Raw genomic sequence first — 57124 nt, 5'->3', positions numbered from 1 at the left:
CGCGGCGCCGGTCGAGGCCGTCGTCTACCATCACGCGAGCGCTCCTGCGGACGATCTCGCCCATGCCGTACGCGCCGCGCGCGCCACCCGCGGCATCGTGCTCAGGCGGGTGGTCGGCGACCAGCACACCCTGCCCTACCAGGGGCTGCACCGGCTGGAACCGGCGGAGGAACCGGTGACGGGCCTGCTGGCCGTCCGGCGGGCGGCGTTGCGGCTGGACTGGGCGGCGGCCCGCGGCTCCGGCGCGCACCTCACCGGGGAGGGCGGCGACGCGCTGCTGTGGAGCGGGCCCGCCTACCTGGCCGACCTGCTGGCTCCCGGCTCGCTCGCCCGGCTGTGGCGCGACGGTCACGCGCTGGCGCGCATGCGGGGCCTGTCGCCCGCGCTGCTGGTCACCCGGGCAGCACGACTGGCCGGGACGCCGGCCCGGCGTGCGCTCGGCCGCCTCGCCGCCGACCTGCGCCGGCCTCCCTCCCGCGACGCGACCGCCTACGACGCGCTCACCTGGTGGAGCCCGCCGGGCGAGGTGCTGGGCTGGCTGTCGCGCGAGAGCCGCGAGGGTCTCGCGGAGTCGGCGGGCGACCCGGCGACGGCCGGGCGGGCCGCCGCGCTCGGCCCGCCGTCCGCGCACGCCACCCACCTCGCGCTGCGCGAGGCCGCCGCCGCGCAGCGCTTCCTGCGCGAGCTGGGCGCCCGCCGCGGCCTCGCGGTCCACGCGCCGCTGCTCGACAACGACGTCGTCGAGTCCTGCGTACGCCTGCGGGCCGCCGAACGGGCCGACACCAGGACCTACAAGCCGCTCCTGGTGCGGTCGGTCGCCGGGCTCGTGCCCCGGCAGGTGGTCGAGCGCGCGGGCAAGGGCGACTACCTGGCCGAGGAGTACCAGGGCGCCCGCCGTGCGGGGTCTCGCCTGCACGCGCTGATGGGCAGTAGCCTGCTGGCCGACCTGGGCGTGATCAGGCCGGAGGCGGTACGGCTCAGCCTCACGAAGCTGACCAGCGGCGTGCCCGTCCCGCTGGGCCCGCTGAACCGGCTGCTCGCGCTCGAGCTGTGGCTGCGTGCCCTGGACTCTCAGGAAGGGAGGGGATGACGTGGGCCTCATCGTCGCGCCCCACGTGCGTGTCGAGGCCGGCGTGCTGCTCGACGGCGACACCGGCCTCCTGTACGCGCTCAACGCCACCGGCGCCGGCCTGCTGGCGACGCTCACGACCGGCGGCGGCGTCGACGAGTGCGTGGCGGCGCTGGCCGAACGTTTCCCCGAGGTGCCGCTGAGCCGGTTGTCGGCCGACGTCTCCACGCTGGTCGCCGAGATGGTCGGCGCGGGCCTGCTGCTGGTGGACCGGCCCGCCGCGGCCTCGGTGCCGATGGCCGAGCCCGCCGCCGCGCCGCCCGTCCGGCCGCGCGGGGCCGTGGCCTCGCTGTTCCTGGTGGCCTGCGCGCACCTGCTGCTGCGGATGAGCTTTCCGGCCGTGTGCCGGCTGGTGAGCAGATCACGGCGTACGGCGCCGCCGCCCGCCCTGGTCGCGGCCGAGGAGATGGTCAGGGCGGTGCGCTGGGCGGCCGGCCGCTACCCGGGGCGGACCGCCTGCCTGGAGACCTCGCTGGCCGTGGTGCTGTGGGGGGCGCTGCGCGGACGCCGCGTGGACTGGTGCATCGGCTTCGTCACCGAGCCCTACCGATTCCACGCCTGGGCGGAGGTCGGCGGCGAGCCCGTGCTGGAGCCCGAGGTGGGCGCGGACCACCACCGGCTGGTCGTCCTGTGAGGGGAAAGAGAAGTGTGGCGGTCCCGGAATTGATGGGGCCGGGCCCCGCGAAAATGCGCGGAGAATCCGCCGGAGCTTTTCTCCGCCCGGCCACGGCGAAAGCTGTATCCGAATAATTCTCGCCGCCGTTTCCCGGCGATCACCGGCGGAACCTCTCTAGAGAACCCGCCTAAAATCGGGGTGACGGGAATGGGGCGGTGAGAAATGCTGCGATTGCCGGGCCGGGTGTTCTTCGTGTGCGTGGCGGTGGCCGTGGTCGTGGTGGTGACCGTGATCTGGCCCGCGTGGGCCACGCCTTTGGGCGCCGCCGTGGGAGTGGCGGCGCTGCTCTACCAGATCGCCAGGGACGGGCGTAAGGACCAGGACTAGCCGGTCATTACCATGATGCGGTGGAGAAGCTGGAGGAGCGGGAGTGGCGGCGGCGGGCCGAGGCGCACGAGCGCCGGGTCGACGCCTGGATCGGTCCGCATCTGCGCAGGCGGCAGGCGCGCGAGACGCATCCGGTCGAGGACTTCCTGTTCAGCTACTACAGCTTCCGCCCGGCCAGGCTGCGCCGCTGGCACCCGGGCGCCGGGGTGGTGCTGCTGGGGGCCGAGGGTCTCGGGACCGAGTACGTGGACGTCGAGGGCGGGCAGCGCCTGGACACGACCGGCCTGCTGGACAAGCGGATGGCCATGGTCGAGTGGACGGCGCGGCTGCTCGGGGCGACGGCCGGCCGTACCGGACAGTTCGGGTGTTTCGGGATGCACGAGTGGGCCATGGTCTACCGCACCGACGAGGTGCGGCACGCCAGGCAGCCCCTCAGGATGGCGCCCCAGGAGATCGCGGCGGTGGTGGAGGCGCGCGGGGTGCGCTGCAGCCACTTCGACGCCTTCCGCTTCTTCACCGAGGCGGCCAGGCCGCTCAACGTGCTGGAGCCCACCCGCGAACGCCAGGCCGAGATGGAGCAGCCCGGCTGCCTGCACGCGAACATGGACCTCTACAAGTGGGCCTACAAGCTGTCGCCGCTGGTGCCGAGCGAGCTGATCGCCGACTGTTTCGCGCTGGCGCGGGAGATCCGCGAGGTGGACATGCGCGCCAGCCCGTACGACCTCGGCGGGCTGGGCTACCGGCCGATCCCCGTCGAGACGGCGGCGGGGCGGACCGAGTACGCGGCGCTGCAGCGGGGGTTCGCGCTGCGGGCGGCGCCGCTGCGGGCGCGGCTGCTGGACGTGTGCGAGCGCCTCATCGCGATTGACGCCCGGGTGTGAGGAGAACTACGTTCTGGATACCGGCTGGTCGGTACAGGAGCGTGGTGTATGCACATCAGGGGCAAGGTCGCCGTGGTCACCGGGGCGGCGGGCGGGATCGGGCGGGCGATGGCCATGCGCTTCGCCGCCGAGGGAGCGGCCGGGGTCGTGGTCGCCGACCTGGACGGTGACGGCGCCGCCGCGGTGGCCAAGGAGATCGGCGAGCGGGCGGTGGCCGTGCGGGCGGACGTGTCCGTGGAGAGCGAGGTGGCGGCGCTGGCGAGCACGCCCTTCGGGCCGGTGGACCTCTTCTGCAGCAACGCCGGCGTCATCGCCGGTCACGGGCTGGACGCGGCCGACGCGGAGTGGCAGACCCTGTTCGGGATCAACGTGATGGCCCACGTGTACGCCGCTCGCGCGGTGGTGCCCGGCATGGTCGAGCGGGGCGGCGGCTACCTCGTCAACACCTGCTCGGCGGCCGGGCTGATCAGTTGCCCAGGCGACGCCCCCTACGCGGTCACCAAGGCCGCCGCGATCTCCTTCGCCGAGTGGGTCTCCATCCACTACGCGGGCAAGGGCGTCAAGGTCAGCGTGCTCTGCCCGCAGGGCGTGCGGACCGGGATGCTCAGGCGCGGGGTCGAGGAGGACCACCTCACCGCGCGGGCGGTCGGCGCGTCAGGCCCGATCCTGGAGCCGGAGGAGGTCGCGGCGGCCGTCGTCGCGGGCGTCGAGGCCGAGCGGTTCTTCATCTTCCCGCACCCGGAGGTGCCCGAGTACGTGCGGCGCAAGGCCGACGACCCCGACCGCTGGCTGGCCGGGATGTCGCGGTTCGTGGAGTCGTTGTAACGGTGGAGGACCTGGGCCCTTTGTTCCGCCTGGCCGCCGACCACGGGGCCGGATTCCGCCGTTCCCTGCCCGAGCGGCCGGTCGGCGTGCCGGTCGACCAGGACGCGCTGGTCGAGGCGTTCTCCGGGCCGCTGCCCGCCGCCCCCACACCGCCCACGCAGGTGCTGGCGGAGCTGCTCGCCGCCGCCGAGCCAGGACTGGTCGCCGGTGCGGGGCCGCGTTACTTCGGGTTCGTCGTCGGCGGCGCGCTGCCCGCGGCGAGCGCGGCCGACATCCTCGCGACCGGCTGGGACCAGATGGCCACCAACGTCGTCTCCTCGCCCGCCGCCCTGGCCGCCGAGACCGCGGCCGGGGGCTGGCTGAAGGAGCTGCTGGGGATTCCGGCGTCGGCTTCGGTGGGGTTCGTCACCGGATGCCAGGCGGCCAACACCGCGGGGCTCGCCGCCGCGCGGCACCACGTGCTGGCGGAGGCGGGCTGGGACGTGGAACGCCGCGGGCTGCCCGGCGCGCCGCCGATCCGGGTCGTGGCCGGCGCGGAGCGGCACGGGACGATCGACCGCTCGCTGCGGCTGCTGGGCCTGGGCGGCGACGTGGTCGAGGCGGTGCCCGCCGACGCGAACGGCGCCATCGACCTCGGGGCGCTGCGCGACCGGCTGGCCGGAGCGCCCGCGGGGCCGCTCATCGTCTGTCTCCAGGCGGGCAACGTGAACACCGGCGCCTGCGACCCGCTCAGGCAGGCGTGCGAGCTGGTCCACCGCCACGGCGGGTGGGTGCACGTGGACGGCGCCTTCGGGCTGTGGGCGGCGGCGGCCCCCTCGACCCGGCACCTGGTCGACGGGCTGGACCTGGCCGACTCCTGGGCCTGCGACGGCCACAAGTGGCTGAACCTGCCCTACGACTCGGGGTTCGCGTTCTGCGCCAGGCCGAGGGTCCACGGCACGGCGATGTCGTACGCGGCGGCGTACCTGGTCGGGTCGGGGGGCGTGCCGGAGGGCGCGGACCTCACCGCGGAGTCCTCGCGGCGGGCCCGCGGCTTCGCGGTGTGGGCGGGGCTGCGCGAGCTGGGGCGCGACGGGGTCGCGGCGCTGGTCGAGCGCTGCTGCGCGCTGGCCCGCCGGTTCGCCGAGGGGCTGGCGGCGGCCGGGTTCGAGGTCGCCAACGACGTGGTGCTGAACCAGGTGCTGGTCGGCTTCGGCGACGACGCGCGCACCGGCCGGGTGGTGGCGGACGTCCAGCGGGACGGCACCTGCTGGGTGGGCGGCACGACCTGGCGCGGGCGGCGGCTGATGCGGATTTCGGTGGCCAACGCCACCACGACCGAGGCGGACGTGGACCGCTCGCTGGCCGCGATCGTCCGCCTGGCCGGCTGAGCTCACCGCGTGCGGGTGACCATCTTGTCCCAGGCGCGGTCGGGCAGCAGCCGGTTCATCCGCAGCAGCAGCTTGGCCAGGTAGCCCATGGCGTAGCGGGCCTTCGGCCGGCTCGTCTCGATCGACAGCAGGATCGCCCGCGCCACCACGGCCGGGTCCGACGCCTTGGTCCCGGGACCGAACGCCTCCTCCGCCTTGTCGGCCATCGGCAGCGCGACGTCGGCGTAGGCGCCCTTGCCGGAGATCTCGCGCAGCTCGCGCGGGGTCTCGTCCTCGAACTCCGTCCTGATGATCCCCGGCTGCACGAGCACCACCTCCACCCCGAACCGTCCGACCTCTTGCCGCAGGGTGTCGGAGTAGGCCTCCAGCGCGTGCTTCGAGGCGTAGTACCAGGCTCCGAGGGGCAGCGCGATCTCGCCGCCGATCGAGGAGACGTTGACGATCCGGCCCGACCGGCGCTCACGCATGTACGGCAGGGCGAGCTGCACCAGCCGCGCGGGCCCGAAGAGGTTGACCTCGAACAGCTCGCGGGCCCGGTCGAGCGGGGCCTCCTCGGCCGAGCCGTGCAGCCCGATCCCGGCGTTGTTGACCAGCGCGTCGATGCGGCCGTGGGCGTCGATGACCGTGCTGACGACGCGGGCGAGGTCGGCTTCGCGGGTGATGTCCATGGCCAGCGGGTGCCCGCCGGCCGCGCGCAGCGGCTCCATCCGCTCGACGCGCCTGGCCACGCCGTACACGGTGTGGCCGGCGCGGGCGAGCTCGATCGCGGTGGCCTTGCCGATGCCGGAGGAGGCGCCGGTGACCAGGCAGACTTTAGGCGTTCTCACTGTAGATCCACCTCTCGTAGGGCGGCAGGATCTGATCGATGGTGGTGAGGAGCTCGGCGGCGGCCGTCTCCAGGGCGGGCCGGCCTGGCTCGGCCGGGGGCTCGAAGGCGTGCCGTACCACGAAGGCGAGCGCTTCGGCCCTGTCTTGCACGTCGCGGGCGGCGGTGGGGTCGTAGGCGTCGAGCAGGTAGAACCCGGCGTGGGTGGCGGCCAGCGTGTAGTGCAGGTCGGGGACGTCGTCGCGCATGAGCTTGTGGCGGATGAGCACGTCGTAGAAGTTCGAGGCGGCCATGAGCTCCCTGCCCCTGGCGACGACGTCGGTGAGCCCGCCCCGGGGGAAGCGGGCGTCGCCGGAGAACAGCTCCCGCAGCACGGGGTTGCCCATGACGAGCAGGTAGGACTCGCTCAGCAGCCGGTGCGGCCTGACCACGGCGGGCTCGGCGCGCAGGGCGGCGCGCAGCGCGTCGGTGTAGGCGACCGCCTCGCGCAGGAACACGGCCTCGAAGAGCTGCTGCTTGGTGCTCCAGTGCAGGTAGACGGTGCCCTTGCCGATGCCGGCGCGCTGGGCGATGTCCTCGACCGTCACCTTCTTGTATCCGAGCTGGACGAGCAGCCCGGCGGCGGCGTCGAGGATCCGGTCGGCGCGTTCTCGCACGCGTTCCTCCCTTCTGACTTTGTGACCAGATTTGAAATCCGGTCAATCAGTCATCAGCGTACGCCTGCCGGAACCGCTTGACCACCTTGCAACCGCTTGTAATCATCGGATGTCTGGAGGTGCCATGCGATCTCGCGCGCTCACCGTCATCCTGATCCTGTTATCGAGCCTGCTCTGGGCCCTGCCGGCCGGAGCGGAGGTCGAGCATCCCCGCCAGAAGTGGATGCGCGACTCCACCGCCGGGCTCTTCCTGCACTGGGGCATGTTCACCGCACCCCGCCACCTCGACTGCGCGGCCTGGGAGCGCGACGTCACCGAGGGCGGCTGGAGCGCCGGCTACTGGGTGGACGAGGCGCGCAAGCTCGGCGCCTCGTACATCGTGCTGGCGACCTTCCACAGCCGGCTCGGGTACGCCCGCCCGTGGCCGTCCAAGATCCCCGGAAGCTGCGCCACCGAGCGCGACCTACTCGGCGAGCTGGTGGCGGCCGGCAAGGCCAAGGACGTGCGGATCATCCTCTATATGACCGACGACCCGCAGTGGCACAACGAGCAGGGCGTCTCGACCCTCGACTCGGCCGCCTACTCCGCCTACAAGGGCCGCCAGGTGGACCTGACCACCCGCGACGGCTTCGGCATGTACTCCTACGACCTGTTCTTCGAGGTCATGGAGAACTACGCGGACCTGGCCGGGTTCTGGATCGACAACGACAACGCCTACTGGGAGCAGAACCGGCTCTACGAGCAGATCAGGGAGCGGCGCCCGTCCTGGTTGCTGAGCAACAACAACGAGGACACGCCGATCATGGACACGGTCAGCAACGAGCAGAAGACTGGCATGACCCCGTCCTACGACTACCCGCAGGCCGCCTGGACGCCGATGCCCCGCCTGGTCGAGGCCGACTACAAGCTGCCGACCACCGGCCAGTGGTGGTACGACGGCGGCAACCACCCCGTCGACACCCGGCTCAGCACCGGCCGCTACATCACCAACGCGGGCTCGTCGATGAAGTCGCTCATGGCCGAGACCCCGATGGTCAACGGCAGGTTCCCGCCCCAGCAGGCGGCGTTCAACGACTTCATGGCCGGTTGGGTCCCGCCCATCCGCTCCTCCCTGTACGGCACCGAGGGCGGCGGCTACATGTACGGCGGCATGCAGCCCGGCTTCTGGAACGACGGCGCGCACGGGGTGATCACGGTGGAGCCGGGCGCGCGGACGCAGTACGTCCACGTCGTCACCCGCCCCCGCACCGACCACGTACGGCTGCGCGACAACGGCTACTGGGTCACCCGCGTCAGCGACCTGCGCACCGGCAAGAAGCTGCGCTTCCACCAGTCGGCCGGGCACCTGACGATCCTCGGCATCACCGACTGGGACCCGTACGACACGGTCTTCAAGGTCGAGACCGCCGGCCAGCGCTTCTACCACGACGGCGTCCGCGCCGCCGCCCCCGGACTCGTGGACGGCGACTTCTCGACCTACTGGGACAACAAGGGCCGGCTCCCGATCTCCACCACCCTCGACCTGGGGCAGCGCCGCGTCCTCACCTCGCTCGCCGTCAACCAGCGCGAATGGTCGCCCACCTACGCCCGCGAGAGCTTCGGCCGCCCCGAGGACTCCGCGCGCATCAAGGACTACCGCGTCTACCTGAGCTCCGACGGCAAGGACTGGGGCAAGCCCGTGCGCACCGGCGCCCTGCGCAGCGCGCGCGGCGTGCAGTTCATCGACCTGGGCGAGCAGCGGGCCCGCCACGTCAGGCTGGAGGTGCTCGACACCTGGGGCGGCCCGCAGGCCCCGCGCTACCACCGCCAGGTGCGCATCGACGAGATCAAGGTCGCCTACGCGCACCCGTTCTCCCTCGGTCCGGCCGCGCCCCTTGAGGCCGAGCACGCCGACCGGGCCGGCGGCGCCCGCCCCGACCTGTGCCGCACCTGCTCGGGACACTTCCGGGTCACCGGCCTGCAGCGTGGCACGCTCACCTTCGACGACGTGACCGTGCCCGAGGACGGGACCTATCGGCTGCAGATCGACCACACCTCCGGCACGGACACCTCGGTGAAGGTCGCGGTCAACGGGGCCGCGCCGGTCGAGGTGCCGGTCAAGGCCGATGCCAAGGACGTGCCGGTGGCCACGGCGCTGGCCGTACCGCTGAAGAAGGGCGCGAACACGATCTCGCTGGCGGAGAGCGCGGCCGGGATCGACAGGATCGCGATCGCGCCGCTGCCGCCCGCCGCCCAGGTGCCGACCACGACGCTGACCGTCGAGCCCGGCGGCCTGCAGTGGGTCGGTCCTGGACAGCAGGCGATCAAGGTCTCCGCCACGTTGCGGCTCGACGCCGACGACCAGCTCGACCAGGTCACGCTGGCACCCAAGGCCCCGCAGGGCTGGACGGTGCAGGGTGACCCGGCGACCGCGGTCACCATGCGGCTCGGCCAGACGCTCTCCGCGACCTGGACGCTCACCTCGCCGCCCGGCCAGGACGTCACCGCCGCCGACATCCCGGTCACCGCGGCCTTCCAGGTACTCGGCCGCCCCGCCCAGACCTCCAAGCAGGTCAGGGTACGGCCACGCCCCGCCGACCGGGTCTGGATGCGCGAGGCGGAGGACTCGGCCAACCAGCTCGGCAGCGCCGGCATCACCGGCTGCGGCCCGTGCTCCGGCGGGCAGAAGGTGCGCAACCTGGGCGGCGCGCCCGACGCGTACGTGCTGTTCGAGAACGTGAGCGTGCCGGAGGCCGGGACCTACACGCTGTTCGCCGACTACACGGTCAACGGCCCGCGCTCGTTCTTCGTCACCGTCAACGACGGGACGCCGGTCGAGGTGCGGGTGGACGGCGTCGGCAACAACACCCCCTACACGACCAGGGTCCCGGTGACCCTCGGCGCCGGGCAGAACACCATCAAGATCCACAACGACAACGGTTCCGCGCCCGACCTGGACCGGCTCTCGCTCGGCCGACCCACCCCCTGAGGAGCACCACATGCACGACACCGTCAGCCGCCGCGCCCTGCTGGGCGCGGCGGTGGCCGCCGCGGCGGTCCCCGCGCTCGCCGCCACCCCGGCCTTATCGGAGGGGGAGCGCGCTCCCAAGGACGACTCGTCCGCCCTGCTGGAGCAGTGGGCGTCGGCGCCCGGCGCCCACCCGCTCGTCCCCGACGTCTCCCGCGCCGGCTACCGGCTCGGGTCCAAGCCGCCCAGGCACGGGCGCGTGGTGGCGAAGGTGACCGACCACGGCGCGAAGGCCGACGGCGTCACCGACTGCGCCCCCGCCTTCAACGCCGCGCTGAAGGCGGCGGGGGAGCGCGGCGGCGGCGTCGTGCTGGTGCCGCCGGGCACGTACCTGCTGAACTCCCCGGTCTTCATGCACTGGTCGAACGTGGTCCTGCGCGGCTCCGGGCGGGACCGGACGATCCTGCACTTCGCCAGGAGCCTCGACGACGGCTACCGGCCCGCCCGCCAGTCGAACGGCAACAGCCGCTGGTCGTGGACGGGCGGCCAGGTGTGGTTCATCTCCCCGGAGCGCAGGGCGCTGTCGGAGTCGGAGGACTTCGCCGGCACCGAGAACTGGCTCATGGGCGAGACGCTCGCCGAGGTGTCGGCGGCCACGCGCGGCGCGCGCACGCTCATGGTCTCCGACACCGCCAGGCTCCGCGCGGGCGACATGGTGCTGCTGGAGACCGAGAACCGGCCCGACGCGGGCCTGCTGAAGCACGTGGCGGGCGACATCCCCGGCACCAGGACCTACGACTGGCCGCGCCGCGCCCCGCAACTGGTGACCGGCTCGGGCGGGCAGTACGTGCAGTACTCCTCCTTCCAGTGGCCGGTCAGGGTGGCGGCGGTCCTGGGCCCGCGCCTGGTCAGGCTGGCCGAGCCGATCCGCTACGACCTGCGCCCCGAGTGGCCGGCCAAGCTGCGCGCCCTCGGCCCGACCGTGCACGACAGCGGGGTCGAGCGCCTGACCGTGCGCAACGCGGTCGTCCCGATGACCGCCCACAACAAGCACCCCGGCTCCAACGGCGTCTGCTTCCAGGCGGTGCACGACTGCTGGGCCTACGACGTGCGGGTGGAGAACTGCGACCTCGGCTTCGGCTTCACCACGGCCAAGTCGAACACGCTCAGCCACGTGGCCGTGGGCGGCAGGGCCGCGCACCACAGCTTCGCCTGCCGGATGCAGTCGCACGACAACCTGGTCGAGGACTTCGAGATCGAGGCGTTCACCGTCCCCGTGCCGTCCGGGGCCGTGCACCACGGGCTCAACCTGGAGGGGCTGTCCTCGGGCAACGTCTGGCGGCGCGGCACCATGGCCGAGGGCACCTTCGACACCCATCGCGGCCTGCCGTTCGAGAACGTCAGGACCGACATCACGCTGGTCAACAACGGCAGGGTCGGCGGCTCAGGCGCCTCGGGCCCGCTGTTCGGCGCGCGCATCGCGCACTGGAACGTGCGCATCACCGGCGCCAGCCCGTACGCGCTGACCATCGCCGACGTGGCCCCGCGCAGCGTGTCGATCGGCATCCAGGGGGCGAGCGGCGGCAGCGAGCTCACCCCCGACTTCACCGGCGACCTGGAGAGCTTCCAGGGCGATCACGGCGTACGGCCGCGCGTGCGCGACCTTTACCAGGCCCAGCGGGAGATTATTGACAGGGACTGACAGGAAGAAGAAGCTTTCTTTCGTGACGACAGGTCGTGGTGTCTTAGCCGTCCTTGCCCTCCTCCTCACGTCCCTCCTGAACCCGGTCCTCCTGAACCCGGCGCCGGCCGCCGCCTCGGTGGCCGCGGCCTGCGCCGTGGATCCGGCCACGCCCAAGCGGCAGTTCCGCGCCATGTGGGTGTCCAGCGTGGCCAACATCGACTGGCCCAGCGCCACCGGGCTCAGCGTGGCGGCGCAGCAGGCCGAGTTCCGCTCGTGGCTCGACCTCGCGGTGCAGAAGCGGATGAACGCCGTCGTGGTGCAGGTCCGGCCGACGGCCGACGCGTTCTGGCCCTCGCCGCACGAGCCGTGGTCGAACTGGCTGACCGGGACGCAGGGGGGCAACCCCGGCTACGACCCCATGGCCTTCATGGTCGCCGAGGCGCATGCCAGGAACCTGGAGTTCCACGCCTGGTTCAACCCGTACCGGGTCGCCAACCACGCCGACCCCAACCGGCTCATCTCCAGCCATCCGGCCAGGAGGAACCCCGGCTGGCGCTTCGCGTACGGCGGCAAGCTCTACTACAACCCCGGCATCCCCGCCGTGCGCTCCTTCATCCAGGACGCGATGATGGACGCGGTCACCAGGTACGACGTGGACGGCGTGCACCTCGACGACTACTTCTACCCGTATCCGGTCAGCGGGCAGACGATCCCCGACTCGGGCACGTTCGCGCAGTACCCCAACGGCTTCACCAACATCCACGACTGGCGGCGCGACAACGTCAACCTGCTCATCAAGGAGCTGGGCCGGCGGATCGACGCGACCAAGCCGCACGTGCGGTTCGGGGTGAGCCCGTTCGGCATCTGGCGGAACGCGGGCACGGACCCGCTCGGCTCCAACACCTCCGGCCTGCAGTCCTATGACGCGATATATGCGGACTCGCGGCGGTGGGTGAAGGAAGGCTGGATCGACTACATCACGCCCCAGCTCTACTGGCACATCGGCTACAACGTCGCCGACTACAAGGTGCTGACCGCCTGGTGGGCCGGCGTGGTCAGGGGCACCGCCGTGCAGCTCTACGTGGGCCAGGCCGCCTACCGGGCCGGCGTCGACCCCGCCTGGCAGCGCGCCACCGAGCTGTCCGACCACCTCACCTACAACCGTCAGCACCCCGAGGTACGCGGCGACGTCTTCTTCAGCGCCAAGGACGTCAGGGCCAACCGGATCAACGCCGTCTCCACGATGACCGCCGCCCACTACTCCAAGCCCGCCCTCCTGCCCGAGCACGGTTCCGGGGCGGCGCCCGGCGTGCCGTCGATCACCTCGGCGACCCGCGCCGGCGGCGGCGTGGCACTCGCCTGGCAGGGCGGCGGCACCGCCTACGCCGTCTACCGGGTGAACGGCTCGCCCGCCGCCGACCCGTGCTTCTTCGCCGACGCCCGCAACCTGCTGACCACCACCCGCGCCACCACGTTCACCGACGCCTCCGCCGCCGCGGGCAGCACGTACACCTACTACGTGAGCGCGCTCGGCCGGACCCACCAGGAGAGCGCGCAGAGCGCGGGCCGGGTGGTGACCGGAGGCGACGGCGGCACGTTCAGTGTGATCGTCGACAACGCGGGCGCCGGGTTCACCGCCGGTGCCAACTGGGGCACCTCCGCCTTCTCCGGGCAGCGCCACGGCGCCGACTACCGCTACGCCGCGCCGGTGGCGGCCAGCGACCCGGCGTGGTTCAGCGCGGCCATCCCCGCCGCGGGCAGCTATCGGGTCGAGGTCTGGTATCCGGCCGATCCCGGGTACAACAGCGCGACGCCGTACCTGGTGGCGGGGCAGACCATCAGGGTGGACCAGCGGACGGGCGGCGGGGCGTGGCGCAGCCTCGGGACCTTCACGCTGGCCGCCGGGAGCGCGAACGTCGTCGGCGTCAGCAGGTGGACCTCCACCACCGGCTACGTGATCGCGGACGCGGTGCGGATCACCAGGGTCTGACCCGTCAGCCCCGGACCGCCAGGTCGCGGCGGTCCGGGTCCGGGGGCAGCTCGCCGAGCACCCGGGAAACCGTTTTCCATGCGGCCCATGCAAACACGCGAGCCTTGCCGGACACAGCGCCCCGGCTTTCAATGATCTCCTAGGCTGATCTAGGAGGAGAGCCATGCGTGGCTTACGCGCATCAGCAAGTGTCCTCGCGTTGACCCTTTTAGCCGTCCTGTCCGCGACCCCGGCCGTGCCCGCGGCCGTGACGGCGGCGCCGTCCGCGGACCCGGAACCCGCCTCGCTCATGACCCTCTCGGTCCCCGACCGCGCGACCCTCGAACGCCTGGTCGCCCAGGGCACCGACCTCACCGAGCGGGTACGCCCGCAGCCGGACGGCAGCATCAGGGTCGACGCCGTCCTCACCCCGAGCCAGCTCGCCGCGCTCCAGCCGCTCGGCGTCGCCAAGGCCGATCCCGCCGCCCCCGCGCCCGCCCCGCCCCAGAACAAGGGCGCCGCCGTGGCCGACCAGATCGTCGTCGAGCGCGCCGTCTACTGGAAGACGCGCGACGGCTACTTCCTGTCCGTCGAGGCGACCAGCAGCGCGGGCGGGGCGGCCGTGCTCACCGCCGCCTGGCGCGGCTCGCGGGGCAGCGGCGGCCAGGTGCCGATGGTGGCGTACGTGGACGCGGGCGCCTATCTCGGGCACCAGTTCGCGACGCCGTCGCCGGTCGACGCCCGCCCGCAGTGGGTCACGGTCACCTCGGCCGGCGGCGGCACCGCCCAGGCCAGGGTCAGGGAGTGGCCGGACGGCGAGCGTCCCGACAGGACCGTGCCCGGATACCAGAAGGACTTCGTCAGCCAGTACATGCCGCCCGACCAGCTCAACGAGCGCGTACGGGAGCTGCACCGGCGCTACCCCCACCTGACCGACGTCATCGCCCTGCCCAACAGGACGAACGGCTACCGCCGCCACGCCCAGGCCCAGTTCGGGACCGTGGTCGTCACCTCGCTGGCCTACGGTTCCGAGGGCGGCAACGACCTGGCCGTCGAGCTGGTGGACCCGGGCGCGCCCGACCGGCCGCTGCGGGTGACCGTCAACGGCAAGATCATTTCGGTGAGCCTGGCCACCGGGCCCACCGGGGCACTGGTCAGCACCGCGGCCCAGGTCATCGCCGCGATCAACGCGGGCGCGGGCACGCTGGTGAAGGCGACGCCGTACCGGAACGACCCGGGGACGGGCGTGCTGGCGGCGGCGGCGCTCACCCAGCTCACCGACTTCCTGAAGGCGCCCGCGAGCGTGTCGCGCAAGCCCGCGACGGTGCTCGCGCTGCGCATCGGCGAGCGGCGGGACGGCTCGCGCACCGGCGTGCTCGCCTACGCCCAGGAGCACGCGCGCGAATGGGTGACGCCGCTGGTCACCATCGAGGCGGCCGAGCGGCTGCTGCGCAACTACCGGCGCGACCCCGGCACCCGCAGGCTGCTGAGCCGCACGGACATCTTCATCGTCCCGACCGTCAACCCCGACGGTGCGAACTACAGCTTCTACGACTTCAACATGCAGCGGAAGAACCTGGTCAACCACTGTCCCGCGCAGCAGGCCGACCCGGCGCTGCGCAACACCTGGGGCGTGGACATCAACCGCAACTACGCCAGCGGCTCGCTGTTCGACGGCTACTTCGGCGCCTCGCCGAACTGCCAGAGCGGCAACTACGCGGGCCCGGCCGAGCACTCCGAGGCCGAGAGCCGCAACGTGATCTGGCTGGCCAAGACCTACCGCAACATCAAGTTCGCGCTCAACGTGCACAGCTACGGCGGCTACTTCATGTGGCCGCCCGGCGCCTACAAGCTCGACGGCCGGGTCACGCTGCCCCGGCCGAGCCCCGCCGAGGAGGCGTACTTCCTCAAGTCGGCGCGGACGATCGAGGAGGCCATCGCCTCCTCGCGCGGCACCGTGACCTGGCCGCAGCAGACGGGCCCGGTCACCGACGTGCTGTACTCGGCGGCGGGCAACTCCGCCGACGAACTCTGGTACGACTACGGCATCTACGGCTGGGACTTCGAGGTCGGCAGCGACATCTGGGACCCGGTCACGAAGACCTGGCAGGGAGTCGGCTTCCAGCCGCCCTTCGAGGAGGGGCACCAGGAGGCGCTGGAGTTCGCGACCGGGCTGATCAGCCTGATCGGGGTCGCGGCGGACTACCGGTCCAAGGGTTGAGTCACGGGTGCCCGCTCCGCTGAGGGGCGGGCACCACTCTTGCTCACTTCTGCGCGTGCGTGATACCAATTGCGCAAATAACGGCCTGGGCCGTAAATGCCCCGAGGGAGCGCGACCGTGCTCCCGACAGCGCAGGGAGAGTGTTCCGCATGCCACTCAACGCCTTAGCAGCGGTCGCGCTGGCCGCAGGACTGGTGAGCGCGCCGGCGCCCACCGTGGAGGATCTCGGCCCGGCCTCCTCGGTGACCTCGATCAGCGGCGCCGAGTTCGTCGGCGACAAGCTCTACCTGGGCACCGGAGGCATCAAGCCGACCAGGATCGGCGCCTACGACCCCGCCCAGCGCAAGGTCACCTCGATCACCGACCTGCCCTCCGGCGACGGCACCTGGGCCACCGCAGCCGTCGGCTCCGACCTGTACGTCGGGACGTACTCGCCGGGCGACATCCACAAGGTCGACACCACCACCGGCACCGCCACCAAGGTCGCCGACGTCAAGCCGGACAACTTCATCTGGAGCATGGACGCCGCCGCCGACGGCAAGATCTACGCCGGCACCTACCCCGGCGGCCGGGTCGTCGAGTACGACCCCGCCACCGGCCAAACCCGCGACCTCGGCCAGGCCGCCGCGGGCGAGCAGTACGTGCGCAGCATCGCCGTGGACGACACCACCGTGTACGCCGGAGTCGGCGCCAAGGCGCACCTGGTCGCCATCGACCGGGCCACCGGCGCGAAGAAGGAGATCCTGCCCCCCGAACTGGCCGACCGCACCTTCGTCGGCACGCTCGCCCTGGAGAACGGGCTGCTGGCCGCCGGGCTCTCGGCCACCGGCGACCTCCTGCTGATGGAGACGGCCGACACCTCCAAGCACGTGCTCGTGGACGCCCCGGGCGACTCCTACGTCACCGCCATCGGCATCGACGCCGCCAACAACGACGTCTACTTCGGCACCCGGCCCTCCGGGACCCTCTACCGCTACGACCGCGACAGCGCGAAGCTGGACAAGCTGGCGGTGCCGTACGACGGGGCGGCCTTCAACCGGATCTTCGTGCGCGGCGGGAAGCTCGTCGGCGCCCTCACCAGCTCCGTGGTCGAGTACGACCTGGCCACCGGCGAGCTTACCGGCGTCGACCTGACCCAGGCGGGGATGCCGCCCGCGCCCGAACTGCCCATGGCGATCGCCGTGGCCGGAGACCGGGTCCTGGTCAGCGGCAAGGCCGGGATCCAGGTCCACGACCCCGCCGCCGGGACGAGCACGCGGACGTTCCTGCCTGGCGAGGCCAAGGCGATGACGCCGGTCGGCGACCAGGTGTACCTGTCGGTCTACACGCTGGCGTACCTGTTCAAGATGCGCCACGACGGCACCGGCCTGACCAGGCTGACCCGCGCGGGAGCCGAGCAGAACCGCCCGCTCGACGCCCACTACGACCGCCTCACCCGGCGCCTGCTGATGGGCACCCAGCCCGAGTACGGCCTGCACGGCGGCGCCCTCGCCCTCTACGACCCGCGCCGCAACGCCGTCGAGACCTTCCGCGGCGTCGTCCCCAACCAGTCGGTACGCTCCGTCACCTCCTTCGCCGGCACCGCCTACCTCGGCAGCGAGATCCAGGGCGGCCTCGGCACCACCCCGGTCGAGAAGGAGGCCAGGCTGGCCGCCTTCGACCTGTTCACGAAGAAGACCCGCTGGAGCGTCGTGCCGGTCCCGGGCGCCACCCGCATCTCCGACCTGGTGGTACGGCACGGCAAGCTCTACGGCCTGGCCTCCACCGGCGTGGCCTTCGAGTTCGACCTCCTGCGCCGCAAGGTCACCAGGACCGTGCCGGTGCCGCTGCTCAGCTCGGGCTCCGGCACGCTGATCGAGGCCGGCGGCCGGATCTACGGCAGCGACGGCAAGCGGATCTACCGGCTGGACCCGCGCGCCATGACCGTCACCACCGTCGTGGACGGCCTGGCCGGCCAGGCGTACGGCGACCAGCCGCTGCTGGCCGCCGCCCCCGGCGGCCGGACGCTCTACGCGCTGAAGGCCCGCAACCTGGTCCGGATCAAGCCGGGCTCCTGAGCGAGGCGGCCTCCTGGCCGCGCGCGTACCTCACCGGGCTTTTGGGGGCTGCGCTCGCGGGAGGAGGCGGACCCGCGGCGCTACATCGGCTGATGTAGCGCCGCGGGCGCTTCGCGGCGGACGCGCCGGAGACCGGCCCGAGGGACGGTTGGGTGCGAAACCGATCGCGAAGGAGACCACAGATGATCACGCACGCCGCCCTCGCCGCCGCCACCGCCCTGTCCCTCACCACCGGGCCGGTCGTGGACTGGTTGAAGGAGCACGCCGTCCCGCTGGCCACGATCGACCCGGCCGCGCCGCTCGGCGACCTCGCGCCGCTGGCCAGGATGATTGGGGACGCCAAGATCGTGGGGCTGGGCGAGTCCACGCACGTGGCGCGGGAGGAGGCGCTGCTCAAGCACCGGGTGATGCGGTACCTGGTGGAGGAGCGCGGGTTCCGCACGATCGCGTGGGAGGAGGACTGGACCACCGGGCAGATCGTCGACCGCTACGTCGTCAAGGGCGAGGGCGACCTGGACGCCGTGGTCAAGCAGATGACCACGACGTGGCAGGCCGAGGAGGTCAGGGACGTGCTGCGCTGGCTGCGCGCCTACAACGCCACTCATGCCGACAAGGTGCGCTTCGTCGGGGTCGAGTTCTACGCCACCCGTCCGGCCGCGTACGACGCGGTGATCAACCACGTGGCCAAGGCGGCCCCCGACCAGGTCGACCAGGTCAGGGCGCACCTGGCCGAGATCCGCCCGCCCTCCGACGACGTGGGGAAGTACCTGCGCGAGCTGTTCGAGAGCGGAACGGACATGAAACCGTATATCGCCCACGCGCAGGCTGCTTACGACGTGGTCGAAGGCTTGCCCGCCTCCCGCGCGCAGGCGCTGGCCCTGCACAACGCCCGCCAGATCGTCTCGTTCTTCGAGTACCTGGACCGCAGGGCCGACACCGGCTACCGCGACCAGCAGTCCTCGCGCAACCTGCGGTGGTGGCAGCGGTTCTCCGGTGACAAGGTCGCGTACTGGGCGGCCAGCGCCCACACCGCCAACGCCCCCGACCTGCGCCTGTCCCTGCCGCCCGCCCCCGAGCGCCGCTTCGCCAGCGCGGGCTCCCACCTACGCCGCTGGTACGGCCCGCGGTACCTGTCCATCGGCTTCACCTTCGACCACGGCACCCTGAAGATCGGCGGCCAGCCGGTACGCATCCCCCGCCCACCCCGCACCTGGGCCGATCGGCCCTTCGGCGACGTCCGGATCCCCCAGTACGCCGTGGACCTCCGCGTCAAGACGCCACCCCAGCTCAACCAGCCCACGAAGATGCGCGCCGTCGCCAACTACGACCCGAACCGCCCCTTCGACTACTACATCCACGGCGGCTCCCTGACCCAGTGGTTCGACGTCATCATCCACCGCCAAACCGTCACCCCCCTCCGCCTGCTCCCCTAACCCCACCACCCAGCCCACTCCACCTGGCCCACCCGCTCCGCCCACCCGCTCCGGCCACGCTGCCTCGCCCGTCCCGACTCGCCCGCTCCGGCTCGGCACCTCCGCCCCCGTTGCACGACCCGGCCACACCGCCTCTGGCGTTACGGAGGCGATTGTGGCCTGGGGGCGGTGCGTCTCGCCGTCGCACCGCGCGTATCGGCCGCCGACCGCTCTACCCCGGCCACCCGCTCCGGCCGCGCCCTGCTGCCTCGCCCGTTCCGACTCGCCCGCTTTGGCCCGGCCACGGCGCCTCTGGCCTCACGGAGGTGCCTGTGGCCTGGGGCGGTGCGTTGTCCCGTCGCTCCGCGCGTCTCGGTCTTGGCCACTCGTCCCGGGTGATCTGTCCAGGCCGTTGATCCGGGGGTTAGGGGTGGGTCAGGCCGGTGGTGTAGGCGGTGGTGAAGGCGGTGTCGCCCAGGGCGGCCCTGGCGCGGGTCGTCGCGCGGGCTATGTCGTCGGTCTCGTCGGGGGAGGCCGGGGTGCTGTGGGCGGCGCGGGCGGCGGCGGCCGCGCCCAGGAGACGGGCCGCCTCCTCCGGGTCGGCCACCGTGGCCAGCGCCTCCATGGTGCCTGCGATCGTCCTCGGGTCGCCGATCTTTCTGGAGGCCACCAGCGACTCCTGGAACAGTTCCCTGGCCTCCGGCTCCCTGCCCTGCGCCTGCCGGACGTGTCCGAGTTCGTTCAGGACCGTCGGGATGAACAGCAGCGGGTCCGCGTCCGGCCCGCGCGGCACGCCGTTCAGCAGGATGGCGATGTGCTCCTCGGCCAGCTCCAGCCGTCCCGAACGCCGGGCCGCGATGCACAGGCCCATCCTGGCGAAGATGGTGCCCTCTTTGTAGCCCTGGCCGTCGGCCAGGCGGAGCGCCTCCAGGCAGGTGTCGATGCCGCGGTCGTAGTCACGCAGGTAGGTGGCGATCCAGCCGAGCCACGACAGGCGGCGTACCTTGTCCGGCCACAGGCCCAGCTCCTCGGCCACCCTGGCGTCGTCGGTGAAGATCCGGACGGCCTCGTCGTAGTCGCCGCGGATCTCCTCCAGGCCGCCCAGCCACTCGTTGGCCTGCAGTACGCCCCAGCGGTCACCCAGTTCCGTGAACAGCCGCCTGCTCTCCTTGCCGACCTGGTCTAGTTTGTCCAGTTCGCGCATGGTGAAGGCGTCGCGGGACTGGCGGCTCAGGGCCACCGCGACACCCCACCGGTCGCCCAGTTCGCGGCAGGTGGCCAGCGCCCGGTCCACTACGGCGGTCGCGGTCGGCATGTCGGTCACCCCGTACTGCACGAACAGCTCCGCCCGTGCCCGCGCGGCCGGATCGGCGATCTCCAGCGCCGCCTCCCAGTCCACGTTCTCACCCAGCAACAACGCGAACCCGGCCCGCCAAGCCCGCGCCTTCGCCACCTCCAAGGCAAACCCCTCAACCCCATCAGCCTGGGGAAGGTCAGCCTCGGGTCCGTCAGCTCGGGGGAGGTCAGCCTGGAGTCGGTCAGCCTCAGGTCCGTCAGCCTCGGGTCTGTCAGCCTGGGGGAGGTCGGGGTGGGACAGGGCGGTGTCGAGGGAGCGGAGGGCCTCGTGGAGGCGGCCGCGTAGGTACCAGTGCCAGGCCAGCGCGTTCACCAGCCGCACCGCCGCACGCCCCGGCGCCGCGTCCAGGGCGCCGCGCAGGTTCGCCGCCTCCGCGTCCAGGCGCCGCATCCACCGCACCTGCTCACCCCCACGCAGCCGCCCCTCCGCCCGCTCCGCGAGCGAGGTGTAGTAGGCCACGTACGCCCGCCGTACCGCGTCGGTCTCCCCGGCGTCGTCCAGACGCCGACGGCAGTAGGCCGCGACCGACTCCAGCAGCCGGTACCGCACCCCGGCCGGCCCCTCCACCACGGTCACCAGCGACCGGTCGACCAGCCGCGCGAGCAGCTCCATCACGTCCAGCCCGCCGCCCCCGCACACGACCTCGGCCGCCTCAAGCGTGCACCCGTCGGCATGTACGGCCAGCCGCCGCAACACCACGCGCTCGTCCTCGGTGAGCAGGGTCCAGCTCCAGTCGATCATCCCCATGAGCGTCTGCTGCCGGTCGGAGACCCCGCGCTGCCATCCGGACAGCACCCGGAACCGGTCGTCCAGCCGCGCCACCAGCTCGTGGATGCCGAGCGAGCGCACCCGGGTGGCCGCCAGCTCCAGCGCCAGCGGCAGCCCGTCGAGCCGGCGGCACAGTTGCGCGACCGCCCCGGCCGTGGACTCGTCCAGCACGAACCCGCGCGCCGACGCCGTGGCCCTGGCCATGAACAGGCGTACCGCGTCGGAGCCGGCGACCGCGTCGAGCCCCTCCTCCTCGGGCAGCCCGAGCGGCGGCACGCTCCACAGCGCCTCGCCCGCCACGCTGAGCGGTTCCCGGCTGGTCGCGAGGATCCGCAGCCCGGGAGCGGCCCGCAGCAGCGACTCGGCCAGCTTCGCCGCCTGGTCGATGACGTGTTCGCAGTTGTCGAGCACGAGCAGCATGCGCCGCCCGCGCAACGTGTCGGCCAGCCGGTCGAGCGCGTCGCCGGGGCCCGCGCTGTCGCGGATGTCCAGCGCGGCCAGCACGGCGTCGGCCAGCGAGGCGGTGTCGCGGTCGTAGGCGGCCAGCTCGACCAGCCAGGCGCCGTCGGGGTAGGCGCCGGTCAACACGCTGGCGGTGGCGATGGACAGGCGGGTCTTGCCGACGCCGCCCGACCCGGTGAGCGTCACCAGCCGGCTCGTGTCGAGCAGCGCGCGTACCTCGGCGACGGCCTGGTCGCGGCCGATGAGGTCGTCGACGGTGGCGGGCAGGTTGGTGACCGGGCGCTGGGCGGGGCCGCTGAGGCCGGGGTCCTGGCGCAGGATGCGCGCGTGCAGGTCGGCCAGCTCGGGTGACGGGTCGAGGCCCAGCTCGTCGGCCAGCCGTTCGCGCAGCTCGCCGTAGGTGGCCAGCGCGTCGCTCTGCCGTCCGGACCGGTAGAGGGCGGTCATGTGCACGGCGCGCAGCCGCTCGCGCAGCGGGTGCTCGGCCACGAGGCCGGCCACGTCGACGGGCTCGCCGGCGGCCAGCCGTACCTCGGCGAGCTCTTCGAGGGCGGCCAGCCGGCGCTCCTCCAGCTTCGCGATCGGCGCGCGCGTGAACTCCAGGTCGGAGAAGTCCGCGTACGGCGAGCCGCGCCACAGCTCCAGCGCCTCGGCCAGCCGCCCTTCTCCGGCGAGCCTGGCGAAGCGCAGCGCGTCCACCGCGTCGGGCGAGACCTGCAACTGGTAGCCGGGCGCGCGCGAGACCACCAGGTTCTTGCCGCCCGGTTCGGCGTCTTCAAGCGCCTTGCGCAACTGCGAGACCCGCACCTGCAGCGCCGCCGCCGAGTTGGCCGGCGCGTCGTCGCCCCACAGGTCGTCCACGAGCCGGTCCGTGGAGACCACCCGCCCGTCGTGGGCCAGCAGGTCCGCGAGCAGGGCACGCACCTTCAGCCCGGGAATCGTGACGACCTGTCCGGCGTCCGTCCAGACGGTCAGCGGTCCCAGCACTCCAAAACGCATACGAAGCACCTTAAGGCGCTGGAAAGAAGACCAGAAGCGAGCCCGTCCAAGGTGAAGCCATGAACACGACCTCCACGGCCGGGAAGCGCGACTGGATCGCGCTCGGCGTCCTCAGCTCGATCGCCCTGTTGCTCTCCGTCGACGTCAGCGTCCTCTACCTCGCGCTGCCACACCTCAGCTCCGAGCTGGGCGCCAGCGCCCCGCAGCAGCTCTGGATCATGGACATCTACTCCTTCATGCTCGCCGGCTTCCTGGTGACCATGGGCACGCTCGGCGACCGCATCGGCCGCCGCAGGCTGCTGCTCGCCGGCTCGGCCGCCTTCGGCCTGGTGTCGGTCGCGGCGGCGTTCTCCTCCAGCGCCGAGATGCTGGTCGTGACCAGGGCCCTGCTGGGGATCGCGGGCGCGACGCTGATGCCGTCCTCGATGGCCCTGATCCGCAACATCTTCCGCGACCCCAAGCAGATGGGCGCCGCGATCGGGATCTGGTTCAGCTGCTTCATGGTCGGCATGGCCGCGGGGCCGCTCGTGGGCGGGCTGCTGCTGCAGCACTTCTGGTGGGGCTCGGCGTTCCTGCTGGGCGTGCCGTTCATGGTCGTGGTGCTGGTCGCGGGACCGCTGGTCCTCCCGGAATACCGCGACGGTACGGCCGGCCGCCTCGACCTGGCCAGCGTCGCCCTGTCGCTGGGCGCGATCCTGCCCGCCATCTACGGCCTGAAGGAGATCACCAGGAGCGGCTGGCAGCCCGCGGCCGTCCTGGCCGTCGCCGCCGGCGCGGCCATGGGCGTGCTGTTCGTCCGCCGCCAGCGCCGCCTGGCCGACCCGCTGCTTGACCTGCGCCTGTTCGGCGACCGGGCCTTCGCCGCCTCCCTGACCATCCTCATGCTCGGCGGCGTCGTCATGGCCGGGATCACGCTGACGGTCACGACGTTCCTGCAGTCGGTGGCGGGCCTGTCCCCGCTGGCCGCCGGGCTGTGGATGATCCCGCCGAGCCTGGTCATGATCGTCGCCCTGTCCGCCGGTCCGATGCTGGCCAGGCGGGTCCAGCCCGCGTACGTGATGGCCGGGGGGCTGGCGCTCGGCGCGGCCGGCATGGCGCTGATGACCTTCGCCGACGCGAGCGGCGGCGTCGCGGTGCTGGTGGTCGGGCTGGTGCTGGCCCAGGCGGGGATCGCGCTGCCGATGGGCCTGGGCAACGGCATCATGATGGCCGCCGCCCCGCCGGAGAAGGCCGGCTCGGCCGCCTCGATCTCCGAGACCAGCGGCGAGTTCGGCGTCGCGGTGGGCGTCGCCGCGCTGGGCAGCCTGGCCGCCGCGGTCTTCCGCGCCGGCCTGCCCGCCGGGGTCGACGCGGACACGCTGGCCGGGGCCGTGGCCGAGACGCTGGGCGACCCGGCGCTGCTGGCCGGCGCCCGCGCGGCGTACACCTCGGGGCTGCACGCGGTGGCCGGGGTGGGCGCGGCGGTCTTCCTCGGACTGGCCGTCCTGACGGTGGCGGTCCTGCGCGCCCGCCCCGATCGGCAGGAACGGCAGGCCACCCCCGAACCCGCTCTTACGTGGAGTTAGCAGGCGCTCCACTGGTATGGCCGGACCATCGACCAAGGAGGTCTGCGTTGACCGACGACCCTTCGCGGCGCTCCGTGCTCGGCCTGCTGGGCACGGCGCCGCTGATGGCGAGCACCGGCCGGGATCCGGCCCGTTCTCTGAGGGCCTACGACGACCACCTCCGTGACCTGGCGGAGCAGGACCGGTTCTCCGGAACCGTGCTGGTGGCCCACCGCGGCCGTCCGGTCCTGTCCCGCGCGTACGGCATGGCCGACCAACAACGCGAGATCCCCAACGGCCCCGACACGATCTACGCCCTGGCCTCGGCGTCCAAGCCGTTCACCGGCCTGGCGATCGTCCAGCTCGCCCAGCAGGGCAGGCTGAGGTTCCACGAGAGGCTCAGCGCCTACCTGGACGACTTCCCCGCCGACGTCGGAGCGGTCACCGTGCACCAGATGCTCACGCACACCGGCGGCATGACCGACCCGACCAACAGCGGCGTCGACGAGCGGATCTTCAACAGCGTCGAGGAGGCCGAGGCCGCGGCCCGCCGGCGGGTCAGGGAGCAGAAGCTGCGCTTCGTCCCCGGCACGAAGAAGGAGTACGCCAGCACCGGCTACACCGTCCTCGGCCAGATCGTGGCCGCCGTCTCCGGCATGCCGTTCCACGAGTACGTGCGCGAGCACGTCTTCGAGCCGGCGGGTATGAAGCGCTCGGCGTACTACACCAGGCCGCAGTGGCTTACCGACGAGCGGATCGCGCACCCGTACATGCTGCAGGAGGACGGCTCCCGCATCGACGGCGTGCGCAACCTCGACAAGGGCGGCACCCTCGGCGTGAAGGGCTCCAACGCCGCCCGCGGCTTCATCGGGGGAGGCGGCGGCAACGCCTTCGCCTCCGCGCCCGACCTGCTCCGCTTCGCCTGGGCGCTGAAGAACCACAAGCTGCTCAACCGCGCCTACACCGAGATGTGGCTGAGCCCGAAGATCTCCGGCCCGTCCCTGGGACCGCCCGATCCCCGCCGCGGCGAGAGCTTCCAGGCGTACGGCCCGATCGCCTCGATCTACAACAACCAGCGCGTCATCACCCACGGCGGCGGCATCGCCGGCGGCTCGACGAGCTGGAGCATCTACCTCGACACCGAGTGGACGGCCGTCCTGCTCGCCAACTACGACCTGCCCGACACCCAGAAGATCATCGACAGGGAGCGCGAGGCGATCGCGGGGTGAGCTGAGCCTCAGGGAGGATCCCGCGCCGCCGGCACCGGCACCTGAGGAGGAGGGGCGCGCTGGGTCTCACGGCGGTGGCAGGTTGATCACGGCTGCTTCAGGCTTGCCGTATGTCGTTGATTTCCGTGGTCTTAGCGGCGGCCGTGGGGTTGTCGCCCGCGGTTGCCACGCCGCCGCCGCCTGTCCAGGGCACGCAGCAGAGCCGGCCCTTCCCGCTCTCGCCCGTGCCGTTCCCGCTCCCCTCCGGCCTGGACGCCGCCTCCAGGGCGCCGCACACCCCCGAGCCCGGCGCGCCCGCCTGGTGTCCCGCGGTGCCGGGGCGGCGGGTGCAGTGCGGCACCGAGCCGCGCCCGCTCGTGGCGGGCAAGCCGGAGCTGGGCACCGTCCAGGTCGCCTACGCGCTGGTCCGCCGCGAGAACGAGGCCGCACCCGCGAAGAACACCGTCATGGTCAACCCCGGCGGGCCGGGAGGGGCGCCCGTCGGGCTGGCGGAGTGGTACGCGGCGCTGCTCGGCCCCCTGCGCGCCGACCACGACCTGCTGCTGATCGACCCGCGCGGCACCGGCCAGTCCGGCGCGTTCGTCTGCGGCACCGACGGGTTCCTCTGGGCCGCCCGCGCCGAGCAGCGGCGCATCGTGGACCGGTGCGGCGCCCTCCTCGGCCCGCGTGCCGAGGGATACACCTCCGCGGCCACCGCCGACGACTTCAACGCGGTCCGCCACAGGCTCGGCCTGGGCAAGGTCGTCCTGTACGGCGTCTCCTACGGCACCTACCTGATGCCCATCTACGCCGAACGCCACCCGGGCACCGTGCGCTCCATCGTGCTGTCCGGCGCCTACCCGGTCACCTTCGACCCCTTCGGCGGCCCCAGCGCCAGGGCGGTCCCGCTCAGCCTGCGCCGGATCTGCGCGCGGAGCGGGGCCTGCGACGGCGGCGCGGCCGTACGCGATCTGCGCAAGGTGGCGGCGATGCTGCGGGCCAGGCCGATCGACCTCACGATCACGGCCGGCGGGCGGCCGGTGACGGTCAAGCTGACCGAGAGCGTGCTCGCCCAGGTGCTCACCTTCAACGCCAGCGGCGCGCTGAACCTGCGTCCCGACGAGGTTCCGCTGCTCGGCACGATGCCCGCGCACCTGAGCAAGGCCGCGAGGGGCGAGACCGGCCCGCTCGCCGCCGAGCTGACCTCGGCCTTCCAGGCGGCGGCCGATCTGGGGGTGCCGGACATGGGCCTGACCATGACCGTGGTCTGCAACGACTACACGCGGCCGTGGTCGGTGGACGCGCCGGTGCGGCAGCGGTGGCGGCAGTTCGAGCGGGCGCTCGGGCGGACCGACCCGCACGGCTACGGGCCCTTCAGCCGTGCGGGCTTCGCCTTCAGCATCCCCGACGGGGGCGAGGTGTGCATCGGGTGGCCGAAGGTGGGGACGGCGCGGCCGTACGCGCTGAGCGGCAGGCTGCCCGACGTGCCCACGCTGGTGATCTCCGGCGACCTGGACAGCAACACGTCGGTGGAGAACAGCCGGCTGAGCGCGGCCCAGTTCCCCAGGGCGCGGTTCCTGCCGATCCCGAACACCGGGCACATCCCCGAGATTGACGCCTCGGGATGTGCGGCGGGCCTGGTCAGCGCCTTCATCAGGGACGAGCGGGTCGGCGACACCTCGTGCCTGGCGAAGATCCCGCCCATCAAGGTGAACCGGCCCTGACGGGGGCGCGCCGGGGGCCCGGCCCCCGGCGCCTCAGGCCGTCGCCCGCCGCGGCGCGGCGATCAGCCCGTAGATCACCAGCACGCAGAGCGCGATGCTGATCACCGAGTAGATCGGGTACGCGCTGAGGAAGGCGAACTGGCCGATCATGGCCAGCGCGGCGAAGATCGCGCCGAGCCATCGGGCCCAGATCTTCCCGGCCAGGATGCCGAGCGCCACCGCCACCTGGATCACGCCGATGATCAGCCAGATCCAGCCCCAGGTGGTGTAGTCGAGGACCAGGAGCTGCCCGCCGGAGGTCAGGTAGACGTCCTGGCGGAAGAAGGCGATGACGCCCTGGATCACGTGGAAGAAGCCCAGGATGACGCCCAGCATTCCGGCGAACCCCAGCCATCCGGAGCGGCCGGCGGGCTCGGTGTAGTACGCGTTCATCATCAGGTCGTGCCCCCTGGGGGCGGCTCGGGACAGGGTCTTGCCGAGAATTTGCCCGCCTTTGCCTTCCGAACGGGCATTCCTCTCTGGACGAGGGGGTGGCGATGTCGGAGGAGCCGCTGGGGGACGCGGAGCGGGCGGAGCTGGCGCGGCTGCGGGACGAGGTCGCGGAGCTGCGCAGCCGTACCGGAGGGGGAAGGTGGCGCGCGGTCGCGTCCGCGGTGCTGATCACGCTCGGCTGCGTGCTCGTGCCGCTGGCCGGAGTCGGGTTCTGGGCCGCCAACGAGGTCTCCGACACCGAGCGCTACGTCGAGAACGTGACGCCGCTGGCCGGTGACCCCGCCGTCCAGAACGCCGCCGCCAACCGGGTCACGGCCGCGGTCATGGGGGCGCTCGACGTCAAGGATATCGTGGGCCAGATCGCCGGGAGGCTGCCGCCGCGCGTCGGCGACAAGCTCGAAGGGCTGTCCGGGCCGATGGCCAACGGCGTCCAGGGCTTCGTCCGCGACAAGGTCGGGCAGGTCATCGCGAGCGACACCTTCCAGACGGTGTGGGTGCAGGCCAACAGGGCCGCGCACAAGCAGCTTGTCGCGGTGCTGTCCGGCGAGGGCAGCCAACTGCTCAAGGTGAACGGCGGCGCCGTCAGCCTCGACCTCGGCCCGGTCATCGACCGGGTCAAGCAGAAACTCGTCGCCTCCGGCCTCGGCCTCGCCGCCTCCATCCCCGAACTGCACCCCACGATCGAACTGGTCGACTCGGCCGAGCTGGTCACCTGGCAACGCTGGTACGGCTGGCTGATCACGCTCAGGTGGGCGTTGCCGGTGCTGGCGCTGATCCTGCTCGCGCTCGGGATCTACGTCGCCAGGAGCCGCCGCCGGGCCGTGGCCGGGGTGGGGATCGGGCTGGTGGTGGGCATGCTGGTGCTGGCCGCCGCCCTGGCCTGGGGGCGGGCCGCGTACCTTGGCGCCGTCGCGCGGCACGGGCTGGATCACGCGGCCGCCGCGGAGCTGTTCGACACGCTGGCCCGCTTCCTCAGGGGCGGGCTGCGCACCGTGCTCGTGCTGGGCCTGGTGATCGCCGCCGCGGCGTTCTTCACCGGGCCGTCCGCGACCGCCGTCAGGACGCGGACAGCCCTGAAGCGCGGCATCGGGCTGGCCGGATCCCGGCTGGAGACCGGCCGCTTCGGGGCCTGGCTCGGGCGCAACGCCACCTTGGTCCGCGCCGGGCTGGTGGCGCTGGCCGCCCTGGTCTTCGTCTTCTGGGACCGGCCGACCGGGGCGGTGGTGCTCTGGATCACGGTCGTGACGTTGCTGCTCCTGGGGGTGGTGCAACTGCTGGCCCGGCCCGCCGGCCCAGATGCTCGGTCAGGCGGTCCAGGGACTCCAGCCACGCCGCTCTGACGTGCTCCTGCGTGTCGCCGTCATGCTGGAAGCACAGCGCGGTGCCGTCGCCGGCAGGCGTCAGGGTGACGGTCACGAGGGCGTCGTCCGTGGTGAAGACGAGCCTGGCGGGGGCGCGGGCCTCGTGGTAGACGCCGCCCAGGGTGGCCTCGAAGCCGTGCTCGCCGACCAGCGTGACCTGCCACGCGCCGCCGGGACGCGGGTCGAGCACCACCCGGTCGGGCGGTGCGGTGAAGATCCGGGGACCGAACCAGAGGGCGAAGCACCTGGGGACGGTCCACGCGGCGTACACCTGGGCGGGTGGGGCGGCGAGCGTGCGTTCGACGGAGTAGCGCATGGCCCTCAGCGTGCGCTCAGGCCCTTACGGTCCCCTTCCCGCGGCCTTAAGGGCGCAGAAACCCGGCGATGTCGGCGGCGAACCTCTTGTGCCTGAACGTCCCCAGATGGCTGGCCCCCGGATAGACCACCAGCCTCCCGTACGGCAGGCCGTCCGCCGTGTCCCTGAACAGCTCGGGCGTGTAGGCCAGATCCCGCTCCCCGCCGACGACCAGGGTCGGAACCTCGATCTCCGGCAGCCTTTCCCGCAGGTCGAAGGAGTCCTCGGCCTGGGCGAAGTGCAGCATGTCACACGGGTCCGCGGGCCGCATCGCCGGATCGGCCAGCCACATGAGCGCCGTGAAGAACGCCCGCGTCACCGGATTGCCCCCGGCCAGCGGCGCGAGGTGATGCGCTCCCCGGCGCCCCGCGGCCACGGCCTCGGTATAGCGCCGCTGCGCCAGCCGCGTGCGGTCCGTCAGCGTGTACGCCGCTCCGGCCACGATCATGCGGCGTACCACCTCCGGATGGTCGGCGGCCAGTTGCAGCGCCAGTGAGCCACCCGACGACATGCCCAGCACATCGACCGCCCCGCCGAACCGCTCGTTGATGGCGAGGGCGTGCTGCTCGGCGATGTCGGCCATGCTGGTGCCCCGGGGCATGCCCGGCGCCCGGTTGACGGCATGCACCCGGAACCGCCCGCCCAGCGCCCCGAGCACCTGCCGCTCCCCGGCGGCGGGTTTGGCGGAGTGCTCCGGCGTGAACCACCGCAACACCACCAGCGGCTCACCCGCGCCCAACTCCAACCACGGAAGCTCCATACCCCTAGTCTGCGCGCCCGCGGTCTCGGTTACGCGAGGTGCGCGGCGGATTCTGCGGTCAGGGCGTGCTGGAGGGGACGGCCGGTGGCGAAGCGTTCCAGTTCGGCCGCCACCAGTTCGCCCAGCAGGGCGCGCTCGGTCCCCAGGCAGCCCGCGATGTGCGGGGTCACCACCACGTTGGGCAGCGTGAACAGCGGTGAGCCGGGCGCGGGTGGCTCGGGGTCCGTCACGTCCAGGACGGCGAACAGGTCGGGGCGCCCGGCCAGCACCTCCAGCAGGGCGGTCTCGTCCACGACGGCGCCTCTCGCCGTGTTGATGAGGGTGGCGCCTGGACTCATGGAGGACATCAGGGGGCGGGACACCAGTCCGCGGGTCTCGGGGAGCAGGGGGGTGTGGACGCTGATCACGTCGCTGGCCGCGAACAGCTCCTCCAGGCCGGTCATCCGGACCCCGTCGTACGCCTCGGTGAAGGGGTCGTAGGCCACCACCTCCACCCGCAGTGCTCGTAGCCGGTCCGCGACCAGGCGGCCGATCGCGCCGAGGGAGACGAGGCCGACGCGGGAGCCGTACAGGCCGGGCTGGGGGGTGCGGGGGAGTGGGGCCCGGGCGGCGCGGGCGTTCAGGACGTAACGCCAGCCGCCCTTCAGCGCGTAGACGATCTGCGCACACGTGAAGTCGGCGACGGGGACGGCGTTGGCGGTGTAGGCGGAGACGAGGGGGATGCCGCGGGCCCAGAACTCTGGTGTGACGATCTGGCGGACCGATCCGGCGGCGTAGAGGACGAGCTTGAGGCGGGGCATCGCCGCCAGGAGGGCGTGGTCGAGCACCGGGGCCCCCAACTGGTGCAGAGCACTTCGGCTGAGGTGGGGGCCGGGTGGGCGGCGGGGCCGTACACGATGCCGGCCTGGGCGCGGATGCGGTCGAGGACGGGCGCGTAGACGTCGGGGAAGACCTGGGGGTCGAGCACGAAGGCCGCGGACAACACAGGCAAGATCTTATATTTGCCTACTTTTCTGGTAGGTATTAGGGTTTTGTCGCGTAAGTCCACGGAAGTGAAGGGTCGTCGTTCCATGTCCTCAACCAGACCTGCGGTCTTCAGCGTCGCCATGCTCGCCGTCGTAGGGCTGCTGAGCTCCTGTGGAGGCGGCGCCGGAACGTCCGCGGGAGCCAAAACCACCGGCGGGCCCGTGTACGGCGGCACGCTCACCTACCTGGAACACCAGCCGCCCACGTGCCTCTACCTGCCGGCGGCCGGGTTCTATCCCAACGGCGGCGTGCTCAACCAGATCACCGACAAGCTGACCTGGCAGAACCCGGAGACGCTGAAGATCGAGCCGTGGATCGCGACCAGGTGGGAGGTGAACGACGACGCCACCGAGTACACCTTCCACCTGCGCGACGGCGTGACCTTCAGCGACGGCACCCCGCTCGACGCCGAGGCGGTCGCGGCCAACTTCGACGTGTACGGCAAGGGCGACGAGAAGCTGAAGCTGCCCCCGGCCGAGTTCGTCAACAACTACGAACGCTCGGAGGTCGTCGATCCGAAGACGGTGAAGTTCTTCTTCGACAAGCCCTCGCCCGGATTCCTCCAGGGCACGTCGGTGATCGGGGCGGGGCTGGTGTCGAAGAAGACGATCGGCCTGCCGTACGAGGAGCAGTGCCAGCTCGAGAACGTGATCGGATCGGGGCCGTTCACGCTGGCCAAGCAGGTCGTGGACAAGGAGATCGACCTTCAGGCCCGCAAGGACTACGACTGGGCGCCGCCGTCCTCCACGCATCAGGGGCGCGCGTACCTCGACCTCGTCAAGATCATCGTGACGCCGGAGGACAACGTGCGCGTCGGCGCGCTGACCTCGGGGCAGGCCGACTACGTGCGTTACGTGCAGGCCTACGACGAGCAGACGGTCAAGGGGGCCGGCTTCACCGTCAGGGCGGAGCCGACCCGGGGCGTCAACAACGGCCTCTACCTGCGCCCGTCCAACAGCATCCTGAAGGACGTCAAGGTCCGCAGGGCGCTGCAGAAGGGCACGGACGCCAAGGAGGTCGTGGACACGCTCTTCACCCCGAACTACCCCCAGGCCACCTCGGTGCTCAGCCACCTGGCCCAGGGCTACGTGGACCTGTCTAAGGAACTGGCCCACGACCTCGACGGCGCCAACAGGCTGCTCGACGAGGCCGGCTGGAAGCGCGGGGCCGACGGCACGCGCGAGAAGGACGGCGTCAAGCTCCAGCTCGGTGTCTTCGTCGCGGGCCCGCAGCCGCTGTCGAAGCAGACGCTGGAGCTGGTCGCCCAGCAGTGGGGCAAGCTCGGCGTCAAGCTGGAGATCCGCCCCGCCGACGCCGGCACGCAGGCCGTGGACATCAAGGACGCCGAGAAGACGGCGGTCTCCCACAGCATGGTCGGCCGCGCCGACCAGGACGTGATCAAGAGCCAGTTCCACAGCGAGAACCGCGACGTGATCCTGTCCGACGACAAGAAGCTGGACGGGCTGCTGGAGGAGCAGTCGGCGCTGGCCGACGTCGAGCGGCGCAACGCCAAGGTCGGCGAGATCCAGCGGTACCTGGTCGAGCAGGCGTACGCCATCCCGCTGTTCGAGGAGCCCCAGGTGTACGGCGTGGCGCCGTACGTCCAGGGGGTCGCCTTCGAGGCGGTGGCCCGGCCCAGCTTCTACTCGGTCTGGCTCAGCAAATGACGAGATATCTGGTGAAGCGGGTGGCCCAGGCCCTTCTGGTGCTCTGGGCCGCCTTCACCGCCGCGTACATCCTGCTCCAGGCCATGCCCGGCGACTCCATCCTGATCAAGTTCCAGAACCCCGAGCTGGGCCTGTCGCCCGCCCAGATCGCCGAGATCCGCGAGTACTACGACGCCGGCGGCTACCTGCACACGGTCCTCGGCTTCCTGCGCGGCGACTTCGGCTACTCGGTCGACACCGGCACCCCGGTGCTCGAACGGCTGGCCGAGGGCCTGCCGGAGACGGCCAAGCTGGCCACGGCGGCGTTCGTGCTGGCGGTGCTGCTGGCCGTGCTCATCGCGTTCGCCGCCGCCCACAGCTCGCGGCTGCGCGGCGTGCTGCTGGCGGTGCCCGCGCTGTTCGTCTCGGTGCCCGCCTTCTGGCTGGGCATCCTGCTGATCCAGGTGTTCTCCTTCCGGCTCGGGCTGGTGCCGGTCATCGGCGGCAGCGAACCGCAGCAGCTCATCCTGCCGGTGCTGACGCTCGCGGTGCCGATCTCCGCTCCCATCGCGCAGGTGCTGGCCCGCAGCCTCGACCAGGTCTTCACGCAGCCGTTCGTCCCGGTGGTGGCGGCCAAGGGCGCCTCGCGCTCGTGGATCCTGTGGCGGCACGTGGCGCGCAACGCGCTGCCGCCCACGCTGACGGTCGCCGGGCTGACGTTCGGCGAGCTGATCGCCGGCTCGGTCGTGACCGAGACCGTCTTCGGCCGCAACGGCGTCGGCCGCCTCACCGAGCAGGCCGTCAACGCCCAGGACACGCCGGTGCTGCTGGCCGTGGTGGTGCTGGCCGCGACCGTGTTCGTCCTGGTCAACTTGCTCGTGGACCTGGCGTTCCCGGTGCTCGACCCGAGGCTGGCGCGATGAGGTGGCTGTCCTGGCTGGTGGTGGCCCTGGTGGTGCTCTGGGCGCTGGTGCCCTGGCTGTTCACCGGCCACGACCCGCTCAACGGGGTGCCCGCCGAGAAGCTGCAGGCGCCCGGCGCCGCCCACTGGTTCGGCACCGACGCCGTGGGCCGCGACGTCTTCGCCCGCGTCGTGCACGGCTCCGTGCACTCGCTGTCGGGCGCGTTCGTCGCGGTCGGGGTGGGCCTGGTGCTCGGCACGCTGCTCGGGCTGCTGGCCGGGGCGGCGGGCGGACCCGCCGACGAGGTCGTCATGCGCCTCATGGACGTGCTGCTGTCGGTCCCCGGCCTACTGCTCGCGCTGACCGTGATCATCCTGCTCGGCCCCGGCACGGTGAACGTGGCGATCGCGGTGGGCGTGGGGTCGGTCGCCGCCTTCGCCCGCCTCGCCCGCGCCGAGGTCGTCCGGGTACGGCGCAGCGACTACGTGGAGGCGGCCTTCGGCAGCGGCGGCACCTTCGCCTCGGTCCTGTGGCGGCACGTGCTGCCCAACTCGCTCGGCCCGGTCGTCGCGCTGGCCGCCCTGCAGTTCGGCGTGGCGATCCTGGCCATCTCCACCCTCGGCTTCCTGGGCTACGGTGCCGAGCCGCCCACGCCGGAGTGGGGCCTGCTGATCTCCGAGGGCCGCAACTACCTGGCCACCTCGTGGTGGCTGACCACGCTGCCCGGCGCGGTCGTGGTCGCGGTCGTGCTGGCCGCCGGACGCATCTCGAAGGAGATCCGATGAGCCTGCTCGACGTCAGGGACCTGCGCGTCTCCTACGGCGCCCACGAGGCGGTCAAGGGCGTCTCGCTGAGCGTCGGGGCGGGCGAGTTCGTGGCGGTCGTGGGCGAGTCCGGCTCGGGCAAGACCACGACGGCCAACGCGATCATCGGCCTGCACCCCTGCGACAGCGGCGAGATCCTGCTCAACGGCACCGACATCGCCCGCTGGTCGCAGCGCCGCCTGCGGTCGATCCGGGGCGCGCGGATCGGGCTGGTCCCGCAGGACCCGTCCAACTCGCTCAACCCGGTCAAGAAGGTCGGCGTCCAGATCGCCGAGACCCTCCTTATCCACAAGCATGGGGATAAATCCGAGCGAAAGCGTCGGGTCCTGGAGCTTCTGGAACGCGTCGGCCTCGACGACCCGGCCAGAAGAGCGGGCCAGTACCCCCACGAGCTGTCCGGCGGCATGCGCCAGCGCGTGCTCATCGCCGCCGCCGTCGCGCTGCGCCCCAGCCTGATCATCGCCGACGAGCCGACCAGCGCCCTGGACGTGACCGTGCAGCGCCGCATCCTCGACCTCATCGACGACCTCAGGCAGGAGTACGGCACCGCCGTCCTGCTGGTCACCCACGACCTGGGCGTGGCGGCGGCCCGCTCCGACCGGCTCGTCGTCATGCGCGACGGCCGGGTGGAGGAGAGCGGCGGCACCCGCGAGGTGCTGGCCGCCCCCGCCGCCGGCTACACCAGACGCCTGCTGGAGGACGCGCCCGCGCTCGGCGCCCGCGCCTTCAAGGAGCCGCCGACGTCCGCGCCCGCGATCGTGGTGCGGGACCTGGTGAAGGAGTTCGGGGGCTTCCGCGCGGTGGACGGGGTGTCCTTCGAGGTGGCCAGAGGGAGCACGCACGCGCTGGTGGGGGAGTCCGGCTCGGGCAAGACCACCACCGCCCGCATCGTCACCCGCTTCGAGAAGGCCGCCTCGGGGACCGTGGAGATCCCCGGCGTCACCGAGTTCCGCCGCGGGGTGCAGCTCGTCTACCAGAACCCCTACGGCTCGCTCGATCCCCGGCACAGCGTGGCCAGGATCGTGGAGGAGCCGCTGCGCAACTTCCGGCTCGGTGACCGGGCGGCCCGCCGTACGCGGGTCGGGGAGTTGCTCGACCGGGTGGCGCTGCCGCGGACGCTGCTGGCGCGCAGGCCGGGGGAGCTGTCGGGAGGACAGCGCCAGCGTGTGGCCATCGCCCGCGCGCTGGCCGTGGAACCCCAGGTTGTGGTGCTCGACGAGGCGGTCTCCGCGCTGGACGTGACCGTCCAGGCACGGATCCTCGACCTGCTGGAGGAGCTCCAGCGCGACCTCGGCCTCACCTACCTGTTCATCTCGCACGACCTCGCGGTGGTGCGCCAGATCTCGCACACCGTTTCCGTCATGAACAAGGGACGCATCGTGGAATCAGGGACGACCCAGCAGATCTTCGACAGCCCACAGGACGACTACACCCGTGAGCTGCTCGCCGCCGTGCCGGAGCCGGTGCGATGACCCGGCTCGGCTTCTTCACCAGGCTCCTGGACGACGTCGCCCCGGCCGAGCGCTACCGGCTCGCGCTGGAGCAGATCGCGCACGCCGAGCGGCTCGGCTTCGAGACCGCCTGGGTCGCGCAGCACCACTTCGACGGCGAGGAGGGCGGGCTGCCCGCGCCGCTGGTGTTCCTCTCGCACGTGGCGGCGCGGACCGAGCGGATCAGGATCGGCACCGGGATCATCACGCTCCCGCTGGAGCATCCGGTGCGGGTGGCGGAGGACGCCGCCGTGCTGGACCTGCTGTCGGGCGGCCGGCTGGAGGTGGGGGTCGCGGGCGGCGGCACGCCGTCGGCGTTCCAGGCGTTCGGCAAGGACCCGGCGCGGCGTAACGAGATCTACGCCGAGCACCTGGAGGTCCTGGTCAACGCCTGGTCGGGGGGCGATCTGGGTGGGGGCAAGCGGCTCTACCCGCCGGCGCCGCGGCTGACCGGCGCGATCTGGGAGGCGACGTTCTCGGCCGGCGGCGGGGAACGGGCGGGGCGGGGAGGGCACGGGCTCATGCTCTCGCGCACGCAGCCACGGCCGGAGGGACGGCCCGAGCTGACGCTGGCGGAGATCCAGAAGCCGATCGTGGACGCCTACCTCGCCGCGCTGCCCACCGGTACGGCGCCGCGGATCATGGCCTCGCGCACCGCGTTCGTCGCCGAAACCCGCGAGGAGGCGTTGCGCTGGGCCGCCCAGGGGCTGGCCAGGCCCGGCCTGCCGCAGCCCGACGGCGGCGGCGTGGACGAGCTCATCGCCGCATGGGACGCCCACGTCGGCACCCCCGAAGACGTCGTCGCCAGTCTCAGGGCCGATCCGACCCTCAAGCGGGTCACCGACCTGGTCTTCCAGGTCCACTCCATCGACCCGCCGCACGAGCTGGTCCTGCGCTCCATCGAACTGCTCGCGACCGAGGTCGCCCCCGCCCTGGAAGGAAGCACGGTATGACCGCCGACGTGATCGACCGGCTGGCCGGCATCCAGCCGGGCTCGCGCCTGGACCGGCTGCGCGAGCGCCGCCCCGACGCCCGCGAGCACGCCCAGCGCAGCTATGAGGCGTTGTTCTGCCCCGAGAGCGAGGAGCACGTCACGCTCATCGAGCGCGACGCCGTGGCCGCGTTCGTCGCCGGCCTGCACCGCGACGCCGCCGTCACCGCCTTCTACGCCGAACGGCTGGCCGAGCTGGCCCCCGGCCTGCTCACCCGGGTCGAGCAGGAGATCGGCACCGGCCTCACCACCGGTCCGTACGGCGCCTACGACGAGCCGGAACTGGCCGCGGAGAGCACGGTCGGGCCCGTGCACCGCGCCAAGCTGGACGGCCGGCTCGCCGCCGCCTTCGACCACGCCCACCTGCTGGTCTTCCGTCCGCGCGAGGCCCGTGCCGAGCACCTGCAGACCCTCCTGGACGCGGGCTGGAGCACGACGGGCATCGTCACGCTGTCGCAGCTCGTCGCCTTCCTCACCTTCCAGATCCGCGTGATCACGGGCCTGCGCCTGCTGGGAGCCGCCGCGTGAAGTTCACCCAGGACCGGATCGGCTGGCGGCCGTGGCTGGCGCCGCTGGCCGAGGAGGAGCTCACCGACGAGCACCGGGAGGCGCTGGTCGACCAGGCGCGGGCGGCCTCGCCGTACTTTCTGCTGCTCGCGCGTGACCCGCACGTGCTGCACGCGCGCACCAAGACCGACAACGACATCTTCTACAACGGCGACGGCGGGCTGCCGCGCGCCGAGCGGGAGCTGGCCGCGACCGCGACCTCGCGGCACAACGGCTGCGTGTTCTGCGCGTCGGTGCACGCCCGCTTCGCCGCCCACTACGCCAAGCGCGGCGCCGACGTGCAGCGGCTGCTGGACGAGGGCGTCGAGGCGCACCAGGACGAGCGCTGGCGGGCGGTCATCGACGCCGCCGCCGCGCTGGCCGGCACGCCGGGCGCGCTGGACGCCGGGCACCTCGCGGCGCTGCGCGCGGCCGGGCTCGACGACCTGGCCATCAGCGACGTCATCCACTCCGCCGCCTTTTTCAACTGGGCCAACCGGCTCATGCTGTCCCTTGGAGAACCCGAATGAGCACTCTCGACCATCTTGTCTACGCCGTGCCCGACCTGCTGGAGGGCGTGGCCGACTTCGCCCGGCGCACCGGGGTGACGCCCGTGGAGGGCGGCGCGCATCCCGGCGGCACCGCCAACTTCCTCGTCGGGCTGGGCGAGGGGGCGTACCTGGAGATCATCGGCCCCGACCCGTCGGTGGCGGGCGCGCGGCCGCGCGCGTTCGGGCTGGAGTCGCTGACCGCGCCCGCGCTCACCGCCTGGGCGGTGCGCCCGCTCGACCTCGACACCACGGTACGGCAGGCCCGCCAGGCCGGCTACGACCCGGGTGACGTGCAGCCCCTGTCCCGCCGCACCCCCGGCGGCACGCTGCTGGAATGGCGGCTGACCAGGCGTGACGACCCTGCGGGCGTGCGGCCGGTGCCGTTCCTCATCGACTGGGGCACGACCGCGCACCCGTCGGCGTCCGGCCTGCCGCAGCTCGACCTCGTCTCGTTCACGATCACGCACCCCGCGCCGGACGCCCTGGCGGCCGACCTCAAGGCCGTGGGCGCCACGGCCGAGGTGGTCGCCGGTGCGCCCGTGGCGCTGCGCGCCGTGCTGGGCACGCCCGAGGGCGAGGTGACGCTGGCATGAGCACGCTGCGCGAGTACCTCACCCACAAGCGCGCCGCGCTGCTGGCCCGCCGCGAGAAGCCGGCGGACGGCCCGGTGCCGCTGCGCGCGAGCGTCACCGCCGAGGGACGCAGCGGCGTGCGCCGCATCCGCATCCGCGAGCACCAGATCATCAGCGACAGCGCCGCCGACTTCGCCGGGTACGACCTCGGTCCCGGCTCGCCCGAGCTGCAGGCCGGGGTGCTGGGCAGTTGCGTCACGCACATCTTCCTGATCAAGGCGGCCGAGCTGGAGGTGCCGCTGGACGCCCTGTCGGTGGACGTGAGCGCCACCTACGACCCCCGGGCCCAGGCGCCCGGCGAGAGCGGCATCCCGGTCCACCCGCAGGACTTCCGGTACGTCGTGAAGATCGACTCGCCCGCCTCCGACGAGGAGCTGGCCCGGCTGCACGCCGAGGTCGAACGCGTCTGCCCGATCCTCAACCTCATCCGCAACCCGCAGGACATCAAGGGGGAGATAGTGCGGGCCTAGAGCCTTTCGGGAAGAATGTCCAGGTGTTCGATCATGCACCTAGCGCAGGGCTGCGCGCTCCCCGCGCGGCCCTCGCCAGCGACGCCCCTGCCATCGACCTCAATGGCCCGTGGAGCTTCCGCCTCAGCCCGGACGTCCACGCCCCCCTGGACTTCGTCGATCCCGGCTACGACGACGCCGCGTGGGACCGGCTGCCCGTGCCCGCGCACTGGCCGCTGCACGGGTACGGCGCGCCCGCCTACACCAACGTCTCCTACCCCTTCCCGATCGACCCGCCGAACGTCCCGGACGACAACCCGACCGGCGACTACCGGCGCGTCTTCGAGGTCCCGGACGGCTGGGACGACGCGGTGCTGCGCTTCGACGGCGTCGACTCCCACGCCAGGGTGTGGCTGAACGGGCACGAGCTCGGGTTCACCACCGGCAGCAGGCTGGCCGCCGAGTTCACGGCGGGGCCCTGGCTGGTGCCGGGACGCAACGTGCTGGCCGTCCGCGTCCACCAGTGGTCGGCGGGCAGCTACCTGGAAGACCAGGACATGTGGTGGCTGCCCGGAATCTTCCGCGACGTGACGCTGACCCGCTCCACCGCCGACCTGTTCGTTCGCGCCACGCACGACGGCCGCCTGTCCTTCGAGGGCGACGGGCTGCTCAGCGTCCCGGCGCTCGGGCTCGCCGACCTCGCGCCCGGCGTGGAGGCGCGGCTGGAGGTCACGCCGTGGAGCGCCGAGAACCCCGTCCTGTACGACGCGGTCCACGTGAGCCCGGCCGAGACCGTGCGGCTGCGGATCGGGTTCAGGAGCGTGTCCATCGAGGACGGCGTGCTCCTGGTCAACGGGGTGCCGCTGAAGCTGCGCGGGGTCAACAGGCACGAGTTCCATCCCGACCACGGGCGGGCGGTGCCGTACGAGACCATGCGGGAGGACGTGCTGCTCATGAAGCGGCACAACGTCAACGCGGTCAGGACCAGTCACTACCCGCCCCACCCCGCCTTCCTCGACCTCTGCGATGAGTACGGCCTGTGGGTCGTCGACGAGTGCGACCTGGAGACCCACGGCTTCGGCCAGGTCGGCTGGCGGCGCAACCCCAGCGACGACCCCGCCTGGGCCGACGCCTACGTCGAGCGCATGCGGCGCATGGTCGAGCGCGACAAGAACCACCCGTCGGTGATCATGTGGTCGCTCGGCAACGAGTCGGGCACCGGCCGCAACCTCGGCCTCATGGCCGCGTGGGCGCGCGAGCGCGACCCATCCCGCCCGCTGCACTACGAGGGCGACGCGACGTGCGCCGACACCGACGTCTACAGCCTCATGTACGCCTCGGTCGCCGAGGTCGAGGCCATCGGCAAGGGCGAGGAAGCCCCCCTCGACGACCGGGACCTCGACGCCAGGCGCAGGCGGATGCCGTTCGTGCACTGCGAGTACGCCCACGCCATGGGCAACGGCCCCGGCGGCCTGCGCGACTACCAGGACCTCTACGACGCCCACCCCCGCCTGGCCGGCGGCTTCATCTGGGAGTGGATCGACCACGGCCTGCGCCACGAGCGCCTCGGCCACGCCTACGGAGGCGACTACGGCGAGCCGGTCCACGACTCCAACTTCGTCATCGACGGCCTGGTCTTCCCCGACCGCACGCCCTCGCCCGGCCTGCTGGACCTGAAGGTGGTCTTCGCCCCGGTCCGCATCACCTTCCCGTCCGCGGGCGAGGTCTCCATCGAGAACCGGTACGGCTACCGCGACCTCACCCACCTGCGCTTCGAAGCGGTCGTAGGGGACGAGGCGTCGGTCCTGGAGGTCCCCGCGGAGGGCGGCGTGGTCAAGCTGCCCGCCTTCCCGGGCGAGGAGGAGTGGCTGACGGTCAGGGCCGTCCTGGCCACGGACGAGCCCTGGGCGCCCGCGGGACACGAGATCGCCTGGGCCCAGCTCCGCCTGACCCCGCCCGCCCCGCCGCGCAGGACCCGCGGCCCGCTGACCGGCGCCGACTTCGCACCGGGGACCGGGCGTCTGGTCCGCCTGTTCGGCATCGACGTCGAGGGCCCGAGGCTGGAGCTGTGGCGCGCGCCGATCGACAACGAGCGCTTCGGCGGCCTCGACTGGCACTGGCGCACGATGGGCCTGCACCGCCTGACCCACCGGGTGGACGGCGTCGAAAGGGACGCCGACCGCCTGACGGTCACCACCAGGGTGGCCCCCGCAGCCTCCGACCTGGGCCTGCGCACGACCTACACGTGGACGGGCACCGACGACGGCCTGCTCCTGGAGGTCCACGTGGTGCCCGAGGGGGAGTGGAAGCACCCGATCCCGCGCCTGGGTGTCGTAATGTCCCTGCCCGGCGCCTACGACCAGGTGAGCTGGTACGGCCGAGGCCCGGGTGAGGCGTATCCGGACACGGGCCTGGCCGCGCGGGCCGGCCACTGGTCGGCGACGGTGGACGACCTCCAGACGCCGTACGTGTACCCGCAGGAGAACGGGCACCGGGCGGACGTGCGCCGGGCGAGCCTGACGGACGCCTCGGGTTCCGGGATCCGGGTCACGGGTCACTTCGGCCTGACGGCACGGCGCTGGACCACGGCCGCCCTGGAGGCCGCCCGCCACCGGCCGGACCTGGTGCCGTCCGACCGGGTCCATCTGAACCTGGACCTGGCTCACCACGGGATCGGCTCGGCGTCCTGCGGTCCGGGTGTCCTGCCGAAGTACGAGCTCCGAGCCCGGGAATCGACGCTCACCCTGCACTTCGGGCCTGCATGACCCCGGGACCCGGCCAAGGGGGCGGTCGTCACGGCGGGACGGTGTGAGCTGGACGACCGTTTCCTGGACGGGGGGCTGCCCGTTGCGGCGGGTGGCGTGGGGGGCGGCTGGGCCGTAAGGGATAAAGGAGCTTAAAGAGAAGGATAGTGTGACGGTCGTGAGCGAACTGAGGGAGCAGGTACGGGCGCTGCGGGCGACCGGGCAGTCGCCGAAGGAGATCGCGCGGGCGCTCGGCGTCAAGCCGTCCATCGTGGCCCCCCTCGTGCGGCAGATCGCCGCCGAGACCGCCGACAGCGGCGCCACGCCCGAGCTGGTCGGCTGCTGGGTGAGCGCGGGCTGGAGCACCGGCCTGTCCATCGACCCCGAACGCGGCTGGACCGACGCCGCCGCGGGCGAGCCCGGCACCGGCGGCCTGGTCAGCGTCCTGGTCGCGCGGCGCCACGGCTACAACCGGGTGTCGGTCTGCGGCTATCTGGCCGACGTGTACTGCCTGGGGGTCAAGGTCACCCACGGCCCCGAGGTCATGGACGAGCGCGGCATGCGCCAGTTCCGCGACTTCTTCTTCAGCGACTACTCCGGCTACCAGGAAGCCCCGATCGAGCTGGCCAGGCAGATCGTCTACGGCTCCGAGGAGTACGCCAGCGGTCTGGGCTTCTCCTCGTTCGAGGACTTCGAGCAGGTCAAGGGCCACCTGGGCGACATGGAAGGACCGTCGGCGATCACGTTCGGCCGTGACGGACGCCCCTTCTACGTCCCGAGCCCCCAGGACGACCAGAACAAGGTCCACCGCCAGCTCCGCCGAGCCGTCGGCGACGATTTCGATTATGTCGAGATCGACGTGGAAGATGATGCTTAGGTAGCGATTCTGGAGGGCGAGCTGGTTCATGATCGAGGCGCCGCTCACCTGGGGACAGCGGGACGTCTGGCGCGCGATCGTGGCGGCCGAGCCCCAGGAGCAGTACCTGAACCTCGCCCGCCTCTTTCCCGTCTCCCCGGTCCCGCTGGAGCGGGCGCACCGCGCCCTCGACCGGCTGACCACCCGGCACGAGGCCCTGCGCACCCGCCTCACCGGCGCCCGCTCGGCGCCCGTCCAGGCGCTCGCGGAGTCCGCCGGGCCGCAGGTCGAGATCGTGGAGGGTGAGCGGCCGCACCGGGTGTCCGAGCGGCTGCTGGCGACGCCGTTCGACTACTGGAACGAGTGGCCGCTGCGCGTGGCGTTCCTGGTCGCCGACGGGTTGGTGCGCCAGGTCGTGCTGGCGTTCTGCCGCCTGGCCGTGGACGAGCCCGCCGCCGACCTCGTGGTGCGCGACCTGCGCGCGCTGCTGGCCCGCGGGGACCTGCCGCCGCACCAGGCCGACCGGCCGCGCGACCTGGCCGCGTGGCAGGCGTCGGCCGACGGGCGCGGGCACTCCGACGAGGTGGTCGGGTGGTGGCTTGAGGAGTACGCCCGCATCGATCCCTTCCAGCTCACCGCCGAGCCCATGCGCCCCCGCCACATGGAGGCGACCATGTCCTCGCCCGCCCTCGCCGCCGCGGCGCGCACGGTGGCGGCCCGGCGGCGGGTCGCCTCCTCCACCGCGCTGCTGACCTGCGCCGTGAGCCTGGTGGGGCGGCTGACCGGTCAGCGCACGTGCGGCATGCGGGTCACCGTCGGCAACCGCGCCGGACGGCGGGAGCTGGTCTCCCCGATCGCCCAGGAAGGACTGGTCGTCCTGGACCTCGGCACGCCGGACTTCGGCGAACTGCTGGCACGCGGGTCACAGGCGGCCGCGCGGGCCCACCGGCGGGCCGAGTACGACCCCTGCGCCCTGGACGACGCGCTGGCCGGATTCGGGCCGGGCGTCAGGACGTTCGGGCGCTTCGACGACCAGCGGCGGGCCCGGCGCGACCAGGCTCCCGAGCTCGACGCGCGGCAGATCCGGCAGGCCATGGACAAGACCGACCTGGCCTGGACCGACGCCATGGACCGCAACATCTGCGCCTTCCGGCTGCGGGTCGCCGGTGAGCCGGACCGCATGGAGGTCTCGCTCCACGCCGACACCGGGCTGCTGTCGCCGCTGGCCATCGAGGCGTACCTGCTGGACCTGGAACGGCTCCTCGTGGAGGAATCGCTGGTCTGAGCCTCCCAGAAGGAATACGATCACCGCATTTCCCGAGACGGCGGAGGGCTGATGCCAGAACCACAGGAGATCACCTTCACCGGCACGCGCGGCCCGCTCACCGCCCGCCACTGGCCCCACCCCTCGCCGCGCTACCTCGCCCTCCTCATCCACGGGTACGGCGAGCACGCCGGCCGCTACGACCACGTGGCCGACCACCTCGTCCGGCACGGCGCCGCCTGCTACGCCGTCGACCACATGGGACACGGCCGCTCGTCCGGCGAACGCGTGCTGATCGACGACTTCGAGGAGGTCGTCACCGACGTCCACCAGGTCGAGGAACGGGCGCGGGCCGACCACCCGTGGGTGCCCGTCGTGGTCGTCGGCCACTCCATGGGCGGGATGATCGCCGCCCGCTACGCCCAGCGCTACGGCGCCGACCTGGCCGGACTCGTGCTGTCCGGCCCCGTGATCGGCTCCTGGGACGTCATCGGCGTCCTGCTGGCCATGGACGAGCTGCCCGACATCCCGATCGACCCCGCCACCCTCTCCCGCGACCCGGCGGTCGGCGCCGCGTACGCGGAGGACCCGCTCGTCTGGCACGGGCCCTTCAAACGCCCCACCCTGGAGGCGTTCGCCAGGACCCTGGGCCAGATCGCCGCCGGCGGCTCGCTCGGCGACCTGCCCACGCTCTGGATCCACGGCGAGGACGACCAGCTCGTCCCGCTCAGCGGCAGCCGCGGCGGCGTCGAGGCGATCAAGGGCGCCGACCTCACCGAGCGCGTCTTCCCCGGCGCCCGGCACGAGGTGTTCAACGAGACCAACAAGGACGAGGTCCTCGGAGAGGTCACCGCCTTCGTCGACCGGATCCTCCCCTAACCTCGTGGGGTGGTCGCCGATCGATTCCGAGCCATCGTGGACGTGCACGTCCTGCTCCTGCGTCCGCCGGAGGAGGTGCTGCTGATCCGGCGGGCCGGCACCGGCTACCGCGACGGGCAGTGGCACCTGCCCAGCGGGCACCTCGAACCCGGCGAGAGCGTCGTGCAGGGCACGATCCGGGAGGCCAGGGAGGAGGTCGGCGTCACTCTCGACGCCGCCGACCTGCGGTTCGTCCACGTGATGCACCGCTCTCCCGACCGGGTCGGGCTGTTCTTCGCGGCGGAGGAGTGGGCGGGCGAGCCGTACAACGCCGAGCCGCACAAGTGCTCGGAGATCACCTGGCACCCCCTGTCCGCCCTGCCCGCCGACACCGTGGACTACCCGGCCGCCGCACTGGCCGCGATCGGCCGGGCGGAGCCGTTCGCGGTGTTCGGCTGGCCTGGATGAACGTGAGGCCACTCCACCGGCTGTCCGTATGGCCGGCGTGAACGCGGTGCTCCACGGGCTGGCCGGGGTCACCATCCGTCCGTCTGGAGGCCCCCGGACGGGTGGCCGGGGCGATGATTTCCGCGGTGGCGCCGGGTCTATCCCTGTGTGAGCGTCGCCCTGCTCGAACGAGCCGTCAGCTACAGTCTCGGCAGCCTGGTCCTGGTCCGGCCTGAGCTGCTGGGCAACCCGACGCCCTGCGCGCGCTGGGATCTGCGCGCGCTGATCGACCACATGAACGACTCCCTGCTCGCGCTCGCGGAGGCGGGCGACCTCGGCCACGTCGCGCTCCGGCCCACCGGCTGCGAGGACGACCCCGTCAGGACGCTGCGCCGCAGGGCGTGCCGTCTGCTGGCCGCGTGGCGGGAGACGGCGCGCTGCCCGCAGGTCGCGGTCGGGGACGCGTGGCTGGCGCGCGAGGTGGTGGCGGGGGTCGGCGCGATCGAGGTGGCCGTCCACGGCTGGGACGTCGCCGCCGCCTGCGGTCAGTCCCGTCCGGTGCCGGAGCCGCTGGCCGCAGGACTGCTCGATCTGGCGCTGGCGTTCGTGGACGACGACGACCGTCCGCACCGCTTCCATCCTCCGGTACGGCCCGCCTCACCTGCGCGTTCTTCCGATCGATTGCTGGCCTTCCTCGGCCGGTCGGCTTGACAGATTAATTTTTCAAGAGCAGCCTTGGACGCATGCACGACATCGCGGTGATCGAAGATCCGGCCGCGGCCGAGGCGTCGCTCGACCCGATGCGCACCCGGCTGCTGGCCGCGCTCGCCGAACCCGGATCGGCCACCACTTTGGCCGCCAAGGTCGGCCTCGCCCGGCAGAAAGTCAACTACCACCTCAAAACGCTGGAGAAGCACGGTCTCGTCGAACTCGTCGAGGAGCGCAAGAAGGGCAACTTCACCGAACGCGTCATGCGGGCCTCCGCAGCGTCGTACGTGATCTCGCCCAGCGCGCTCGGCGCCGTACAGCCCGATCCCGCCCGCGCGCCCGACCAGCTCTCGGCCCGATGGCTGCTCGCCCTCGGCGCCCGGCTCGTCCGCGAACTCGGCGAGCTGATCACCGGCGCGGCCAAGGCCAAGAAGCGGCTCGCGACCTTCGCGGTCGACGGCGAGATCCGCTTCGCCTCCGCCGCCGAGCGCGCGGCCTTCGCCGAGGAACTGGCGGCCGCGGTCGCCGGACTCGTCAGCAAATACCACTCAGAAGACGGACGCGACCACCGGCTGCTGATCGCCGTCCACCCCGTCGTCAAGGAGCAAGAGCATGGGTAAGGACTTCCACCTCGAGAAGGAGACCGAGCTGCGGGCCACGCCCGCGCAGGTCTGGGACGCCATCGCCACCGGACCCGGGCTGAGCTCGTGGATGTTCCCCTTCGCCGTCGAACCCGGCGTGGGCGGCGTCATGCGCCTCGACCTGCCCGGCGTCACCGACGAGTCCACGATCACCGGCTGGGACCCGCCCCACCGCCTGACCGTCAAGAGCAAGGAGGGCGAGGACGGCACCTTCCAGGCGTTCGAGTACCTGGTGGAGGGCCGCGACGGCGACACCACCGTGCTGCGCTTCATCCACACCGGCCACACCGGCGACGGCTGGGGCGAGGAGTACGTCTCCAGCCTCAACACCGGCTGGGACCAGTACTTCTACACCCTCACCCAGTACTTCCTCCACTTCCCCGGCCGCACCGCCGCCTACGCGCTGGCCGAGGGCCCCAAGGGCCAGGAGAACCTCTGGGAACGCTTCAGCGCCGCCCTGGGCCTGCCCGCCACCCCCTCAGTGGGCGACCACGTAACCCTGACGCCCGACGGCTCCGAAGGCGTGGTGGACTACATGGTTCTGGCCGGACCGAAGGGCTTCATGTTCGGCGTACGCACCCCCGACGCGTTCTACCGCTTCCACGGGCTGGGCGAGGGCATGGGCGGCGGCGTGGACATGGCCGCCCACCTGTTCGCCACCGACGACACCAAGAAAACCGAACACACCTGGAAGTCCTTCCTGGCCAAGGCCTTCAACTAACCCACCCCAACCACACCCAACCCCAACCCCAACCCGCCCGCGCGGTCCGGGACCCGGGCCGGCGGGGCGGGCGGCGCAGAGACCCTGGCCAGCGGTGGCGTGGGCAGGAGTGGGCCGCCCAACCCGAGCCCCGGCCCCGCCCATGGCCCCACCCTGTGCTCCCGCACCCCTGCGACGGGGGGTTGGTGGTGGGGAGCACCCGGTGGCGGGCACGTGGGAGGACGGACCCCCCAACCGAAGCCCCGGCCCCGCCTATGGCCCCACGCGAACCCGGGGCGGGCAACACCGCAAGGCGCAGTGCGTGGCCAGCGGTGGCGCGGTGCCGGGCCGGGGCCCAGGGGCGGCGCAGGTGGTGCCGGGCCGGGCCTGTGGTGGCGGGGGTTAGGGGTGGAGGGTTTCTAGGACCTGGGGGCCGAACTTGGCGAGTTTGTTTTCGCCTACTCCGCTTACCGTGCCCAGTTCCGGCAGCGTCTCGGGGTTGCGGGTGGCGATTTCGCGGAGGGTGGCGTCGTGGAAGATGACGTAGGCCGGAACGCCCGTCTCCTTGGCCGTCGCCGCCCGCCACGCGCGTAGCCGCTCGAAGCGGGGAGCCGCCTCCGGTGAGAGTTCCGTCACCTCGCGCGACTTGGAGGAGCCGCCCGAGCGCGACGGGGTGCGGGGCTTCAGGTCGCGGCGGAGGCTGACCTTCCGCTGCCCCCGCAGTACGGCGGCGCTGTCGTCGGTCAGCACCAGCGCCCCGTAGGCGGGTTCGACGGCCAGGATGCCCTGGGCGAGGAGCTGGCGGACGACTCCGTGCCATTCGGGACCGGTCAGGTCGGTCCCGATGCCGAAGACGGTCAGCGAGTCGTGGCCGAACTGCTCGACCTTCGCCGTCTTCTTGCCCAGCAGGATGTCCACCGCCTGCCCCACGCCGAACTTCTGCCCGCGTTCCCTGGCCAGCCGCAGCACCGTGGACAGGACCTTCTGGGCGGGCACGGTGGCGTCCCAGGTCTCCGGCGGGGCCTGGCAGGTGTCGCAGTTGCCGCAGGGGGCGGTGCCCTTCTCGCCGAAGTAGTCGAGGAGCATGACGCGGCGGCAGGTCACGGTCTCGCACAGGGCGAGCATGGCGTCCAGGTGGAGCGCCTGGCGGCGGTGGTGGGCCTCGTCGCCCTCCAGGGCCAGGCGGCGGTGCTGGACGACGTCCTGCAGGCCGTAGGCCATCCACGCCGTGGCGGGCAGGCCGTCTCGGCCGGCGCGGCCGGTCTCCTGGTAGTAGCCCTCCAGGGACTTCGGCAGGTCCAGGTGGGCGACGAAGCGGACGTCCGGCTTGTCGATGCCCATGCCGAACGCGATCGTGGCCACCACGGTCAGGCCCTCCTCGCGCAGGAAGCGCGACTGGTGGAGGGCGCGGGTGCGGGTGTCGAGGCCCGCGTGGTAGGGGATGGCGGCGATGCCGTGGTCGGAGAGGAATTCGGCGATCTTCTCCGCCGAGGACCTGGACAGGCAGTAGACGATCCCGGCGTCGTCGGGGTGCTCGGTGCGGATGAAGTCGAGCAACTGGCGCTTCGGCTCGCTCTTGGCGGTGATGCGGTACTGGATGTTGGGGCGGTCGAAGCTGGCCACGAAGTGCCTGGCCTGCTCCAGGCCGAGGCGGGCGGAGATCTCGGCGTGGGTCTCCGGAGTGGCGGTCGCGGTCAGGGCGATGCGCGGGATGTCGGGCCAGCGCTCGTGGAGGCCCGACAGCATGAGGTAGTCGGGGCGGAAGTCGTGGCCCCACTGGGAGACGCAGTGGGCCTCGTCGATCGCGAACAGCGCGACCTCGCCCTTCTCCAGCAGCCGCACCGTCGAGTCGACGCGCAGGCGTTCGGGGGCCAGATACAGCAGGTCCAGCTCGCCCGCCACGAAGGCGGACTCCACCCGCTGGCGCTCGTCGAAGTCCTGGGTGGAGTTGAGGAACCCGGCCCGCACGCCCAGCGCGGTCAGCGCGTCGACCTGGTCCTGCATCAGCGCGATCAGCGGCGAGATCACCACGCCCACGCCCGGACGGACCAGCGCGGGGATCTGGTAGCACAGCGACTTGCCGCCGCCGGTCGGCATCAGGACGAGCGCGTCCCCACCGGCGACCACGTGCTCGATGATCTCCTGCTGGCCGGGCCGGAAGGAGTCGTAACCGAAGACGCGGTGCAGGACCTCCTGGGGCGTATCCATGCGGCTACCTTACGTGGCGAGGGGGAATGGGGCAGGGCGTTCGCTCACGGCGATCGTAGGCGATCAGGCCGACAGTCCCGGCCAGACAGCAGGCCGCCACCGCGAGCATGGCCAGGGGGAAGCCCATCAGCGCCGCCAGCGGGGGTGCGACGGCCTTGGAGACGGTGATCGGCAGTGCCAGTGCGCCGCTGATGGAGGCGTAGGCGGCGGTGCCGTACCGCTCGGCGAGGAGTGCGGGGCGGGCGATGGTCGCGACGCCGAAGCCCAGCCCGAACAGGACCACCGCGACGATCGCCCCGGCCGCGCCGCGGCCGATGACCGGCAGCAGCAGTGCCGCGCCCCCTTGCAGCGCGAAGACGGCGGCGGCCACGGGCGCGACGCGGAAGCGGCCCTGCAGGCCGGTCGTGATCACCCGGCCGGTCACCGAGAGCACCCCGAGCAGGCCCGCGACGGCGGCGGCGAAGACGGGGGAGTGCCCGAGCGTGATCAGGTACGTGACCAGCAGGACGCCCATGACCGCCACCGCGCCGGTCTGGGCCAGGAAGGCGACCGCGAGCAGCCAGAACGGCCGTTCGCGCACGGCCGCGCCCACCGCCGCGCGCGAGGACGGCGGGCGCTGCGAAGCCGCGCGCCTGCGCACGGTCGCCCAATGCAGAGGTACGGCCAGCAGCCCGTACCCGATGGCCAGCACGACAAGGGCGGGGCGCCAGCCGTACCGCTCGACGAGGAAGCCCGTGACCGGCAGGAAGATGCTGGACGCGAACCCCGCGACGATCGTGACGGCGAGCAGCGCCCGCGGCCGCCGCGCCGCGTCGAACCAGGCGACGATCACCGCGAAGGCGGCCTCGTACAGCACCATCGCCGACGCGACCCCGAGCACCGAGCAGACGAGATAGAGCTGCAGGAGGTTTTGCACCTGCGACCAGGCGAGGAGCGCGCCCGCCCCCAGCGCGGAGCCGAGCGTCATCAGCCCGCGCCCGCCGCGCCGGTCGAGCCAGCCGCCGACCAGCGGCGCAACCAGCCCGGACAGCAGCACGGAGACGGTGAGCGCCCCGGTGAGCTGTGGCACGCCCACCCGAAGCTCCCGCGACATCGGCATGATAAAAACCGAAAAAGCGTAGTAAAGCACGCCGAAGCCCGCAGTCTGCGTGACCGCCAGAGCGGCGACCATCCGCCTCCCGTGGGGAATGATCACACCAGAAACCGTTCCCCCGCATAATCACGCTATGTGGTGATATGCATCACCTATGGGCTATGTCGTAACAGGAGGCAGCAAGGGGATCGGCCGCGCCATCGTCGAACGCCTGCCCGGCACCGTCGTCGTCCTCGACCGCGAGCCGCCCGACCAGCACGACGACCGCGTGATCCCGGTCATCGGCGACGCCGCCGACGAGGGCGCGGCGCGCGAGGCGGCCCGCCGGGCGGCCCCGCTGACCGGCTGGGTCAACAACGCCGCCGTCTTCGGCGACGCCTCCCTCCACGACGCGCCCGTCGAGAAGGTGCGCCGCCTGATCGCCGCCAACCTCGACCTCGCCGTCGTCGGCTGCGCCGTGGCCGTCCAGACCTTCCTCCGATCCGGTACGGCGGGCGCCATCGTCAACCTCACCTCCCACCAGGCCACCAGAGCCGTCCCCGGCGCCCTCCCCTACGCCACCGCCAAGGCCGCCGTCGAGGGCCTGACCAGATCCCTGGCCGTCGAGTACGGCAGGCACGGCATCCGGGTCAACGCCGTGGCCCCCGGCTCGGTCGCCACCGGCCGCTACGACCAGATGGTCACCCCGGAGGTGGAGCGCGAGATGGCCCGCCTCCACCCCCTGGGCCGCGTGGCCAGGGCGGATGAGATCGCCGCCGTCGTGGCGTTCCTGCTGTCGGAGGAGTCGTCGTTCGTCAACGGCGCCACGGTCCCGGTGGACGGCGGCAGAACGGTCCTCGGATTCGACCCCGAAGCGCGGGAATGAAAACCATTGCCACATGGTTGACGGGGCCATGAAGAAGAACCTGCACCCCGAGTACCGCCCGGTCGTCTTCCGCGACAAGAGTGCGGACTACACCTTCCTCACCCGATCGACCAGGACCGGCTCCCAGACGATCGAGTGGACCGACGGCCGCGTCTACCCGGTGGTGGACGTGGACGTCTCCTCCGCCAGCCACCCCTTCTACACCGGACGCGGCCGGGTCCTGGACACCGCCGGCCGGGTCGAGCGCTTCAGGCAGCGCTACGGCAAGTAAGGGTCATCCCGTGCCCGGCTGGGCCGTGCCCGCGCCGAACCGCGACAGGTCGGCGCGGGCGGGCAGCGTCTGCCACTCGCTGGCCCCCGTCGTGGCCGCGGCGCTCAGCATGCTGCCGCGCGCCAGCCGTTCAGGAGGGGTGAGACCGTCTAGGGCGGCGGAGATGTAGCCCGCCGCGAACGCCTCCTCCGCGCCCGCCACGTCCACCACGGGCACCTGCGTGCGCGGCACGTCGTAGCGCATCCGGTCGGCGCGCACGCTGAATCCCTTCGCGCCCCTGCTGACCACCACCTCGCGCTCCGGCGTCAGCGCGGGCTTGACCAGGTCGAGCTCGTCCTGGTCCACGAACAGCAGATGGGCGGCGCGGGCCAGTTCGCCCAGCACCTCCTCCGCCTCGCGCACCGACGGCCACAGCGAGGGCCGGTAGGTGACGGCGAAGGAGATCAGCGCGTCGGCGTTGCGCGCGGCGTTGACCGCGATGCGCACCGCCTCCAGGCAGTCGCGGCCGAGCGCCGCGGTCGTCCCGGTGATGTGGAGCAGCCGCGCGGCCCCGATCCTGTCGATCGGGACGTTGCCCGGCGACAGCCGCGTGCCCGCGGAACCGCCGTGGTAGTAGGAGGTCAGGCCCGGATAGCCGACCCGCGACTCCTTCAGCAGCAGCCCGGTGGTGGCGCCGTCGGCCACGCGGGTGTCGGCGATGTCCACGCCCTCGCCGCGCAGGACGGAAAGAGCCCGCGCGCCGAGCTCGTCGGCGCCCACCTTGCCGAGGAAGGCCACCCGGTGCCCGAGCCGGGACAGGCCGATGGCCAGGGAGAACTCCGGCCCGCACAGATCCAGCCTGGCCTCGGTGTCGTGGCGGACCCGGCCGCTGGAGACGACACCCATGACGGCGCCCAGGGTGTAGACATCGGTCATGGGGCCTGACTGTAGCCGTACATAACGGATTTCCGCGCTCTACCCCTGGTCGAGAGCGTGATCAAATATTTCTCGTAACTTTAGACAACCTTTTCCTCTTCTGGTGCCTCAAAGTAGTAGAGGAGCTGGCTATCCCGAGCCGGCTCCAGAGCACGGGGAGAGGATTAGCACCCTCATGAAGAAGATCGCAGTAGGCGTCATCTCCGCCATGGTCGGCGGAGCGATGCTGCTGAGCGGTGGCGCCGCCTCCGCCCAGCAGAAGACGTCCGACGTAGACATCCAGAGCATCTCGCCGAACCCGGTCGTCGTCCCCAAGGGCGGCGAGCGGGACGCGTTCATCAGGGTCGACGCCACCTCCGACGTCGACAAGGTCGTGGTGAAGGTCCAGCCCGAGGGTGAGAGCTTCCGCACCCTCAGCGAGAAGACCGTCACCCGCGAGAGCTGGCGCTTCGCCGTCAGCTTCAACAGCAACGACCCTGAGGGCAAGTGGAGCGCCATCGCCGAGGGGTTCAACAAGGACGGTAAGAAGGTCGCCGAGGACAAGGCCTTCTTCTCCGTCGACATCGACGAGGGCAAGGCCGACACCCGGATCACCCGGTTCAACGCCGACCCCTACAAGGTCCGCAAGGGCAAGTACGTCCACTTCAGCGGTCGTCTGCAGGTCAACGACGGCGGTTGGGAAGGCGCCCGCGGCGAGAAGGTCCACATCTACTACCGCGCCAACGGCTACAGCACCTGGAAGTGGGTCGCCTCCGACCGCACCTCCTGGGGCGGCAAGTTCTACGCCAAGGCGCGCGCCTGGAAGTCCGGCACCTACAAGGCCGTCTTCAAGGGCGATGACGACCTGAAGGGCTCCGAGAGCCGTCGCGACTACGTGCGCGTCGTGCGCTGGTAACGAGCACGGTCTAGCACCATCTGAGAGCCCGGTCCCGCAGGGGGCCGGGCTCTCGCATGTTCACAACCGGCTCAGCGAGGTAGCTAAGGGGGTATGGACCTGCTGAAAGACCTCGACGCCTTCGACATCTTCGACGCCGAGGCGGCGCGTCTGGACGCGTACTTCTCCGGCCTCGACGCCGACGGGTGGAACCGGCCCTCGCGCTGCGCCGGATGGTCGGTCCGCGACGTGCTCGGGCACCTGGCCGGCGAGGAGCTCTACAACCACGCCGCCCTCGACGGCACCGTGCAGCAGCTCATGGCCCGCCTGGCGGGCGAGGGCGTCACCGGCTTCAACGACTTCAACGAGTGGTGTGTACGGCGCCGCCGTACCGTGCCCCTGTCCGAGGTCCTGGCCGAATGGCGGGACAAGAACGCCGAGACCCGCTCCCGCATGCGCGCCCTCGGCAGGGACGCGACGCTCGACACCCTCGCCGGCCCCTACCCCGTCGGCGACCAGACCTTCCACTACGACTCCGAGTACGCCACCCACGCCGACGACGTCGGCGCCCCCGTCGCCGAGGACGAGGCGGAGGGCAGGACGCTCTGGCGGGTCGCGGTGGGCCGCTTCGCCCTGGGCGAGCACGACACGAAGATCCAGGTCGAGCAGACGGCAGAGCACATCTGGGTGAACGCCGACGGCCACGAGGCCACCCTGAGCTACCCGGAGTTCGTGAACGCGACAGTGGGACGTCCCGACGAGCGGACCGACCCGCGGATCGCCGAGGCGCTGAGGTGCCTGGCCTGAGAGGAGTCCGATCATGTGGTTGCGCAACCGCGAGGGCACGGAGCCGCTGAGCGCGCGCAGCCCGGTGCGCGCCCGCCGGATCCTGTCGGTGATCGCGCTGGTCGTGGGCGCGGCGCTGGCCGTGTTCTGCCTGCTGCGCGCGTTGAGCACGGGCGAGCAGGTCTGGTTCTGGGAGGCGGCGATCGCCGGGCTCGTCGCCCTCGTCGCCGTAATCGACCTGATTGTGCTGCGCCGCCGCCGCTAGGGTGCCGGGGTGGGATACAGGCGATACGACTATCGAGGGCCGGACGACCTGCGCGAGATGCAGGCCCTGTCGGCGCGGGCCGGGTTCTGGCACCCGGGCGAGCTGGCCTGGTCGCGCTTCGAGCACGTCGGGCGCGAGCCGGAGTGGCCGACCGCCCTGTGGGAGCACGACGGGCGGACGGTCGCGTGGGCGTGGGCCCAGTTGCCCGGCTCGCTCGACCTGGAGCTCGACCCGGAACACCGCGAGCTGGCCGGGGAGATCCTCGGCTGGTTCGCCGCGCTGGCGCCCGGCGAGCGCACGGTCACGGTGCTCGACGGCGGCCTCTCCCTCACCCGGTACGGCTACCGCGAGGACGTCCAGGCGCCGTTCTTCGTCAGGCTCCGCCGGGAGCTGGCGGATCTGCCCGAGCCTGTCCTGCCGGACGGCTACCGGATGCGGCCGGTGGGCGGGGCGGAGGACGCGCCGCTGCGTGCCCGGGTGCATCGTGCCGCCTTCTCCACGCCCGAGCATCCGTCCCGGGTCAGCGCCCAAAGTTATCTGCAGGTCATGGGGGCGTGGCCGTACCGGAGCGAGCTGGACTGGCTGGTGGAGACCGACGGCGGTGAGCCGGCGGCCTTCTGCCTGCTGTGGCTGGAGGGCGAGGAGGCGGTGCTGGAACCCGTCGGCACCGATCCCGCGCACCGCAGGCGCGGGCTGGCCGGCGCCGTCACGCTGGCGGCGCTGCGGGCGGCGCGCGGGCTCGGCGCGCGGTCCGCGCGGGTCAACGCGCGCGGCGACGACGCCTATCCCTCGGCCCGTGCCACCTACGAGTCGATCGGCTTCCGTCATCGCGGCGGCCTGCGCAGCCGTACGTACGTAAGTGATCGCAAATCCATGTAAATATTTGCGCATGACGCGACGACTCGCAGAGGTGGCCAGGAAGGTCGGGGTGAGCGAGGCGACGGTCAGTCGCGTGCTCAACGGCAAGCCCGGGGTGTCGGAGGCCACGCGGGAGGCGGTGCTGACCGCCCTGGACGTGCTCGGCTACGAGCGGCCGACCCAGTTGCGCGGCGACCGGGCCAGGCTCGTCGGCCTGGTCCTTCCCGAGTTGCAGAACCCGATCTTCCCCGCCTTCGCCGAGGTCGTCGGCGGGGCGCTGGCGCAGCAGGGGTTCACGCCGGTGCTGTGCACCAGGACGGTCGGCGGCGTGACCGAGGCCGAGTACGTCGACCTGCTGCTGCAACAGCAGGTCAGCGGCGTGGTCTTCGCCGGAGGGCTCTACGCGCAGGCCGACGCCGCGCACGGGCACTACGAGCTGATCCTGGAGCGCGGGCTGCCGACCGTGCTGGTCAACGCCGCCGTCGAGCATCTCGGGTTCCCGCAGGTCTCCTGCGACGACATGGTGGCCGCCGAGATGTCGCTGGCCCACCTGCGCGCCCTCGGGCACGAGCGCGTCGGCATGGTGCTCGGGCCCGCCGACCACATGCCCTCGCGGCGCAAGCTGGCCGCGTTCCTGTTGGGCGGAGGCGATCCCGGGCTGGTCGAGCAGACGATGTTCTCGCTGGAGGGCGGGCACGCCGCCGCGGCCAGGCTGGTCGGACGCGGGGTGAGCGGCATCGTGTGCGCCAGCGACCTGCTGGCGCTGGGCGCGGTGCGCGCGGCCAGACGGGCGGGGCGGTCGGTGCCCGAGCAGGTCTCGGTCATCGGCTACGACGACTCCCCGCTCATGAACTGCACCGATCCGCCCCTCACCACCATCCGCCAGCCGATCGAGGCGATGGGCAGGGCGGCGGTCGAACTGCTGGTCGCGCAGATCGGCAAGGCGAGGGTGGCCGCGGACGAGCTGCTCTTCGAGCCCGAGCTGGTGGTGAGGTCCTCGACCGCCCGCCTCTGACGGATATCCGTCGAGTTGTTGCGGGCTTCTTTCCGTGAAACGGCCGGGCACTAGCATCGGGACGCGTGACCAGACTCACCCCTTCGCGCCCCGGCCCGCTGCCCCCGGACGCCCGCGCCCTCTACGACCGGATCACCTCAGGACCCCGCGGCGCCTCCGTGACCGGCGCGGACGGCGCCCTGATCGGCCCGTTCAACGCCATGCTGCTCAGCCCGCCGGTCGGCGACGCGCTGCAGGAACTGGGCGCCGCCATCCGCTACGGCTCCCGCCTCACCGGCCGCTGCCGCGAACTGGCCACGCTGGTCGTCGCCAACCACTGCGACAGCGCCTTCGAACGCCAGGCGCACGAGCGGCTGGCCCGCGACCTCGGCTTCACCGAGGAGCAACTGGACGCGCTGCGGGCGGGCACGGAGCCGCCGCTCGACGACGCCGAGGAGGCCGCCGTCCACCGGGTCGCCCGCGCCCTGGTCACCAGGGGCGACCTGGACGAGGAGGAGTACGCGCTGCTGCCCGAGCCGCTGGTGTTCGAGCTGACCACGCTGGTCGGCTACTACCGCACGCTCGCCCTGCAACTGCGCGTGTTCCGCGTGTGAGCGCCTAAAGGGTGTTGCAGAAGTCGGTGTGTCGGCAGGTCAGGGCTGGATTCGTGGTTGCCGGGATCAGGTCGACACGGCGAGATTGTGCAGGTG

General features: G+C 72.2%; 51 protein-coding genes (1 of these 51 cut by a window edge). 41 read left to right on the top strand and 10 right to left on the bottom strand.

What is annotated here, in order from left to right:
- The 6 genes from ACIBEJ_RS49515 to ACIBEJ_RS49490 all read left to right on the top strand — a co-directional run.
- Positions 1-1090: the 3' portion of an asparagine synthase-related protein gene (locus ACIBEJ_RS49515; protein ID WP_397190011.1), read on the top strand. 719 nt of this gene lie to the left of the window's left edge; 1090 of the gene's 1809 nt are visible here — the last part of the coding sequence; the start codon falls outside the window, past its left edge; the stop codon is at positions 1088-1090.
- Between the two features lies 1 nt (position 1091).
- On the top strand, positions 1092-1763 hold the full coding sequence (locus ACIBEJ_RS49510) for a lasso peptide biosynthesis B2 protein (RefSeq protein WP_397190010.1): 672 nt from the start codon (positions 1092-1094) through the stop codon (positions 1761-1763).
- Between the two features lie 204 nt (positions 1764-1967).
- Positions 1968-2132 carry a hypothetical protein gene (locus ACIBEJ_RS49505; protein WP_397190009.1) on the top strand — a complete coding sequence of 55 codons (165 nt, stop codon included), beginning with the start codon at positions 1968-1970 and terminating at the stop codon, positions 2130-2132.
- Between the two features lie 20 nt (positions 2133-2152).
- On the top strand, positions 2153-3013 hold the full coding sequence (locus tag ACIBEJ_RS49500; RefSeq protein WP_397190008.1) for a 3-methyladenine DNA glycosylase: 861 nt from the start codon (positions 2153-2155) through the stop codon (positions 3011-3013).
- A 48-nt stretch (positions 3014-3061) separates the two neighbouring features.
- Complete coding sequence (locus ACIBEJ_RS49495) at positions 3062-3838, top strand: SDR family oxidoreductase (protein ID WP_397190007.1); 777 nt, start codon at positions 3062-3064, stop codon at positions 3836-3838.
- 2 nt (positions 3839-3840) lie between these two features.
- The gene (locus ACIBEJ_RS49490; protein WP_397190006.1) at positions 3841-5208 is read left to right on the top strand and encodes a pyridoxal phosphate-dependent decarboxylase family protein; all 1368 of its coding nucleotides are present in this window, start codon (positions 3841-3843) and stop codon (positions 5206-5208) included.
- Positions 5209-5210: 2 nt separating this feature from the next.
- On the opposite strand, the gene ACIBEJ_RS49485 is transcribed toward ACIBEJ_RS49490, so the two are convergent.
- Positions 5211-6035, bottom strand: coding sequence for an oxidoreductase (locus ACIBEJ_RS49485; RefSeq protein WP_397190005.1), 825 nt, complete (start codon positions 6033-6035; stop codon positions 5211-5213).
- A complete protein-coding gene (locus ACIBEJ_RS49480) occupies positions 6022-6690 on the bottom strand; it encodes a TetR/AcrR family transcriptional regulator (RefSeq protein ID WP_397190004.1) in 669 nt (222 codons plus the stop codon). Before ACIBEJ_RS49480 ends, ACIBEJ_RS49485 begins: the two co-directional genes overlap by 14 nt.
- Before the next feature lie 124 nt (positions 6691-6814).
- On the opposite strand from ACIBEJ_RS49480, the gene ACIBEJ_RS49475 reads away from it, so the two are divergent.
- The 6 genes from ACIBEJ_RS49475 (at position 6815) to ACIBEJ_RS49450 (ending at position 19001) form a co-directional block, all read left to right on the top strand.
- Entirely contained in the window at positions 6815-9658 is a 2844-nt protein-coding gene (locus ACIBEJ_RS49475) for an alpha-L-fucosidase (RefSeq protein ID WP_397190003.1), read from the top strand.
- A gap of 10 nt (positions 9659-9668) precedes the next feature.
- Positions 9669-11339 (top strand): glycosyl hydrolase family 28-related protein, encoded by a 1671-nt coding sequence (locus ACIBEJ_RS49470; protein WP_397190002.1) that lies wholly within the window; start codon positions 9669-9671, stop codon positions 11337-11339.
- Between the two features lie 22 nt (positions 11340-11361).
- Positions 11362-13311 carry a family 10 glycosylhydrolase gene (locus tag ACIBEJ_RS49465; RefSeq protein ID WP_397190001.1) on the top strand — a complete coding sequence of 650 codons (1950 nt, stop codon included), beginning with the start codon at positions 11362-11364 and terminating at the stop codon, positions 13309-13311.
- A gap of 199 nt (positions 13312-13510) precedes the next feature.
- On the top strand, positions 13511-15511 hold the full coding sequence (locus ACIBEJ_RS49460) for a M14 family metallopeptidase (RefSeq protein ID WP_397190000.1): 2001 nt from the start codon (positions 13511-13513) through the stop codon (positions 15509-15511).
- 149 nt (positions 15512-15660) lie between these two features.
- Entirely contained in the window at positions 15661-17568 is a 1908-nt protein-coding gene (locus ACIBEJ_RS49455) for a PQQ-binding-like beta-propeller repeat protein (RefSeq protein ID WP_397189999.1), read from the top strand.
- Between the two features lie 182 nt (positions 17569-17750).
- Positions 17751-19001, top strand: coding sequence for an erythromycin esterase family protein (locus ACIBEJ_RS49450; protein WP_397189998.1), 1251 nt, complete (start codon positions 17751-17753; stop codon positions 18999-19001).
- Between the two features lie 403 nt (positions 19002-19404).
- Here the strand turns inward: ACIBEJ_RS49450 and ACIBEJ_RS49445 are convergent, their stop codons facing one another.
- On the bottom strand, positions 19405-22566 hold the full coding sequence (locus tag ACIBEJ_RS49445) for a BTAD domain-containing putative transcriptional regulator (protein ID WP_397189997.1): 3162 nt from the start codon (positions 22564-22566) through the stop codon (positions 19405-19407).
- 59 nt (positions 22567-22625) lie between these two features.
- Here ACIBEJ_RS49445 and ACIBEJ_RS49440 point away from each other — a divergent pair, with 59 nt between their 5' ends.
- From ACIBEJ_RS49440 to ACIBEJ_RS49430, 3 genes are all read left to right on the top strand, one after another.
- Positions 22626-24131 carry an MFS transporter gene (locus ACIBEJ_RS49440; protein WP_397189996.1) on the top strand — a complete coding sequence of 502 codons (1506 nt, stop codon included), beginning with the start codon at positions 22626-22628 and terminating at the stop codon, positions 24129-24131.
- Positions 24132-24178: 47 nt separating this feature from the next.
- Positions 24179-25339, top strand: coding sequence for a serine hydrolase domain-containing protein (locus ACIBEJ_RS49435; protein ID WP_397189995.1), 1161 nt, complete (start codon positions 24179-24181; stop codon positions 25337-25339).
- 110 nt (positions 25340-25449) lie between these two features.
- The gene (locus tag ACIBEJ_RS49430; RefSeq protein ID WP_397189994.1) at positions 25450-27042 is read left to right on the top strand and encodes an alpha/beta hydrolase; all 1593 of its coding nucleotides are present in this window, start codon (positions 25450-25452) and stop codon (positions 27040-27042) included.
- 33 nt (positions 27043-27075) lie between these two features.
- On the opposite strand, the gene ACIBEJ_RS49425 is transcribed toward ACIBEJ_RS49430, so the two are convergent.
- Positions 27076-27477: a hypothetical protein gene (locus ACIBEJ_RS49425; RefSeq protein WP_397189993.1), complete on the bottom strand. Its 402-nt coding sequence runs from the start codon at positions 27475-27477 to the stop codon at positions 27076-27078.
- Between the two features lie 101 nt (positions 27478-27578).
- Here ACIBEJ_RS49425 and ACIBEJ_RS49420 point away from each other — a divergent pair, with 101 nt between their 5' ends.
- Positions 27579-28874 carry a hypothetical protein gene (locus ACIBEJ_RS49420; RefSeq protein ID WP_397189992.1) on the top strand — a complete coding sequence of 432 codons (1296 nt, stop codon included), beginning with the start codon at positions 27579-27581 and terminating at the stop codon, positions 28872-28874.
- Here the strand turns inward: ACIBEJ_RS49420 and ACIBEJ_RS49415 are convergent.
- From ACIBEJ_RS49415 to ACIBEJ_RS49405, 3 genes are read right to left on the bottom strand one after another with little or no spacing between them, the layout of a single operon-like run.
- Entirely contained in the window at positions 28768-29211 is a 444-nt protein-coding gene (locus tag ACIBEJ_RS49415; RefSeq protein ID WP_397189991.1) for an SRPBCC domain-containing protein, read from the bottom strand. The genes ACIBEJ_RS49420 and ACIBEJ_RS49415 overlap by 107 nt on opposite strands.
- Positions 29212-29257: 46 nt before the next feature.
- Positions 29258-30010, bottom strand: a complete 753-nt coding sequence (locus tag ACIBEJ_RS49410) for an alpha/beta fold hydrolase (protein WP_397189990.1) — start codon at positions 30008-30010, stop codon at positions 29258-29260.
- Between the two features lie 29 nt (positions 30011-30039).
- Positions 30040-30837: a hydroxyacid dehydrogenase gene (locus ACIBEJ_RS49405; RefSeq protein ID WP_397189989.1), complete on the bottom strand. Its 798-nt coding sequence runs from the start codon at positions 30835-30837 to the stop codon at positions 30040-30042.
- A 243-nt stretch (positions 30838-31080) separates the two neighbouring features.
- Here ACIBEJ_RS49405 and ACIBEJ_RS49400 point away from each other — a divergent pair, with 243 nt between their 5' ends.
- The 17 genes from ACIBEJ_RS49400 to ACIBEJ_RS49320 all read left to right on the top strand — a co-directional run bounded on the left by ACIBEJ_RS49400 (position 31081) and on the right by ACIBEJ_RS49320 (position 47306).
- Positions 31081-32703 (top strand): TIGR04028 family ABC transporter substrate-binding protein, encoded by a 1623-nt coding sequence (locus ACIBEJ_RS49400; protein WP_397189988.1) that lies wholly within the window; start codon positions 31081-31083, stop codon positions 32701-32703.
- A complete protein-coding gene (locus tag ACIBEJ_RS49395; RefSeq protein WP_397189987.1) occupies positions 32700-33605 on the top strand; it encodes an ABC transporter permease in 906 nt (301 codons plus the stop codon). Before ACIBEJ_RS49400 ends, ACIBEJ_RS49395 begins: the two co-directional genes overlap by 4 nt.
- Positions 33602-34369 carry an ABC transporter permease gene (locus ACIBEJ_RS49390; protein WP_397189986.1) on the top strand — a complete coding sequence of 256 codons (768 nt, stop codon included), beginning with the start codon at positions 33602-33604 and terminating at the stop codon, positions 34367-34369. Before ACIBEJ_RS49395 ends, ACIBEJ_RS49390 begins: the two co-directional genes overlap by 4 nt.
- Positions 34366-35880 (top strand): dipeptide ABC transporter ATP-binding protein, encoded by a 1515-nt coding sequence (locus ACIBEJ_RS49385; RefSeq protein ID WP_397189985.1) that lies wholly within the window; start codon positions 34366-34368, stop codon positions 35878-35880. The genes ACIBEJ_RS49390 and ACIBEJ_RS49385 overlap by 4 nt, the downstream gene beginning before the upstream one ends.
- The gene (locus ACIBEJ_RS49380; protein WP_397189984.1) at positions 35877-36851 is read left to right on the top strand and encodes a putative FMN-dependent luciferase-like monooxygenase; all 975 of its coding nucleotides are present in this window, start codon (positions 35877-35879) and stop codon (positions 36849-36851) included. Before ACIBEJ_RS49385 ends, ACIBEJ_RS49380 begins: the two co-directional genes overlap by 4 nt.
- Positions 36848-37417: a CMD domain protein gene (locus ACIBEJ_RS49375; protein ID WP_397189983.1), complete on the top strand. Its 570-nt coding sequence runs from the start codon at positions 36848-36850 to the stop codon at positions 37415-37417. Before ACIBEJ_RS49380 ends, ACIBEJ_RS49375 begins: the two co-directional genes overlap by 4 nt.
- Positions 37414-37965: an alkylhydroperoxidase domain protein gene (locus tag ACIBEJ_RS49370; protein WP_397189982.1), complete on the top strand. Its 552-nt coding sequence runs from the start codon at positions 37414-37416 to the stop codon at positions 37963-37965. The genes ACIBEJ_RS49375 and ACIBEJ_RS49370 overlap by 4 nt, the downstream gene beginning before the upstream one ends.
- On the top strand, positions 37962-38579 hold the full coding sequence (locus ACIBEJ_RS49365; protein WP_397189981.1) for a VOC family protein: 618 nt from the start codon (positions 37962-37964) through the stop codon (positions 38577-38579). The genes ACIBEJ_RS49370 and ACIBEJ_RS49365 overlap by 4 nt, the downstream gene beginning before the upstream one ends.
- The gene (locus ACIBEJ_RS49360; RefSeq protein ID WP_397189980.1) at positions 38576-39088 is read left to right on the top strand and encodes an OsmC family protein; all 513 of its coding nucleotides are present in this window, start codon (positions 38576-38578) and stop codon (positions 39086-39088) included. The genes ACIBEJ_RS49365 and ACIBEJ_RS49360 overlap by 4 nt, the downstream gene beginning before the upstream one ends.
- 23 nt (positions 39089-39111) lie before the next feature.
- On the top strand, positions 39112-41832 hold the full coding sequence (locus ACIBEJ_RS49355; RefSeq protein WP_397189979.1) for a glycoside hydrolase family 2 TIM barrel-domain containing protein: 2721 nt from the start codon (positions 39112-39114) through the stop codon (positions 41830-41832).
- Positions 41833-41989: 157 nt separating this feature from the next.
- Entirely contained in the window at positions 41990-42688 is a 699-nt protein-coding gene (locus ACIBEJ_RS49350) for a helix-turn-helix domain-containing protein (protein ID WP_397189978.1), read from the top strand.
- A gap of 28 nt (positions 42689-42716) precedes the next feature.
- Positions 42717-43952 carry a condensation domain-containing protein gene (locus ACIBEJ_RS49345; RefSeq protein WP_397189977.1) on the top strand — a complete coding sequence of 412 codons (1236 nt, stop codon included), beginning with the start codon at positions 42717-42719 and terminating at the stop codon, positions 43950-43952.
- Between the two features lie 51 nt (positions 43953-44003).
- Positions 44004-44810: a lysophospholipase gene (locus ACIBEJ_RS49340; protein ID WP_397189976.1), complete on the top strand. Its 807-nt coding sequence runs from the start codon at positions 44004-44006 to the stop codon at positions 44808-44810.
- Between the two features lie 9 nt (positions 44811-44819).
- The gene (locus tag ACIBEJ_RS49335; RefSeq protein ID WP_397189975.1) at positions 44820-45257 is read left to right on the top strand and encodes an NUDIX domain-containing protein; all 438 of its coding nucleotides are present in this window, start codon (positions 44820-44822) and stop codon (positions 45255-45257) included.
- Positions 45258-45404: 147 nt separating this feature from the next.
- Complete coding sequence (locus tag ACIBEJ_RS49330) at positions 45405-45947, top strand: TIGR03086 family metal-binding protein (protein ID WP_397189974.1); 543 nt, start codon at positions 45405-45407, stop codon at positions 45945-45947.
- Between the two features lie 32 nt (positions 45948-45979).
- A complete protein-coding gene (locus ACIBEJ_RS49325) occupies positions 45980-46564 on the top strand; it encodes an ArsR/SmtB family transcription factor (RefSeq protein ID WP_397189973.1) in 585 nt (194 codons plus the stop codon).
- On the top strand, positions 46557-47306 hold the full coding sequence (locus tag ACIBEJ_RS49320; RefSeq protein ID WP_397189972.1) for an SRPBCC domain-containing protein: 750 nt from the start codon (positions 46557-46559) through the stop codon (positions 47304-47306). Before ACIBEJ_RS49325 ends, ACIBEJ_RS49320 begins: the two co-directional genes overlap by 8 nt.
- Positions 47307-47687: 381 nt before the next feature.
- Here ACIBEJ_RS49320 and recQ read toward each other — a convergent pair whose 3' ends face one another.
- Positions 47688-49493: a DNA helicase RecQ gene (recQ, locus tag ACIBEJ_RS49315; RefSeq protein WP_397189971.1), complete on the bottom strand. Its 1806-nt coding sequence runs from the start codon at positions 49491-49493 to the stop codon at positions 47688-47690.
- 4 nt (positions 49494-49497) lie between these two features.
- Entirely contained in the window at positions 49498-50664 is a 1167-nt protein-coding gene (locus tag ACIBEJ_RS49310; RefSeq protein ID WP_397189970.1) for an MFS transporter, read from the bottom strand.
- Between the two features lie 76 nt (positions 50665-50740).
- Here ACIBEJ_RS49310 and ACIBEJ_RS49305 point away from each other — a divergent pair, with 76 nt between their 5' ends.
- Positions 50741-51451, top strand: coding sequence for an SDR family NAD(P)-dependent oxidoreductase (locus ACIBEJ_RS49305; protein WP_397189969.1), 711 nt, complete (start codon positions 50741-50743; stop codon positions 51449-51451).
- 28 nt (positions 51452-51479) lie between these two features.
- On the top strand, positions 51480-51722 hold the full coding sequence (locus ACIBEJ_RS49300) for a type B 50S ribosomal protein L31 (protein WP_397190112.1): 243 nt from the start codon (positions 51480-51482) through the stop codon (positions 51720-51722).
- Positions 51723-51725: 3 nt separating this feature from the next.
- On the opposite strand, the gene ACIBEJ_RS49295 is transcribed toward ACIBEJ_RS49300, so the two are convergent.
- Positions 51726-52637 carry a sugar kinase gene (locus ACIBEJ_RS49295; protein WP_397189968.1) on the bottom strand — a complete coding sequence of 304 codons (912 nt, stop codon included), beginning with the start codon at positions 52635-52637 and terminating at the stop codon, positions 51726-51728.
- Between the two features lie 175 nt (positions 52638-52812).
- Between ACIBEJ_RS49295 and ACIBEJ_RS49290 the strand changes: the two genes are divergently transcribed.
- The 6 genes from ACIBEJ_RS49290 (at position 52813) to ACIBEJ_RS49265 (ending at position 57028) form a co-directional block, all read left to right on the top strand.
- Positions 52813-53532, top strand: a complete 720-nt coding sequence (locus ACIBEJ_RS49290) for a hypothetical protein (RefSeq protein ID WP_397189967.1) — start codon at positions 52813-52815, stop codon at positions 53530-53532.
- Between the two features lie 93 nt (positions 53533-53625).
- Entirely contained in the window at positions 53626-54318 is a 693-nt protein-coding gene (locus tag ACIBEJ_RS49285) for a maleylpyruvate isomerase family mycothiol-dependent enzyme (RefSeq protein ID WP_397189966.1), read from the top strand.
- 13 nt (positions 54319-54331) lie between these two features.
- Positions 54332-54562: a DUF6343 family protein gene (locus tag ACIBEJ_RS49280; protein WP_397189965.1), complete on the top strand. Its 231-nt coding sequence runs from the start codon at positions 54332-54334 to the stop codon at positions 54560-54562.
- A 9-nt stretch (positions 54563-54571) separates the two neighbouring features.
- Positions 54572-55441: a GNAT family N-acetyltransferase gene (locus tag ACIBEJ_RS49275; RefSeq protein ID WP_397189964.1), complete on the top strand. Its 870-nt coding sequence runs from the start codon at positions 54572-54574 to the stop codon at positions 55439-55441.
- 10 nt (positions 55442-55451) lie between these two features.
- Complete coding sequence (locus ACIBEJ_RS49270; RefSeq protein ID WP_397189963.1) at positions 55452-56435, top strand: LacI family DNA-binding transcriptional regulator; 984 nt, start codon at positions 55452-55454, stop codon at positions 56433-56435.
- A gap of 65 nt (positions 56436-56500) precedes the next feature.
- Entirely contained in the window at positions 56501-57028 is a 528-nt protein-coding gene (locus ACIBEJ_RS49265; RefSeq protein ID WP_397189962.1) for a carboxymuconolactone decarboxylase family protein, read from the top strand.
- The last annotated feature ends 96 nt before the right edge of the window (positions 57029-57124 follow it).

It is taken from the genome of Nonomuraea sp. NPDC050790, assembly GCF_044456745.1.
In the GTDB taxonomy this organism is placed as follows: Bacteria; Actinomycetota; Actinomycetes; order Streptosporangiales; family Streptosporangiaceae; genus Nonomuraea.
This window is presented reverse-complemented; position numbering and strand designations above follow the sequence as displayed.

Coding starts and splice junctions, on each gene's coding strand:
- ACIBEJ_RS49505 (WP_397190009.1), top strand. CDS start 1,968: ATGCTGCGATTGCCGGGCCGGGTGTTCTTCGTGTGCGTGGCGGTGGCC.
- ACIBEJ_RS49495 (WP_397190007.1), top strand. CDS start 3,062: ATGCACATCAGGGGCAAGGTCGCCGTGGTCACCGGGGCGGCGGGCGGG.
- ACIBEJ_RS49475 (WP_397190003.1), top strand. CDS start 6,815: ATGCGATCTCGCGCGCTCACCGTCATCCTGATCCTGTTATCGAGCCTG.
- ACIBEJ_RS49470 (WP_397190002.1), top strand. CDS start 9,669: ATGCACGACACCGTCAGCCGCCGCGCCCTGCTGGGCGCGGCGGTGGCC.
- ACIBEJ_RS49455 (WP_397189999.1), top strand. CDS start 15,661: ATGCCACTCAACGCCTTAGCAGCGGTCGCGCTGGCCGCAGGACTGGTG.
- ACIBEJ_RS49450 (WP_397189998.1), top strand. CDS start 17,751: ATGATCACGCACGCCGCCCTCGCCGCCGCCACCGCCCTGTCCCTCACC.
- ACIBEJ_RS49445 (WP_397189997.1), bottom strand. CDS start 22,566: ATGCGTTTTGGAGTGCTGGGACCGCTGACCGTCTGGACGGACGCCGGA.
- ACIBEJ_RS49440 (WP_397189996.1), top strand. CDS start 22,626: ATGAACACGACCTCCACGGCCGGGAAGCGCGACTGGATCGCGCTCGGC.
- ACIBEJ_RS49430 (WP_397189994.1), top strand. CDS start 25,450: ATGTCGTTGATTTCCGTGGTCTTAGCGGCGGCCGTGGGGTTGTCGCCC.
- ACIBEJ_RS49425 (WP_397189993.1), bottom strand. CDS start 27,477: ATGATGAACGCGTACTACACCGAGCCCGCCGGCCGCTCCGGATGGCTG.
- ACIBEJ_RS49420 (WP_397189992.1), top strand. CDS start 27,579: ATGTCGGAGGAGCCGCTGGGGGACGCGGAGCGGGCGGAGCTGGCGCGG.
- ACIBEJ_RS49415 (WP_397189991.1), bottom strand. CDS start 29,211: ATGCGCTACTCCGTCGAACGCACGCTCGCCGCCCCACCCGCCCAGGTG.
- ACIBEJ_RS49410 (WP_397189990.1), bottom strand. CDS start 30,010: ATGGAGCTTCCGTGGTTGGAGTTGGGCGCGGGTGAGCCGCTGGTGGTG.
- ACIBEJ_RS49400 (WP_397189988.1), top strand. CDS start 31,081: ATGTCCTCAACCAGACCTGCGGTCTTCAGCGTCGCCATGCTCGCCGTC.
- ACIBEJ_RS49395 (WP_397189987.1), top strand. CDS start 32,700: ATGACGAGATATCTGGTGAAGCGGGTGGCCCAGGCCCTTCTGGTGCTC.
- ACIBEJ_RS49390 (WP_397189986.1), top strand. CDS start 33,602: ATGAGGTGGCTGTCCTGGCTGGTGGTGGCCCTGGTGGTGCTCTGGGCG.
- ACIBEJ_RS49385 (WP_397189985.1), top strand. CDS start 34,366: ATGAGCCTGCTCGACGTCAGGGACCTGCGCGTCTCCTACGGCGCCCAC.
- ACIBEJ_RS49380 (WP_397189984.1), top strand. CDS start 35,877: ATGACCCGGCTCGGCTTCTTCACCAGGCTCCTGGACGACGTCGCCCCG.
- ACIBEJ_RS49375 (WP_397189983.1), top strand. CDS start 36,848: ATGACCGCCGACGTGATCGACCGGCTGGCCGGCATCCAGCCGGGCTCG.
- ACIBEJ_RS49365 (WP_397189981.1), top strand. CDS start 37,962: ATGAGCACTCTCGACCATCTTGTCTACGCCGTGCCCGACCTGCTGGAG.
- ACIBEJ_RS49360 (WP_397189980.1), top strand. CDS start 38,576: ATGAGCACGCTGCGCGAGTACCTCACCCACAAGCGCGCCGCGCTGCTG.
- ACIBEJ_RS49345 (WP_397189977.1), top strand. CDS start 42,717: ATGATCGAGGCGCCGCTCACCTGGGGACAGCGGGACGTCTGGCGCGCG.
- ACIBEJ_RS49340 (WP_397189976.1), top strand. CDS start 44,004: ATGCCAGAACCACAGGAGATCACCTTCACCGGCACGCGCGGCCCGCTC.
- ACIBEJ_RS49325 (WP_397189973.1), top strand. CDS start 45,980: ATGCACGACATCGCGGTGATCGAAGATCCGGCCGCGGCCGAGGCGTCG.
- ACIBEJ_RS49320 (WP_397189972.1), top strand. CDS start 46,557: ATGGGTAAGGACTTCCACCTCGAGAAGGAGACCGAGCTGCGGGCCACG.
- recQ (WP_397189971.1), bottom strand. CDS start 49,493: ATGGATACGCCCCAGGAGGTCCTGCACCGCGTCTTCGGTTACGACTCC.
- ACIBEJ_RS49310 (WP_397189970.1), bottom strand. CDS start 50,664: ATGGTCGCCGCTCTGGCGGTCACGCAGACTGCGGGCTTCGGCGTGCTT.
- ACIBEJ_RS49305 (WP_397189969.1), top strand. CDS start 50,741: ATGGGCTATGTCGTAACAGGAGGCAGCAAGGGGATCGGCCGCGCCATC.
- ACIBEJ_RS49300 (WP_397190112.1), top strand. CDS start 51,480: ATGAAGAAGAACCTGCACCCCGAGTACCGCCCGGTCGTCTTCCGCGAC.
- ACIBEJ_RS49295 (WP_397189968.1), bottom strand. CDS start 52,637: ATGACCGATGTCTACACCCTGGGCGCCGTCATGGGTGTCGTCTCCAGC.
- ACIBEJ_RS49290 (WP_397189967.1), top strand. CDS start 52,813: ATGAAGAAGATCGCAGTAGGCGTCATCTCCGCCATGGTCGGCGGAGCG.
- ACIBEJ_RS49285 (WP_397189966.1), top strand. CDS start 53,626: ATGGACCTGCTGAAAGACCTCGACGCCTTCGACATCTTCGACGCCGAG.
- ACIBEJ_RS49280 (WP_397189965.1), top strand. CDS start 54,332: ATGTGGTTGCGCAACCGCGAGGGCACGGAGCCGCTGAGCGCGCGCAGC.
- ACIBEJ_RS49270 (WP_397189963.1), top strand. CDS start 55,452: ATGACGCGACGACTCGCAGAGGTGGCCAGGAAGGTCGGGGTGAGCGAG.